Here is a 43,710-nt window from a genome sequence, read left to right as displayed (position 1 = left end):
GGGGGGGGTAGGAGCCGGCAAAGCTTAGAGCAGCGTTAATGAATCACCGCGCTGTATCCGTGAAGAAGACGTTGGTGTGTCCGGAACTGGTTAAGCGGCAATATGATGAATAACTCAAGAAACGATTTATATGGCGAATCACAGCGTCCCTTACTGAAGGCGTCCACTTTACTCGTCCTTTTGCCTGTTGTCCTCGTATTGATGAATCTTGCATGGAACAACGAAAATGGTTGGTTGCCGCACGATGATGCTGCGAATTACCTTCAGACAGCTCAGAAATGCTATCATTCACTTCAGCGCAACGGCTTGTTCTTTGGCCTCCGTACTTGCTACTTCTCACGTGGCTGGCGACCGATTGTCTTTCCTCTTGCCTCAGTTCCCTTCTTGTTTTTGAACAACGGAGAACTCCATGGGGCAGTTGCAGGCACAACTTCAGCAATTTTCGGGTTGTTATCTTTGTATCTACTCTTGCTGTTCAGGCAATTCCTGCCACCGGCAGCAGCCATTGCGAGTGTAGTTTTAACCGCAACATTGCCATGGGTGTTTAATTATTCAGTGGTGTTCTATTCCGAGATTTTTCTTCTGGCGATGTTCACGGCAGCCATTTGCCATTTGACTTATTATTTGAGATCAAAGCGGAGCATTCACGCCTGGGCTTCGGCTACGTATTTCGCCTTGGCTTTTTGCACTCGGCCGGTTGAATCATTGCTAGCTTCAATCGTTCCAGCCATCGGTATCATCGCCTACCTGCTGCGATGCCAACTAGTGCCGAAGAAAGACGTATGGGCCATTGGTCTTCTGGCTTGCAGTGCTCTCGGTTTACTCTCGATCGATATCCTCGTGCCAAAGCTTACGGACAACCGCATCACTATGGTAGTCCTTGCGGTAGCTTTGTATTGTGCCGCCGGGCATTTGGTCATCAAATGGCAACGCTTATCTTTGTACATCTATTATGTGCTATATTTTAACGCGCTGGTGGTGGCTTGGTGGCTGCCGTCGTTTAGCGAGTTAACGGATTGGATTTGGTTAACGTCTTTTGGGTCAATGGCGCATCTCTATGTTGGGTTGGGACAACACAGCTTGGTGGCTACAAGCGAATACTTGCTTAGTTGCTTAGGAGGCTGGCCACTACTTATAGTTTCGGGAGGCGCAATCGTGATTCTTGGAATTAGAATATGGAGGGGCGAGCCATTAGGAAGTTGGGCTGCGGTTGCACTCAGTGTCGGAATTCTTTTCCCCGCGCTGGTAATCCATAGTCTCAGCCCAGCCGGAGACATACGCCGTGGATTTGTTGGCGCGCTTGCCCTTTTTGTGGGCCTCCTTATCTATGTCCTTGGCTCAGCTCAGGGATGGCTACGCATTTCAATGATTGTAGTAGTTGCATTGATCGGAGGAGTGCAAGGATATCAGATTGCTTCAACGATTTACCCCGCTTTGCACATCGGCAAGCTAGATACTCTTGCCGGATCTATTGCATGCATTAGTCTAGCGCAATGCGAGAAGGGGGTTCTCAGAGGTTGTGCCCTCATTAGGCAACCGAGACGCGAGAAGGACCCAACCGTTCTTACGTTTGAAAATTTATCCCGACTATTTCACGAGGGGCAAATCTCAGGGGCGATTGCTACTCTCGCCATTTCAATGAATGACGCCTCGAAACGGGCGTTCTCAGCTCATCTCCTTCCGGTGTTGGCGGAACAATCTGGCCTGCCTCTCGTTTTTGGCTACCCTTGGGAATTTACGACAAACGAAGAAGGATACGATGCTCTTCGTTGGCCCCGATACGATTTTGTTCTTCTGGATTTGAATGACGACTTTCCAGAAGATATCAAAAATGCCGATCCCTACACCCGGCTAACAACCGACCTAATTCTCAAAATCAAAATGGGTGAATATGAGTCAGTCCGGATGGCGCCCGTTGCGAGATTTAAGGTGAAAAATAGCGAGATAGCAGTCCTGAAACTGATCCAATCGGCCGGCACAGCCGATGTTACAAAACTTTAGAGTGCATCCGCTTTCACTCCCCATGAACCTACACGACCCCTGGCGTGCCAAGAGCCGCCCCTTCCCGTAGAGCGAGCACATTCTGATCGTGCGCAACAGCTAGGCGCTCGACTCGGTTGACTCTTCCTATTTCTTATCCCAACTTCCTCAACCCCGGCGGGCTGGCGTGTCTCATCTCAATTGCGCGCGTCCAACGAGGGCCTTCCGAGGCCGCGCGTTGCGCGAGCACGGAGAGGAGACACGCCAGCCGCCGTCTTCTCTCTTGCACTCTTATCTCTCCCCTAGCCGACGGGGTGACTGGGTGCCTCGCCACTGCACGCATCGAGCGAGCATATTCTGATCGTGCGCGCTCTGCGAGCACAGCGAGGCACCCAGTCACCCCGTCGCCCTCTTCCTTCTCGACATTCCAAAACCCCTTGTGCTAGCTTACACGGCTCTACAAGCCCTGCGATTCTGATGGGTTCTGGTCGTGATGTTTAAGAAAATCCTGGTCGCCAATCGCGGCGAGATCGCCATGCGGATCATCCGCGCGTGCCGCGAGCTGAACATCGCCACCGCCGCGATCTATGCCGAGCAGGACTCCACCGGCATCTACGTGAAGAAGGCCGACGAGGCGTATCTGGTCGGCCCCGGCCCCGTCCAAGGTTTCCTCGACATGCACCAGATCGTCGATCTCGCACAACGGATCGGCGCGGACGCGATCCATCCCGGGTACGGCTTTCTGTCGGAGAACGCCGAGTTTGCCCATCTGTGTCAGGCCTCCGGCGTCACCTTCATCGGACCGTCGCCGCAGGCCATCCACCTCATGGGCAGCAAGATCAAGGCGCGCGAATTGGCGAACAAGGTCGGCGTGCCCGTCGTGCCCGGCACGGAAGGGGGACTCGTCAGCGCCGAAGAGGCGGTCGGGTTTTGTCGGAAGGTCGGCTACCCGGTCATGATCAAAGCCAGCGCCGGCGGGGGCGGGCGCGGCTTGCGGGTCGTCCGCTCCGATGAAGAGTTGTGGGCCAACATGGAGACGGCGTCGCGCGAAGCACTGGCGGCGTTTGGAGACGGGAGCGTGTTCATCGAGAAATATGTCGAGCGCCCGCACCATATCGAATTCCAGCTCCTCGGCGATCGGCACGGCAACGTGATCCATCTCGGTGAGCGGGATTGCTCGATTCAACGGCGTCATCAGAAGTTGATCGAAATCGCGCCGTCGTTGGTCTTGAGCGAGAAGCTGCGCAAGGAGATGGGCGAGGCGGCGATCGAGATCGCGAAAGCCGTCGATTACGATAATGCCGGCACGGCGGAGTTCCTGCTCGATCCGGACGGCAAATACTACTTCATTGAAATGAACCCGCGCATCCAGGTCGAGCACACCGTGACCGAGCAGATCACCGCGGTCGACATCGTGCGGTCGCAAATCTCCATCGCTGCGGGCCGACCGCTCGAGATAAAACAACGCGACGTAATGCTGCAGGGCCATGCGATTCAGTGCCGGATCAATGCGGAGGATCCCCGCAACAACTTCCGACCCTCGACGGGCACCATCACCGCGTACCTCTCTCCGGGCGGCATCGGCGTCCGAATCGATGGGGCCGTCTACAAGGACTACTCGGTTCCGCCGTACTATGACGCGCTCCTGGCGAAACTCACCGTCCGAGGGCGCACGTGGGATGAGACCGTCAGCCGCATGCACCGCTCGCTGGAGGAGTACGTGTTGCGCGGCGTGAAGACGACGATCCTGTTCATGAAGCGCATTATGGAGGAGCCGGATTTTCGTGCCGGCCGCTTCGACACCTCCTATCTCGACACGCATCCGGATCTGTACAACTATGACGAGACTCTTGACCCGGAGGACCTCGTCCTGGCGATCTCGGCCGCCATCGCCGCGTATGAGGGGCTCTAATGGCCGTCCCGGTTCAAGCTATTTTGTTATCAGGACTCCACGGGCGACAAGACAGGGTCGGCTCACCCAAGACACGGCCGGCTCACCATCTCGCCGGCGTCCACGAGCGCAACGCGCCTTATTCGGCGCGTCGCGGACTTCGCCGGCGCACCCACGCGTGGCGTCACTTATTCGTGACGCCGGGCGCCTCATCACTCTAGTCTCATGCCCATACGACGGAACAAACCACGCAAACGACCGACGCAACGGATCGCCTCGCGCGCGCCTGCCCGAGCGTTGAAGAGCGCGGCACGCAAGCGGCCCGCGTTCGACCTCTCTCCGGCGCCCGGCAAGCGGCTGCAGATTACCGACGTGGTGTTGCGCGATGGGCATCAGTCATTGTTGGCGACCCGCATGCGGACTGAGGACATGCTGCCGATCGCGCACAAGCTCGATGCGGTGGGATATTGGTCCCTGGAGGTTTGGGGCGGCGCGACGTTCGACACCTGCTTGCGGTTTCTCAAAGAAGACCCCTGGGAACGGCTGCGGGCCCTTCGCGTCGCGATGCCGAACAGCCGGCTCCAGATGCTGCTCCGCGGGCAAAACGTCGTGGGCTATCGGCATTATCCCGATGACGTCGTCGATCGCTTCGTCGAGCGCGCGGCGTTCAACGGCATCGATGTCTTCCGCATCTTCGATGCGCTCAACGACCCGCGCAATCTCGAACGGTCCATGCGGGCCGTCAAAGGCACCGGCAAGCACGCCCAGGGGACGATCTGCTACACGGTGAGCCCGGTCCACAGCTTGGATCGCTTCGTCGATCTTGCCAAGCGGCTGGAGGACATGGGCGCCGATACGGTTTGCATCAAGGACATGGCCGGTCTCTTGGCGCCGATGGATGCCTATCAGCTCGTCAAACGACTGAAGGTCGCCGTGCGGCTCCCGATTCACCTGCACACGCATTACACGTCCGGCATGGCGTCGATGTCGGCGCTGATGGCGATCCTCGGCGGCCTCGACATTCTCGACACGTCGATCTCCCCGCTTGCCGGCGGGACCTCGCATCCCCCGACCGAAACGCTGGTCGCAGCCCTTCGCGGCACGCCGTACGACACCGGCTTGGACCTTCCGCGCTTCTCCCCGATCGCCGAGCACTTCCGGGGTGTGCGGAAGAAGTACCACCAGTTCGAAAGCGACTTCACGGGCGTCGATGCCGACATCCTCAGCTCTCAGATCCCGGGCGGTATGCTGTCGAACCTCGCCGCACAACTCGCCGAGCAGAACGCGCTCGACAAGATGAAACAGGTGATGGAGGAAATTCCGCGCGTGCGCGCCGATATGGGCTATCCGCCGCTGGTCACCCCGAGCAGCCAGATCGTCGGGACGCAGGCGACCCTCAATGTGCTGACCGGTGAACGGTACAAGGTCATCACGACGGAGACGAAGAACTATTTCTTGGGCTTCTATGGCCATCCGCCGGGCCCGCTCAATCCGGAAGTCCTGACTCGCGCCGTGGGTGATGATGAACCGATCAAAGGCCGCCCTGCCGATCGGCTGGACCCGGAACTCGAAAAAGCGAAGGAGGAAATCGCCGAGAAAGCCACGTCGCCCGAAGACGTGCTCTCGTTCGCGCTATTTCCCTCCATCGCTCGAGACTTCTTCGAGGAGCGCGAGCGCGGCGAACTCAAGCCCGAGCAGCTCGTGCCGGCCCCCGAGAAGGGACCGGTCGTCGCCCACGAGCTCCATCTCGCTCCGATCGACTTCAACGTCACGGTCCATGGGGAGACCTACCACATTCAGGTCTCCGGCTCCGGCCGCAAGACGGATGGACGCAAGCCCTATTACATCCGCGTGAACGACAAGCTGGAAGAAGTCCAGCTCGAGGCGATCCAGGAAGTGCTGGCCGGAGTGCCGGAAGCTCCGGACGCCGGCGCCCGCAGCGGGCCGAAACGGCCGCGGCCTTCGAAACCCGGCGACATCGCACCCCCGATGCCGGGCCGCGTCGTCCAAGTGTTGGTCTCCGTCGGCGACACGGTCAAACAAGGCGATGCGGTCCTGATCATCGAAGCGATGAAGATGCAGAGCCGTGTCCCTGCTCCCGTCGGCGGTACCGTGAAGGCGCTCTATGTCAAAGACGGGGACGACGTGAAGACCGACGAGACCCTCATCCAGTTGGAGTAGCGGCCTTGCTCCAGGCCGTTCGTGTTCTGATCCCTTGGTCGTCCTTCGTCCTCATCACGCTCGTGCTCACCGCCTGCCGCGCAGCTCCTGAGATGCCGCCTTGGTTCGACGGGCTGCACCGCACGCCCATCCGGACGATCCTCGTCGACGGCCATCGGATCGCCTATCTCGATCAGGGCGCGGGGGCGCCCGTCATCTTCTTGCATGGTTTTGGCGGCTCCATGTGGCAATGGGAATATCAACTCAGCCTCGGCGACGATTATCGACTGATCATCCCCGATTTCCTGGGGGCCGGTCTCTCCGATAAGCCGGACCTCGCGTACACGCCGGATGACCTTATCGCCTTTCTCACGGCTTTCATGGATGCCCTGCACATCCCGCGGGCCTCGCTCGTTGGCAATTCCATGGGCGGCGGCATCGCAATCGGCATGGCGCTCACGCATCCCGAGCGGGTCGAACGGCTCGTCTTGATCAGTGGATTGCCGGATCATGTGCGGGAGCGGCTCACGTCTCCGCTCATGCATCGGGCCGTCGACAATTGGCTCCCGATCTGGATGATCGAGTTCGGGAATCGCTTCTCGGGACGCGGTGTGACACGCCGTGTCCTCAGCGAGCTCGTCTACGATCAGACGCTGCTGACGCCCCTCGTCATCGAGCGATCGCACAGAAACCGCACGCGCAGCGGCATGCTCAGGCCGGTGCTGACGATGGTGAAGAACCTGCCGCTTTGGGAACAGGATTTTGCAGGCCGGTTGAGCGACATCACTCAGCCCACCCTGATTCTGTGGGGCACGCAAGACAAAGTGTTCCCCCCGACCGTGGGAGAAACGATGCGCGAGATGATCCCTGGCTCGCGTCTTGAGCTCATCCAAGACAGCGGTCATCTGCCGATGTGGGAGCGTCCCCACCTCGTCAACCCGCTGCTCAAACGGTTCCTGACACCTTGACACTCAATCGGCCCTCGTGACACGGTACCCGAGAAGAGCGGGTGCGGAAGGAGGAGGAGTATGAGACGACGACACACTCTCATGGCGCTACTGATAGTCGGCATGCTGGCGTCCGGGTGCACGATGCAGTGGTCGGGATCGGCTTCGGACAATTTTAGCTATAAGAACATCCCGGTTGCCACGGGATCGGCCGCGCCCGGCAGCGGGAACTCCGTCACGATGAAGGGCAAGCCGTTGAGCTTGGAAGGCCGGCCGATCAAGGTCGGCGATACACTTCGGGATGCCGAGGTCGCCACCAAGGACTTGTCCCTGCTCAATCTCCAGGACACGAAGGGCAAGGTTCGGCTGATCAGCATCGTACCGTCACTCGACACGCCGGTCTGCGAGCAGCAGACGCACTATCTCAGTGAGAAGAACGCCGGACTCGACAGGGAGGTCGAGCTGATCACGATCAGCGTCGACACGCCGTTTGCGCAAAGTCGGTTCGCCAAAGAGGCCAAGATCAACAATGTCATCTTCCTCTCGGACTACCGTGGCGGCGACTTTGGCAAGACGTATGGTTTGTTGGTGAAAGAGCCCCACATCCTGGCACGCACCGTGATGGTCGTGGATCAAGACAACGTCATTCGCTACCTGCAAGTGACCCCGGAACTCGCCCAATTGCCCGACATGGACGCCGCGTTCAAAGCGGCCCGCACGCTCGCCAAGGGGCAAGGTTAAGGTTGAGGCTAAGGGCGAGGGCGAGCATAAGATTCAGTAGGAAACAACCGAGCCAAACGTCGTGAGTCATGCCCGCGTCACGCGTTCGTTCGACGCCATCAACGTATTTTACCTCAACCTGAACCCAAACTATGGAGGACGCTCAAAAACGCCATCCAGCGAGGCCGCAGGCGAGCCACAACCGCAGGCGTAGCCTCGCGCTACGTTGAGGATTGGGACGAGCCGAGAACGAAGCTGGGGGCGTTTTTCAGTGTCCGACTCACCCTATGGCTCATTACGACATGCTCGTGATCGGCACCGGCCCCGCCGGCCAAAAGGCCGCGGTCCAGTCCGCCAAGCTCGGGAAGAAGGTCGGGATCGTCGAGCGAAAGGACGTGGTCGGGGGCGTCTGCATCAATACCGGCACGATTCCCAGTAAATCCCTCCGTGAGGCCGTCCTCTATCTCTCCGGCTTTCATCAGCGCACGATGTACGGAGCGAGCTATCGGCTCAAAGAGAACATCACGATGGAGGATCTCGCTTATCGGTGCAACCATATCATCACCGAAGAGGTCCAAATCATCCAAAACCAGATGGCCCGCAACCACGTGGACCTCATCCATGGGACGGCGAGCTTCGTCGACCCTCACCGCTTGTCGATTAGAAACGAGACCGGAGTCATCGAGCACACCGCGGATCATATCGTCATTGCCGTCGGCACGAAACCGTCCCGTCCGGCGGACGTCCCGTTCGACGGCGAGTCGATCATCGACACCGATGAGCTGTTGACACTGAAGACGCTCCCGAAGACCTTGATGATCATCGGCGGCGGCGTCATCGGCTGCGAGTATGCCTCGATCGCCGCGACGATGGGCATCAAGGTGATGCTGATCGATCAACGTCCCCGACTCCTCGAATTTGCCGATCACGAGATCATCGACGCGCTGCAGTCGAACATGGAGCAGACGGGCGTCAAACTGTTCCTCAACGAACAGGTCGTCCACATCGCGAAGAACGCGACTGGGGAAGTGGTGGTCGACTTGAAGAGCGGGACGCAGCTCTCGGCCGCGACCGTGATGTATTCCGCTGGTCGCGTGGGCGCATCTGAAGGGCTTTGCCTCGAGAAGGTCGGCGTGACGCCAGACAGCCGCGGCCGTATCAAGGTCAACGAGCGGTTTCAAACCTCGGTGCCGCATATCTACGCCGCCGGCGACATCATCGGGTTCCCGGCGCTCGCTTCGACATCGATGCAACAGGGCCGCCTGGCGGCCTGTCACGCCTTCGGGATCGCCTGCGACGTCAAGCCTCAGCTGCTGCCGTACGGCATCTATACGATCCCGGAAATTTCGATGGTCGGCCCCACCGAGCAGGAGTTGATCAAGCAGGAGATCGCCTACGAAGTCGGGGTTGCCCGGTACCGGGAAATTGCGCGCGGCAAGCTGATCGGCGATGAAGTGGGCATGCTCAAGCTACTGTTCCACAAACAGACGCGCAAACTGCTCGGCGTGCATGCCATCGGCGAAGGGGCGACCGAGCTGATTCATATCGGTCAGGCGGTCATGGCGCACGGCGGCAAGATCGATTATTTCGTCGACAACGTCTTCAACTATCCGACGTTGGCCGAATGCTATATGGTCGCGGCGCTGGCCGGCCTGAACCGTCTCCCCCGCCCCTGGCTGCCGGAGTCGTTGGCGTGCACCGAGGTCAAGACCAGCTAGGAGCTCGACTACTGCCGTCTGTAATCCTGCTTGAAGAGCGATGTCTTTTTCTGAAGAGCTGAGAAAAAAGGCGCAGCCGATCTGGGATGCGCAGTTGACGCATCCATTCGTGGTGGCACTCGGAGAAGGGACGCTGCCGGAGGAGAAATTCAAATACTACATTCTCCAGGATGCGCGCTTCCTCGGCGACCTCGCCCGCGTCTTTGCCGCCGGCTCGCAGAAAGCCCCCGACTCCGAATCGGCTCTCCGCTTCGCCAAACTTGTCGAGGAGACGATCGTCACCGAACGCGGTCTGCACGAATCGTACGGCAAGCGGTGGAACATGACACCGAACGAGATGGCCTCGGTCCCGATGGCGCCCACCAATTACGCCTACACCCGGCACATGCTCTCGATCACACTCGCCGGGAGCGCCGCGGAGATTACCGTCGTGGCCCTGCCCTGCGCCTGGATCTATTGCGTCGTCGGACAGCATCTGCTGCGTGACGGCCCTCCGAAGCCGACTCACCAGTATCGCGATTGGCTCATGTTGTACGCGTCCCCCGAGTTCGCGCAGGTCCAGGAATGGATGCGCGCGAAGGTCGACGAATGGGCCACACAGGCCGGCGCGGCTGAGCGGCAGCGGATGGAGGACGCCTTTATCATCAGCTCACGGTATGAGTGGATGTTTTGGGAGATGGCGTGGAAGGAGGAGACGTGGCCGGTGTGAAAATCGAAGAGGGCTGAGGTGGGTGGGGTATCCCCGTGCTCGCAGACCGCGCACGATCGGAATGTGCTCGGTCGATGCGCGCAGTTTGGGATACCCCACCCACCTCAGCCCGAGAAACACCGGCCACTTAAATGGAAAAGGAAATAAACTGCGGGCCCAAAAGTCGAACGAGTGAGAAAATGGAGATCTCCATAATAAAAGCACCGGCCTACGACAACATCGGGACTGGGTTTGTTCTTAGTACTCGTTGTCCAGCATGCGGGCACAACGGCACTTTTGAGCCTACAAGCCCGAACGATCGCGGAGCAGCAGGAAGCAATCTAAAGGACAGAATTTCCTCGCTAAAACAAAATTATAGTCCCCCAAGAATTGATCGATGGCATGGATGATTTACGCTTATTGGGCAATGACGCAGCTCACGTGGAATCACAAATATTTGATGATGTGGGAAAGGAGGAGGTTGAAATTGCCATCGAATTCACAAAAGAAATTTTGAAGGCCGTTTATCAATATTCAACTTTACTATCAAAACTAAAGTCTTTAAAGAAAGAAGCCACGCGGTTGTAAGAGCATGAAGCAAGTGCTCACCATCGCCGGCTCGGATTCGGGCGGAGGCGCGGGGATTCAGGCGGACATCAAGGCGATGTCGGCAAACGGCGTGTATGCGCTATCTGTCATCACGGCAGTTACGGCACAAAACACGGAAGAGGTGACCGAGGTCTTCGAGTTGCCGGCCTCGATCGTCGAAGCGCAAATCGACGCCGTCTTCGATGATTTCGACATCGCGGCCGTGAAGATCGGCATGCTGTCGTCGGCCGAGATCGTCAAGGTCGTGGCGAAGATGCTGCGACCGCAGAACGTTACGAATCTCATCGTCGATCCCGTGATGGTCGCCAAGAGCGGCCACTCCTTGCTCAAGCCCGACGCGATAGAGGCATTGACCCATGAATTGGTCCCCATGGCCCTCCTCATCACGCCAAACGTGCACGAGGCGGAACGATTATCCGGCCTGTCGATCACATCGTTGGCAGACGCGCGGCAGGCGGCGAAAGCAATTCATAAACTCGGATGTCAGAACGTCCTCATCAAAGGCGGTCATTTGCTGACCGAGCGCGCAACCGACCTGCTCTACGATGGTCGCTTCTTCAACGTGTTTAAGGGCGAGTACATCGATACGCCGCATACTCATGGCACCGGCTGTACCTACGCCTCGGCGATTGCCGCGCAATTGGCCCGCCGCAAGGCGCTTCCCGACGCCGTGCAGACCGCCAAGACCTATGTGACCGAAGCCATCCGCCACGGGCTCGCGATCGGCCACGGCAAAGGGCCGACCAACCACTTTTACTTTCTGCCTCACTAGCAGGATGTTGAACAAGCGCCTGCTTGGCTCTCGCCTCAGATTCTCGACGCATGGTGCACGTCGACGGATTGTTGCCGCGCGCATTGTGAAAGGTCTGCTTAGTCAGCTAACGAAAGGAGGAGCATGAGGCCATTCCTGTTTCGTCCGCCGTTCTTTCTGCTGACCGGTTTTGCATGGTTGGTGCTCTCCTCGCTCCTCGGGCTCATCCTCTTTCTCGCGATCGTCCTCGGCATCTCCCTCCCGCCGGTCTTGCGGCTCGTGCATGTGCACAGTGCCCTCATCGGCGGCGTCGGGCAGATGATCCTGGGAGCGATGCTCGCGTTCATTCCCCCGCTGCTCATGACCGGCCGCAATCGTCCCGAGTCCCATCCGATTCTCTATGGACTCGTCAACCTTGGCACGATTACCGTCCTGGCCGGCTTTGCCTTCTCCTCTTATAAGATCGTCGGCGTCGGCGGTCTCTTGGTCGTCGTCGCCTTTCTTTCGTTGTTCATGGACGCGGTCGGCCAAGCCCGGTCGAGCCTCGTGTCGCCGCCGCTGAATCTCTGGTTCTACGGCGTCGCGCTGGTCGCCTTGCTCACCGGCCTGACCATGGGTGAAGGGATGGCGTTCCGCATCGTCACCCCCGGCTTCCATGGCCAAGCCCGTCTCGCGCACATTCACCTGAACCTCTTGGGGTTCGTCACGCTCACGATCGTCGGCACGATGCACAATCTCTTTCCGACTGTCCTGAACGCGCGCCTGCACAGCGCCCGGCTGGCCCAATGGACGTTTGTTCTGATGCCCACCGGGATCGTGGTCCTCGTCGGAGGGTTTTTCATGGGCAAGCTGTGGGTGCAAATCGCCGGTGGGGCGATCCTCCTCGTGGGCGTGGCGTTGTATGGATTGAACATCGTCCGCACCTGGATCGACGCCGGCCGTCCCGCACGCATTGCGGCTGATCATTTCCTCCTAGCCACCCTGTTCCTGCTGCTCGTCATTCCCACGGGCATCCTCGTCTCGGTCAACTATCTGTGGGATCCCCCGGCAATGCCCTTTGGGACCCTGCATCTCGTCGCGTATACGCATTTGGCCTTGATCGGCTTCATCTTCCAGACCATTGTCGCCGCGCTCTCCCATTTGCTTCCGATCAGCCTGGCGATCGCCCGCGTGCCGAGCAACAAGAAACGCGGACCGTACCTCGAGCGCTTAACGCATATCGTCGAACGTTGGCGGGCCGTGCAGGTGGGCAGTCTTGCGCTCGGCACGATGGGTCTCGGCGTGGTCGCCGCGCTCGTCTGGCAGTTCAATCTCGGCGCGCCGGCCGTGCAGGTGGCCGCGTGGATCAGTGCGGCGTTCCTGTTCATTGGCCTTGCGATCTTTACCGGGAAAGTTGCACTTCTGTTGACGTATCGAGCGCCAGATTAGTCCATGCCGCGAACCGCGACTCTGTATAGTGATTTCAATTGTCCGTTCTGCTACGCATTCGGTGAGCGACTCATCGCCCTCCGTCTGGTAGACGTCGTCGCCTGGCGAGGTGTTCAACATGCGCCGCACCTGCCGATTCCTATGGCAGCGGCCGGGCCAACCTTTGCCAGTGAGCTCGCTCGTGAGGTCGGGCTTGTTCAACGTCTGGCACCGGAAGTTCCCATCGTGCTGCCAAAAGGTAAGCCGAACACAGGCCCCGCTATTCTCGCGGTCGCCGCGGCCATGCAGCAGGACGGCGGTAAGGCCCACGCATTCGCGGCCTCACTCTATCGCGCCTTCTGGCAGCGCGGGATCGATATCTCAGAGCGCGCCGTGATCGAGGACTTGGCCCGGCGAGCCGACTTGGCCGATCTCACAGTGAACGAATCGGTACGCCGCGTCGTCGAGGGATGGCATGACGACTGGATCGAGCGTGGGGTTGGCAGCGTGCCGGATCTCGTCCGCGATGACGGGGAAGCGATGACGGGACTCGTCGACGCCGAGGTGATTGAGTGCTTTCTGTCCTCGCCCTCCTGATCGTCGGTTCGATATCTGTTAGAATGCGGCCATGGAGGAACTCTTTTCTTTTCGGGATAGCGCCGGTCACCGAATTGTCGGAATCCTGACAGCCCCTGACACGCCGACCGAGCGGATTGCCGTCCTCTGCCATGGCTTTCTGTCGAGCAAGAACAGCACGACCAACAAGACATTGACGCGCCTGCTGGTCCCCGAGGGCCTCGCCACCTTTCGGTTCGATTTTTTCGGGCAGGGCGAGAGCGAGGGACCGTTTGAGGACATCACCGTGACAACGGCTGTCGATCAGGCAACTTGCGCCATTCGGCTCGTGCAAGGCCGCGGCTACCGCCGAATCGGGTTGATGGGATCGAGCTTCGGCGGACTCGTGGCGATTCTCGTCGCGTCACAGCGCGGCGATCTGGCGTCGCTTGCGCTCAAATGCCCGGTCGGCGACTTTCCCGAAACACTCCGCCTGGAATTCGGGGAAGCCGGTATGGCGCACTGGAGGGAGTGTGGCGAGGTCCCGGATGTGACCGGCGGTCCGGGGCTCGTGAAGCTTCGCTATCGGCTGTATGAGGATGCGCTGCGGTACGATGCCTATAAGGCGGCCGAAGCGATCACCGCGCCGACGCTGATCGTCCAAGGTGAGTGCGACGAACTCGTCCCATTGCACCAAAGCCGTCGCCTGCTCGACGCGCTGCCCGGTCGCAAACGATTGGACCTGTTGCCGGGTGCCGATCACGGGTTCACCAAGGGCGACGACTTCCGAACAATGACGACCGCGATCGCCGATTGGATGCGTGAGCACGTGTAGTTAGGATGCGCCTGCGCGAAGAGCAGCTCGAAGTGTTGAAGGTCCTCTATCCGTGGTACAAGGAGGAGGTCTTTCGCCGGCGCGAGCAGATGATGCGGCTGACGGCCTTCGCCAGCGCCTTCCTCGTGCTGCTGCTCGTCACCATGCTCGCCGTGCCGGCGCGTCCCCGCCCCGATTTTACGACCGCGCTGTTTGCGATCACCGGCGTCGCGCTCTTCTCCGCGGTCTTCGCCTACTCGATCTTGCAGCAGCGCAACCGCCACCGCATGGCCAAACAGGCGCTCATCGAAATCGAGCGCGTGCTCGGGCTCTACGATCAAGACCTCTATATTTTGGGAAAGACGCTCTACCCGGAAGACTGGCAGACCCAGTGGCTGAGCGATCGCAGCGTGACGATTTATCTCGTCGTGCTGACGACTCTGACCGTGTTGGTGATCGCAGCCGTTCTACTGAGACCGTAGGGCGATCGACGCTCGCCGCCGCTCTTAGCAATCACTTCAATGGGGGCAGCACGCGGTAGGCGATGCCCGCGTAGATCGGAACGCCGAGCGCGAGGCCGATGACAAAGCCGAGCGAGTCCATCGGGACCGGACCATACGGTGTGGGAATGAGGTGGGAGGGGAGCACTTTCATCAGCGCATAAGCCTGCCAGACGAGCAGTCGTGTGATCGCTTTCGACTCCGTGACAAAGGCCAGGCTCGTCAACAATACGGTGACTATCACACCGATCGAGAGACACACAAGCAATCGTTTCGCCATGATGCCGACCGGATCAGCGGTGAATTGCAGAACACCAGTATAGCCGCTCTCCATGAATGGCGATAGAGTTTTCCACGTATCATATTCATCTACATCCGCGAACAGAATTTTCCCAAGAACTCGCTTCTGGTACAATCCGCCACGATGTCATCGACGACGTCTTCACAGAAGTTGAAAATTCTGCCCGCCTATACGGGGACGACCACAATCGAAGAGGCCCTGACAGATCCGAGGAGTCTGCGTGTGCTCTGGCTTGAGATCCTCTTCAACGACCAACTGAAGATTGCCCCTATCCTTCAGCACCCCGCTGGCCGCGCGGCCTACGAGAAAGCCTGCCGATGGTATACCGCCTATCGCAGTCTCATTGAATCGGTGGTTCCCCGCTCCCCGCTTCCACGGGATACGAGTGCGATCGATCCCCGTGAGCATCGAATCTTCCTCGAGGCCTTGCACTTTGTCCACGCTCAGTGTTGATGCCGTCGTACGGCTTCTGCGAAATTACGTGGCGCAAACCGCGTCGGCGGTTGATCTTCTTCTCATCGGCCGCCTGGCCCTTCAGGCGTACGGTGCGACAAATCCACAGACCGAGGACCTCGATGCGGAAGTCGTCGGGGATTTCGACACCTTGGTGGCCTTCCTCGCCCAACACGGTATCCCAAGTAATGTGGGGGAGAATATTTCCGGGTGGTCGGTCATTGCGATGCCGCCCGGTTACCGCGAACGCGCTTCGGTGTTCCTTGAGGAGGACCGACTCCGCGTCCGTCTCCTCGCACCGGTCGATTTCATCATTGCCAAACTGCGACGCGGAACAGAAGACGACTTGGAGGACGCGCTGTTCGTGGCGCAGAAATTCGGCATACGGGAAAATGCGGTGAAATCCGCAGCCGAACTCGCTATTGCGGCGTCCCCTAAAGATATTGCCCTCTTCGCCTTCCGCAAGACGGTCGAATTATTCTGCCGTCGGTTATGAGCCGGCAGGACATTGTTCCACGGTGAAGCCGCGGTTAAGCACAGGAAGCCGTTACCGCGGCTCGACACTCCCCGCGCAGCGAAATCCGGTGTAGCTGTTCCTCGTGTTCGGCGGGAGTTTGAACCGGCCGTAAGTCAGGAGATACTTCGGCAACTCGGACCACGACCCGCCGCGCAGCACCTTGAACTGCCCCGTTTCCGGACCCGTCGGATTGCGCGGCGGGCTGTGCTCGTAATAATCGCCGGCATACCAGTCCTGGACCCACTCCCACACGTTGCCGGCCAAGTCGTAGACGCCGTAGGGGCTTTTGCCTTTTTCATAATGGCCGACCGGCATCAGCGTTTGTGAGTAGCTGAACCGCGCGCCGAGTGCGAAGTTGGCCAACTCGGCCGTCGGCGATTGATTGCCCCAGGGATACCATCGGCCATCCGTGCCCCGTGCCGCCTTCTCCCACTCGGCCTCGGTCGGCAATCGCTGTCCTCGCCAGCGACAATAGGCGTCGGCATCGTACCAATCGACGCCGATGACCGGGCGATCGCCGTGCTGGCTCAGGTCAACGGTGTCCCAGAAGAGCGGGGGCGTGCGTTTTGTGGCGTTGAGAAAGTCGGCATAGCTGGCCGTGGTCACTTCATACGCGGCGATCATGTACGTGTCGAGCCAGACAGTATGACGCGGCCGCTCATCGTCGAGGCCCTGTAAGCCGTCGATCCCCATTCCGAACTCGCCGGCCGGAATCAGGACCATCCGCATGACGTCTTTCTGCTGGTCGGGCTCTTTTTTCAGCTTGCGCAGGCGGTCGAGTTGCGCGTCGGAGGGCACGGCCGTCATGAGCACCGTAACGATGGCAAGGAGCGGCAGGAACACCATGGCGCGGAGGTCGATCGATGGCCAGGAGTGATCAGCAGGCTGTTGAAAAACGATAGCCGGGCGCCAGAAGCAACAATGCTTCAAGTGCAAGATGAAGAGACGACGCCACAGGATGTTCAAAAAGGCCGTCCAGCAAGGCCGCAGCGAAGGAGGAGGCGAGGCGTACTCATTCTCACCCTCCCACCCCGAGCCCGCCAAGACGGGCTCTTTTCCCGAGCTGTACGTTGAGCCTCCGAGTGATGCGAGGTGCGCGAGGCGAGGAATAACTCGCCTCACGTCTGCGCACGGGCGCGAGATGGTGAGCGCCCGGTGTCTTGGAAGCTGGAGATCTTTTTCAACATCCTGTCAGGGCGCATCCAACACGTCTCTCACCTTGCGGGTCAGCACGGCGGGACTAAACGGTTTTTGGAGAAACGCCATGCCCTCGTCCGCCACGCCGGTGTGAACGACGGAATCGTCCGTGTAGCCCGACATGAACACGACTCGCATCTTGGGGCGATCGGCGGCGAGGCGCTCCGCGAGCTCGCGCCCGCTCATCCCCGGCATGACGAGGTCGGTGAGCAACAGGTCGATGTCGCCCGCATGTTCCCGGCAGACGCGGAGCGCCTCGTCGCCGTCCGCCGCTTCCAGCACGTGATAGCCGTTGAGCCGCAGGAGATTCCTCACGAAACCGCGGACGCCCTGTTGATCCTCGACGATCAGAACCGTTTCGGTTCCCATCAGGGGCAACGTCGATTCCTTCGGCCGGTCGGAAGCAGGAGCGGTGGCTTCGCTTCTCGGGAGGTAAATCGTGAACGTCGCGCCACGCCGGGGTGCGCTATCGACCGAAATCGCTCCGTGGCTTTGCGTCACGATTCCGTACACCGTGGCCAGGCCAAGCCCCGTGCCCTTGCCCTGGTCCTTCGTTGTAAAGAACGGCTCGAACACCCGCGTCTGCGTCACCGTATCCATGCCGCACCCGGTATCCTGCACGGTCAGTCGGACATAGCCGCCGGGTGCCGCGATGCCGAGACGATGGCACGCCGCCTCGTCCAGCTCGACGTTGGCGGTTTCGATCGTCAGCACGCCGCCGTCGGGCATGGCATCGCGCGCATTGATGACGAGATTCAGCAGAACTTGTTCGAGCTGACCCGCATCCGTCTTGACGAAGGTCGGGTCCTGCGACAAGGTCGTTTCGAGCACGATGTGCTCACCGATCAGCCGTTGCAGGATCTGCATCAGGTCCTGCACGACCATGTTGAGATCGAGCACCTCCGGACGGAGCACCTGTTGGCGGCTGAACGCAAGCAACTGCCGCGTGAGCGCGGAGCCCCGTTCGCCGGCCAGCTTGATCTGCTCCACCTGCTTGCGCAAGGTGTCATCTTGCCGAAGGCTGTGCATGAGCAGCTCGCTGTACCCGGAAATGACGGTGAGCAGATTATTGAAATCGTGGGCCACCCCGCCGGCCAGGCGGCCGATCGCTTCCATTTTCTGCGCTTGGCGCAACTGTTCTTCGAGATATTTACGATCCGTGATCTCGATCGCGATGCCGGCCAAGACCTTCTTTCCCGACGCTTCTGGAAACGGAAACTTGAACACAAGAAAATGATGCATCTTGCCGTCCGCCGTCGGAATCGTTTCCTCCAACTCCACGACTTTGTCGCCCGCAAGCACGGCGACGTCATGGTCCCGGAGCTCTTTGGCGACGTCCGGCGGCCAGATGTCGTAGTCGCTCTTCCCCAGCCACTCGCCCACCGGTTTGCCAAAGAGCCGCGCGAGCGGCTCGTTGACGTAGAGATGGCGGCCCTCCTCGTCCTTCATGAAGGCGACGGCCGGACTGTTATCCATGAACACCTGGAAGCGGTCCTCACTCAGGCGCAACGCTTCCTGCGTCTGCATCTGCTCGGTCACGTCGATCGAGATCCCGCCCACGAGGAGCCGTCCGCCCGGACGCGAAATCGGAAACTTGGTCACCAAGCCGACGTGCCGGCCGTCGTGTAGCACAAATTCTTCTATCGTCCGGATCTCCTTCCCCGATTCGATCACTTTGCGGTCGTTGGCCACGAACTGGCGCGCCGTCTCGGGCGGAAACAGCTCAGAGTCGGTTTTGCCTTCCCAGACCTGAGCGTAGATCCCGAAGACGGCCTTGAAATACTTGTTCGTGTAGACGTACCGCCCCTCTGCATCCTTGATCCACGCGAAGCCGGGAAGATTGTCCATGAACGAGATGAATTGCTCTTCGCTGTTGCGCAGCGCCTCTTCCGCGCGCTTCTGCTGGGTGATGTCGCGCGCGAGCACCAATTGCGCCGGCCGCCCGCCAAATTGAATCGTGTGGCCGACGATATCGACGTCGATGATCGTTCCGTCTCTTTTCCGATGTCGCCACACGCCTGCCGACTCAAATCCCGGCTTGATGTCCTTGACCTTCTGCATCAATGCCGGCACATCTTCGGCCGGCCGGATGTCTTTGATCGTCATCCCCCGGAATTCCTTCTCCGAATACCCGTAGTGTGCCACCGCCGCCTGATTCACGGCCAAGAAGGCGAACGACTCCAGATCGTAGACCCACATAGGATTGGGATTCGACTCGAACAGCAGCCGGTAGCGCGCCTCGGACTCGCGAACCGCTTCTTCGCCACGCCGCCGCTCGGTGATGTCCATCGCGACGGCGACCAGGCGAACCGGCAGCCTGGAAGCCCCGCGGTACACCTTTCCCTTCATCGCGATCCAATGCACGGATCCATCCTGCCACTGCGTCCGAAACTCAACGCTGTAATCGGCCCCGGCCATGATGGACTGATTGATGGCGGCGGCGACCGATTCCCGATCCTTGTCATGAATGGCGTTGAGGAAGGCGCCGTAAGTGAGTTCGGGTACGGTCGGACTCAGTCCGAAGAGCGGCTTCAAATGTTCTGAGCAGGTCACACGGTCGGACAGAATATCCCAGTCCCAGGTACCGAGGCTTCCGCCTTCCATGGCCAACCGCAGCCGTTCTTCGCTCTCACGCAGCACCTTTTCGGATCGCTCCAGTTCGTCCGCGCGTTCACGCAACTGCGCCACCGTCCGGTCGAGCTGCTCAGCCTGCATGATCGCCGTCTGCTCGTGGACGTGCAGCAGCTTTTCCAGGGCCGCGATACGCGCTTGGAGTCGTTGCTCTTCGCTGGTGCGATAGGGGCCGCTCATCGCTATGAGATGATCAACCGATCGTCCTCAAACGGCAGCACGGCGATCTTGGCACACAAGGCGAGGGTTTTGAAGAGCTCGACGGTCTCGCGGTAGACCGGCACCTTGCTGAAAAGAATGACGGCAAACATATCGTCGGACAGCAGCGGGCTGCCGAACCCGATGACCGATCGAATCTTGTAGGGCACGACGAACTCCTCTTGAAGAGGAATGTACGGGCTGCCGGCCGCCTCCTCGACGTGAAAGACATTGAAGTCATGTTCCGCCTGGTCGACCAGCAGATTCGTGCCGGGTGCCGAGGGTGAATGCAGGTCGACGCCGAACTGGGTGAGCAATTGAGAGAACATGGGAAATTGCGTGAGAAACTGGTCCCCGACGATCGGAATGGCCTTGAACCGGACCGACTCAGCACGCGCGTTCCACTCCGGGCGCTGCCCCGCAGTCGCGAGCAGCACGAAGCACTTGTCGGACGCAGCAATGGGGCGACCGCCGATCTTCTGAGAGGCGAAGCGTTGAAGGTCGGGGCTGAGGCACTGATAGGCGTGCGTCTTGAAGAAACGGACCAACGCACAGGCCGGATGGCCGAAGCCATCGACCAGGTGCGTGTAGAGGTGAACGACGATGCGGTTGGCCACCTCCTCGATGCCGACCGCGCCCGCGCCGAGCTTCCGGAGCTCCGCGCCACACTCGGTCATCTGCTTCAAACCAAACTGTGTGAGATTGTAGGTCATCACGATGGACCGCTCGACGCCGCCGCTCCTTTCCGCCGAGCATGTCGCGTTCGCACCATACGGATGACGAACGCCGGAAGTCCTTGACTGATCTCAGTATACATGGCCTCCGGCGATCCAATGCCGATCATCGGGCACGTCGACGAGCAAGCGAGTCAGATTCAGCTGGGCGAGCTGCCCAGCGACTTCATCCTCGGTGAACGCCGCGCACAGCGAGTTGTAAAAATCACGCCGCAAGATGGACGGCGCCCCGGCGGCATACTGCTCGACGATCGCACGGGCCGCGTCGGGGGATTCGGGACGCAACAGGTCCATCACGAGGACCGCGCCGCCGGGCTTCACGAATCGCTTGACCGCGTACCAGAAGTTCAAGGGATTCGGGATGTGGTGCAGGAGACTATTGGAGATGACGCCATCGACCTGTTCTGGCAGGATGAGGGTTTGATATCGCTCGTGTCGAAGCGTGATCCGGTCGGTCAACCCAGCCGCCTTCACCGCCTCTTCTGCCAAGCGAATCATCGGCAGAGACGCATCCACTCCTGTAATCCGGCATAACGGGAAACGACGCGCCAGTCGAATCGGGATGTCGCCCGGGCCGCACCCGAGATCCAAGAGATGGCCCTCGACAAACTCGGGGAAGAATTGGCAAAAGGCCGTGACGAATGATTTGTTCTCTTCGGAAAAATCGGCCTCGGCATACGCCCGCGCCTGATCGGGATCATCCATCACCTCGGGCTCCAACACGCGCTCCATTTCGTTCTGCTCCTCGGCTATCCTGCCAGACAGCCGTCAATCGACAAGTGCCTGATGGACTGGGCATCACTAGAGCGCTTCACCTCTAGGTCGTTAGGGTCCAACAGCCTCGTCATCGGCACCAATCGCGCCACCACTCCATTCCTCTGTATCGGTACACTCGGGCAAGGGGATAAAGACTTTTGGCCTCAGGCACGACGATACTCGTACGGCGGCTCGCCGCCGTACCGGAAGGCTAGCGCCAGCCAGCCGCTCCGTTCGCGTTCCTCTTGGCTGGACCAGCCGTTCGCCTGCAATCGTGTGATCACGATCTCGCGATCCTCGCTGAGAATGCCGGAGCACACGAGCATCGCGTGAGGGGGCGCATATTGTTGAAAGAATGGCGCGAGCTCCAGCAGCGTGCCGCAATCGAGATTGGCCAGAATGACATCGTAACGCCCTTCGGCATCCTTCAGCGTTCCAGCCGTCAGCCGTAATGCCTCGCCGAATTGATTTTCGCGCGCATACTCGCGTGCACAGTCGATGGCCACTGGATCATGATCGAGGCCGTGCGCGGAGGACGCGCCGAGACGGATCGCCGCCATCGCGAGAATGCCGCTGCCCGTTCCGATATCCAGAACCTTTTCGCCGCCACGGATGTGGTCTTCCAGCCATTCCAGTATCAGTTGAGTCGTCGCATGGTGGCCGGTGCCGAACGCCTGGCGTGGATCGATGATGAGCTCAATGTCGTGATCGCGGCGTTCGACGCTCGCCCAACTTGGGCGAATGACGAACCGCCGCCCGACACGGATCGGCGTGATCGCCTTGGCCCACATCGCATTCCAATCGGTCTCCGGGACCCGCTCCACTGTGATGATGGGTGCGGCATCGCCACTCAAGGCGGCAGCCATCGCCGCCACGAGTGGCTCGCAGTCGGATGTCCATTGCTCTGCCCGCCAATAGAGATGCACCATCCCGTCTTCCTGCCAGGCGCCTGTGATCGCCTCGTCCTGTAACGCACCCACGAGTTCCCCGGCATCAATGCCACTCGCAATCCGCACCTCGACCCATTCATGCGGCCCTCGATCCATCAGTTGACGTCCTCAGGGTGAACGGGTAAGGTCGTCGTAATGGGTTTGACCGATGTCCCTGCGGTTCTCTCGCGCATCCCCGCGCTCGAACGCATCATCGGTCGTGTCGATCGCCGCCTCCGCCGTGCTGAGCACGTCAGCACCCGATATAGCCGCTGGCGGCTCGCGATCTTTGTCACGGGGGCGGTCCTCACCATCACGTTCTTCCACGAACAATGGTACCGGACGGGAAATGCGGTCCTGCTCTTCTTCGTGGCTCTGTTCCTCGTCGTCGCGCGGTATCATAACAGGCTCGAAGAGCGGATGCAGCGGATGCGCCGGTGGCGGGGCATCAAGACGACGCACCTCGCGCGTCTTCGTCTCGACTGGGCCGCCATTTCCTATCGCGCAGTCACAGTGCCGGAGCAGCATCCCTACGCCCGGGACCTCGACATCGTCGGTCCGCATTCCCTCCTTCACCTGATCGACACGACCTCCTCCTCGAATGGGCGCGAGCGATTGGCCGATTGGCTGCTCACGCAGCCCCCGAGGCCCGATCAGTGGCAGCGGCGGCACGAACTGATTCGAGAACTCACTCGCCTGACGCTCTTGCGCGACCGTCTGACCCTCGAAGCGTCGACGGTGGGTGAAGCGGAGCTTAACGGGCGACGGATCGAGGCGGCGCTGACGCCCGAGATCGGCTTTCCACTCCTGATCCCGCTCCTGCTGATCCAGGGAGCGCTTGCGGCGGCGACCTTCTCGCTCGCCGCCGCCTCGGCTGCCGGATTCCTGCCTGATTATTGGATTCTGTCGTTTGCGGCCTACGCGGCCGTGTACTTGCTGCATTCGGGGCGAATCGAGCCGATCTTCAGCCGCGCCCTGTCGCTCTATGGGGAATTGGACAAGCTCAGGGCCTTGTTCCTTTATCTTGAACGGCGGTCCTATTGCGCGACGCCGATGACGGGGCGGCTCTGCGAGCCCCTCCTCGGCCATGATCACCGCCCCTCAACGGCGCTTCGGCGGCTGGCCCGTGTCACACACGCGCTCAGCATTCGCGCGCACCCGCTGGCGCATCTGGTCGTCAATGGCCTGGGGCCCTGGGACCTGTACTTTACGTGGCGGCTCGACCGCGAACGGTCACGCGTCGTCGGACACATTGGGATATGGCTGGACGTGCTCTCCGAATTGGAAGCGGCGAGTGCGCTTGCGACGTTTGCCTTCCTGCATCCTGCTTGTCGGTGGCCGACGCCGAGCGATACCGGCATGGCGCAAACTGGGAGCGAGCCTCGTGCGCGGCTTACCGCAACGGCACTCGGCCACCCGTTGATCCCGGCGGCGCGGCGCGTCACCAACGATCTCACCCTGACCGGCGTCGGACGGATCATGCTGATCACCGGCTCGAACATGTCGGGGAAAAGCACGTTCTTACGAACCATCGGGATCAACGTATGTCTCGCCCAGGCCGGGGCGCCGGTCTGCGCCGGCCGCTTCGAGTGGTCCTGGACGCGTATCTGGTGTTGCATTCGGGTGGATGATTCGTTGGAGGCCGGCCTCTCGTATTTCTACGCCGAGGTGAAACGACTCAAGCGGCTCCTCGATGCCGCACAGGATTGCGCGCAGCGGCCGGTCCTCTTTCTCATCGACGAAATTTTCAAAGGCACCAACAACCGGGAGCGCCTTGCGGGCAGCCGGACGTATATCGACGCGTTGGCGAAGAGCAATGGCTTTGGGCTCGTCACGACACACGATCTCGAACTCGCCGAGTTGGAGCACACCATCCCCTCGCTGTCGAATGCGCACTTTCAAGAGACGGTTCAGGCGAACCAACTGGAGTTCGACTACCGCCTGCGTCCGGGCCCCTGCCCGACCACCAATGCGCTCCGCATCATGGCGCTCGAAGGATTGCCGGTCGATGCGAGCGCACCGGCCGGCGGTCGCCGATCGACTAATCGAACCACCCAACAGGGAGCACTGGAGTGAGAATCACGCAATGGGGCACGCGATGGGGATGGGTGTGTCTGCTCTGTCTACTGGCCGGTTGTTCGACCGCCGGCCCGCCGCGTCCCTATGTCGATGAAGACGCCTACGCCCGCTACTACCTCACCGATACCGGACGCGTGCTGCGGGTGGAACGAGATGGAACGATCCTCGACATCACCTGCCTGCCGAAACAATTCACTCGCGACACCTCACGGGACCATTTGCCCCACTCGCTTTGTGAATCAGAGGATGTGAAGGTGCTCGGCAAAGCGAAGCGCGTCGGGGATCAGTGGGACCTGTCCGGTTATCACATCGAACCGGAAACCGGCACGTGCCGATCGCTCTTTCCATTCATGAGAAAGGAATGGGAAGAGGCCAGGCGCCACTCGTGCTGGAATCGTTTGTGGGAAGTGCCGGCCGCCGTCGTCTTCTATCCCACGGTCGCGGTCATTGCAGTGGGCATTATCACCGCGCCGATCTGGGTCCCGCTCGTGCTGTTCCTGTAGATCGTTGAGGAAGCATGCCGGCCTCAGCGAAGACGCTTGTAGGAGGCGCGTCGATTTACGGGACGATTACAGGACTGCTACGCTGGTATCAGGACTTTCACTGGGAGGGACCTATGCAGATGACATCGTTGCGCCTCGTCTCGGTCGGCCTCGCCTTGCTGTCACTCGCCGCGTGTACCTTCAGGGGTACGACGGCGGAAATCAGCGACACCACCCACAATACGACGATCAGCACCTCCGGACGCTCTTGGTTCACCGAAGACGGATTGGTTCGGCAGGGCGAACAAGTGAACGCGTTCGCCGCGCTGAACATCGAGAATCTCCGGCAGGACATGGCCTGCGCCAGTGGCGAATACCTGGCGTCGCTCGGGACGCTGATGGGCGTGCCGTACGATCAGCAGCCGGTGTTCTTTCAGCTCGCACAAGCGCAATTCCAGGCCGGCCGATGGCACGACGTCACTCCTGCGGAATTGGTCGCCGGGTTGAATCGCGCAGTCGTGGCACACGGGATCCGAACCGGATCGTAGGACCATCATGCGCCGCCGACGGCGGAGCCCTGATGCGGATCCGCCGTGCGCGGCTGACGAATGGAACCGGTACGGATCACTCCCCCGCCACGGAAGACAAGGTAGTTGGTCGGCACGGCGGGGACGCGTGGCCCCGGGAGAATGATGCCGGCGAGATTGAGAGGATCGGCTGCCGAGAGTTTCACCTCTTGATGCGCAGCCGCTTCGTTCCCCGCGCGGCGTATGGCCCGAAGCGACTCGACCGCTTCGGGCAATCCGAACTGCTCGCCGACGAAGCCCGTGATGAACCGCCCGCCGCGCACCTCGCCGCGAAATTCCATCCGGCGGTATTGCACGAGCAGATCCCGCCAGGCAAGCGGCAACGATTCCCTCGCGAGCAATTCTCGAAACACGACTCCGTAGCGCCGCAGTAATTGCTTCGCCATCGCTTCGACGCGCGACTGACGGTCCGTACCGGGGACGGTGGAACCCGCGGTCGTTCTCAACAAGGACCACCGACCGGCCGTATGGCGGGGTCGGCGCATCCGTTCGCGGCCTTCGGCGCGGCGGCGGCGGGGATCGAGGAGCGCGCGCAAGCTGTCGAAGCCGTCGGACGTGACAAGACCGGCCGCTGCGAGCTCCCACAAACCATCCTCGACTTCCGATTGCAGATGGCCGGTGGTGCGCACCACATCGGCGAAGAAGCTCGCCCCATGTGTCAGGAGTGACCGCAGCACGTCCTGTGCGACGGCACTCAACGCTCTCGGTTCATTGAGCCAGCCACTCTCGCCCTCAAAGAGTGCCAGCAGCCAATCGGCAATGTCGCGCGGGAACAGGGTGATCGGCGCCAAGCTCGTCGGCGTGATGCGCGACGATCGACCCTCGTCCTCGGTGCTTTCCAGTCTCGGATGCGGCGACACGCGGCCCCACATCACCGCGCCGGCCAGGCAGAGCTGATCCAACCATTCGGGGTCATACTTGGCCAGCCGCGCGGGCAGGATTCCCGATTCCCAGGCGGAGGCCGGCGCCTCGAAGCCGGCTAATTGCGCGATGACTTCCGAGAGGCCCGCTTTCCCATGCAGCCGGGCGCCGGGACTCACGTGCTGCCATTGGAACAGGAACCGCATGAAATCGGCGGTCGTGACCGGCTCAATCTCGCGCCGCAGCGTGCCGACGGTCAACCGATGAATGCGCGCAAGGAGCCGGCGGTCGCACCATTCCGTTTGTAAGAGTTCGAGGTTCTCGGGAAGGGGCGCGTCTTGGCGCGCCTGGGGTGGGCGGGTGTGATGAATTCGAGGTTCGAGGTTCGAAGATTCGGACTGAACAGCCGGACGGAATTGGCCGCGGAGGACTTGGCCTTGGGATTCAAGCTTCAGAAGCGCCGCGAGAACATCACTGCAAGGCAGCGAAAGCTTTGTGCCCAACTCCTCGGCCGTCGTTGTGCCGGTGCTCTCCATCCACCCCTGAATGATGGCATAGATCGCTTCTTCGCGCTGAGGTATCGTTTCACTTCCATCCTTCATCTCCTGGCTGACCAGGACGTCCGGAAATGCGGCTTTGATAACAGGAAACCTTTCCGTCGCCACCCAACCATACCCGCCCACCCCAGGCGCGCCGGGACGCGCCCCTTCCCGAAAACCTCGAACCTCGAACGTCGAACCCGGAACGACTACTTGCCGTGCCCGCCCCGCCTCAATCAACGGCGGCAGATATGCCGCCCATTCCGGCGCTGCCTCGGTCGGCACCCAAATCAGCGTGAGCAGCGCGTCGTGCAATTCGTCGGCATCACGCACGACCGGCCACGCTTCCGCCTGCACCTCGGCGATTGCATTGGCATCGAGGCCGCCAAGCTTCCCGACCAGGTCCGGCGGCAAGGCGCGGCGCATCTCCACGGCCCGCGCGCGGCGTTCCTCTAACGGCGCGTCATCGAGATACGCATACGGATTGGCGTTGAGGATCTCATGGCAGAACGGCGACGGCATCGGCGTCTCGACCGCAAGACACCGAATCCGGCCCGCCTCGATGTGCTGTACCACGTCAATCAAGCCATCCACATCCATCGCTTCGGTCAAACAGTCACGGATCGTCTCGGTGACGAGCGGATGATCCGGTACCTGTCGCTCCATATCGACGGGGTGATTGTCCTGACACGCTGTCGCATCGGGGAACACGGCGGCCAAGAGATCTTCGGCCCGCATGCGCTGAATCTGCGGCGGGACGCGGCGGCCGTTGGCGAAGCGCAGGAGCGCGAGTGCCCGCGTCGCGTTCCACCGCCAGCGCGTCATGAACATTGGCGCTTGGAGTACCGCCTGGATCAGCACCTCGCGGACGGTGTTGGGATGGAGAAAGGAAAAGATCGTGTTGAGAGGAAAACTGTGGCGCTCGCCGAGCGACAAGACCATGCCCTCGTCCGTCGCCGCGGCCTGTAGCTCAAAATCAAACGACTGGCAAAACCGCTTGCGAAGCGCCAGCCCCCACGCCCGATTGATTCGCCCCCCGAACGGTGCATGAAGCACGAGTTGCATCCCCCCGCCTTCATCGAAGAACCGTTCCGCGATCACCGTCTGCTGCGTCGGCACGGCGCCCAGGAGCGCCCGGCCGGCCTTGACGTAATCAACGGCTTGCTCGGCGCCACGGCGATCCAGGCCGCACTCCCGCTGAAGCCACTCGACTGCCTCGCCGTCCTGATCGAGAGCATCGAGTCGCTGATCGATCGCCGCCCGCACGTCGGCCACATGCGTCGAGAGATCGAACGTGCGCGACGGCGCCTCTCCCCGCCAGAACGGAATGGTCGGCGGCGCCCCATGGGCATCCTCGACGCGCACCTTGCCCATTTCGATCCCGCGAATCCGCCACGAGGCATTGCCCAATAGAATGATATCCCCGGCGAGGCTCTCCACTGCAAAGTCTTCATCGACCGATCCCACCACCGTCCCATCCGGCTCGGCCACGACCGCGTAGTTCGCCGTCTCGGGGATCGCCCCACCCGACGTAATCGCCGCCAGTCGCGCGCCCCGGCGCGCGCGCAGCCGATGGTTGATCCGGTCGTGATGCAGGTACCCGCGTCCACGTCCGCGATTGGTCGCGATGCCGTTCACGAGGATGGCGACGACGGCGTCGAAGTCGGCGCGTGTCAGCTCACGATACGGCGTCGCCCGTCGGCACAGCACGAAGAGGTCCTCCTCCCGCCACTCGTGCGCCGCGACCGCCGCGACGATCTGCTGCGCCAAGATGTCCAAGGGCGCGGGCGGCACGGTCAACCGATCCAACGCCCCGCCTCGGATCGCCCGAATCAACGCTCCGCACTCGATCAGCTCATCGCGCGTGGTCGCGAAGAGCCGGCCCTTCGGAATCGCCCGGATCCAGTGGCCCGATCGCCCGACCCGCTGAAGACACACGGCAATCGACCGCGGCGAGCCGATTTGGCAGACGAGATCGACCGTGCCGACGTCGATGCCCAATTCGAGCGAGGCCGTGGCGACGACCACTCGCGTCTGCCCGCGTTTGAACCGTTCCTCGACCGACAATCGAATCTGCCGCGACAAGCTGCCGTGATGCGCCGCCACCGCCTCGGAGCCAAGCGAGTCCCTGAGCCGTTCTTCGAGATAATGCGCAACTCGCTCCGCGAAGCGACGCGTGTTCACGAACACGAGCGTGGAGCGATGCTGCTGGACCAAATCGGCGAGCCGATCGTAGATATCGTTCCAGATCGCATTCGTCGCGACCCCGCCCAATTCGTCCTTCGGCACCTCGACGGCCAAGTCCATCTCGCGGCGATGACCCACGTCGATGATCGTCGGTACGGGCCGGTCGCCGACGAGGAATTGCGCGACGGCCTCGATCGGGCGTTGCGTCGCCGAGAGGCCGATCCGCACCGGCTTGACGTCGGTCAGCGCATCGAGCCGTTCGAGCGAGAGCGCGAGGTGCGCGCCGCGTTTGTTCGGCGCGACAGCATGGATCTCGTCGACGATCACCGTGCGAACATCCTTCAAAATGCGCCGGCTCTTCTCAGCGGTCAGCAAAAGAAAGAACGACTCCGGGGTCGTGATCAAAATGTGCGGCGGCCGGCGGAGCATCTGCTGCCGGTCCCACATCGGCGTATCGCCGGTGCGGACGAGGACGCGAATCTCAGGCGTCAGAAAGCCGGCTGCCAAGGCGGCATCGGCGATCTCGGCGAGCGGCTGCTGAAGGTTTTTCTGGACGTCGTTGCTCAGCGCCTTGAGCGGCGAGACATAGAGGACGTGCGTGCGATCTTCCAGTTCACCGGCCAAAGCCTGTCGAAACAACCCATCGAGGCACGACAGAAACGCGGCGAGCGTCTTGCCCGATCCGGTCGGCGCCGCAATGAGCACATCCCGGCCCGACCGAATCGCCGGCCAGCTCTTCGCCTGCACATCCGTCGGCGCCCCGAACCGCTGCGCAAACCACGACCCGATGACGGGATGAAAGGAGGACAATGGCATGGCGCATCATAGCATGTGAGCCGATCTGAAAACGCCGGGCCAGCTTCGTTCTCAGTCGCGACCGTCGCTGTAACTAGCGCCATCCGGTTGCAGAAGGCTCCCACCGAGCGTATAGAAGTACAAGTCATCCGAAAGTTCCTCTCAACATTTAGAGAAGGTAAGTGCTGCCTCTTCGGCTGACCTCAACTGCAAGTCCTGACAAGGAGCACGAGATGGAGCGATCGAGTGAATATCCAACATCCGTTCTAGAAGAAGAACTGCAATGCCGAGTCGGCAAGGAGCGCCGCGAGGTTGCGGAGGAGCTGCGAGCGTCGCGGGATACCATGCGTAACGAGAGGGAGGCCGAGCGCCGGGAAGCAGAAACCGAGCGTCGCCACGATGAGGCAGGGCGTGCTAGAGCCGAGGCCGAACGCGAGCAAGCGAAGAGAGGCCTAGAGGTCAGCGAAGCTCAGCGGCTTGCCGCTGAGGCGTTACGATGTGCGGCTGAGCAGCAAAGGCTCGCGGCAGAGCGAAGTTCGGCAGGGCATCGCCGAACTTTTAAGAATAGCGCGAGCCTCCTCCGACCATTCCTCATGAGCAAGATCAGCATGTAGGCGCCGGCCAACTCTTCGCCTGCACATCCATCGTGCACCAAACCGCTCTCGGAATCAGGCGGCAATGACCGGATGAAAGGATGACAGCGTCCGTCCAACCATAAATTGGATTCGCCCAGCCTGAACACCAATGCTAAGGCCAAAAGATTCAGCCAATAGAACCAAAATTCTGACAAGATTCTTTGCCCTGCCTTATGTTCTACTTTCCGTTTCGTGGGAAGTTTTCAATGACAAGCTAATGGGGGGCAAGTTAGATTGAATAATTCAACATTTCTTCAGGAAGAGCTTAAGGCTGTTCGATCAGAAGTCATGGAAGCGGTAAAGCTACAAAGACAACTAATACAAATTTTCTTCGTAGGTCTTGGAGCGATTATAGGGCTGTTGGGGAAAGATAAGGTGACGACGGACATAACTCTTATAATCTCACTCTTCGCAAGTGCCACCATCATCCTGTGGGTCCAAGAGGTTTTAAGAATGGAACGGGCCAACGCGTTTATTAAAAAGAAAGAAATCACATACGGGTCGCTAGGAGAGAAAGACAATTGGATCGGCTTTAGTAATAGCTTTTATACGTTGGCCGGAGCAATTAGCTACGCAGTTGTTCCTATCATGCTGGTGATCACAGCGCTACTTATTAGTCCTGCCGCATATCAGTTCCCCGGTTGGGCGACTATGTTCAGCTGGTCAGGCATTCGGTATATCCTTGTCATACATCCTGTCCTTGCAATGACCTGCGCATACTTAATGCTCGCGCTACTCTGTGCCAGGAGAAAGTCTTACCATAAAAAGCGTAAATGGTTGCTGGCAATCGTCTCGCTCGGCCTTCCGCCTCTCATCTTGTTTTTACTCTCGGTCTTCGCGCATGCCGCGGATCGCGACAAGCTCCTGTCCGATCCCGGCGTCTTTGCCACGTTTGCGGCGTTTCGGCTCGATGAGGATTGGTCGAAGCTGGACAAGGGCACGCGAGCGGCGGCTGTGGGGGCTGCGAAAGAGGTGCTCCAGCGCCATAGTACTGACGCGGCGATCGATACCGTGTTGTTGCGCGGGCTGTCGGATCATGCGGACGTGCTGCTGCGGGTGCATGCGATGGAGTTGCAGACGAATCAACACATCATCCTCGATTTCCTCGCCTCGCCATTGGGCCCGCACCTCACGCCGGTCTACGTCCTTAATGGTCTGACGAAGAAAGCCAATTACGCGCCGGCCTTTCCCGACGATGTCAAGGCCGCGCTCAAGGCCGCGCCTGAGCCCGGCCCGAAGCGCTATGCCATCGTGATTCCGATTCGAAAGGACGCGGCGTGGTGGCTGCTCGATAAAGAGGCACGTACCGGCATGATGAAGGAGCACACGGAGGCGAGCCTGCCGTATCTCAAGACCGTCAAGCGCAAGCTGTACCACTCGACCGGGCTCGATGATTTTGATTTCATCACCTACTTCGAGACGTCGAACCTCGCCGACTTTCAGAGCCTGGTGCTCGGCCTCCAACAGGTGAAAGAGAACCAGCACAACCGTCGTTTCGGCAGCCCGACCTTGCTCGGCACGATTCATTCGATCGACGAGACGCTCGAGGCACTCGCCGCGGGGCAATAATCGTAACGAAGCCACAGTCAGATAGCACAATTCTCTCGACTCGCCCCGATGTCTCTCGTCATCCTCGGCGCCGGCTACACGGGACGCCGCCTGGCGGAGCTGGCGCTCGCTCGCGGCCTTCAGGCGACGGCGACGAGCCGAGCGCCCGAGAGCCTGCATCTGCCGCCGGCGTGCGCGCGTCTCGAATTCGATGTGGCCAAGCCGGCTACATGGACGAAGCTGCCGGCCGCCTCCGATATCATCTGGTGCTTCCCCGCCGAACCATACGAGGCCGTCGTGGCCTTCGCGCAGACCTACCTTCAAGAGAAACGGCATCGGCTCATCCTTTTCAGCACGACATCGGCATATAAGATTCCCAGTGACGTGCGCGAAGCTCCACTCATCGACGAAACATGGCCGATCGACGACACCCGCCCCCGGATCAAAGGTGAGGAGTATTTGCGCCGCGAGTATGGAGCGGTCGTGCTGAGGGTCGCGGGCATCTACGGTCCCGGCCGCCACGTCCTCGATTGGATTCGCGCCGGCCGCGTTCGTGCGTCGCTCCGCTATGTCAATTTGATTCACGTCGAGGACCTCGCCGCGATTGCGTTGGAAGCGCTGACGAAGGGCCGCGCGGGCGACATTTACAACGTCAGCGACGGCGTGCCCCGCCGCTGGATCGATATCTGCGAAGAAGCGCAGCGCCGCTGGGGAGTGCCATTGCCGACGAAAGAAATCGGATCTGTTGGAAAGCGGTTGTCGATTGGGAAATTGAGACGGGAGTTCGAGTACGGGTTCCGCTATCCGGATCTTTATGAGGCGCTGGATCAGATCGAACGGGCCGTGCAACGGTGAGATCATTCCTGTTGGCTCTTCTCACCGTGATCGACGCGCCGGGAGCAGTGGGCCCAGTGTCTGCTTGACCGCCTCCATCTCCTCCCACGGATCGCGGCGCAGACGCTTGAGTCTCCCCGGCACTGTCGTCATCGTCCATTCGGTCGGCTTGATCGTCGCCACTTCGCGCCATAAGATTGGGAGCGAGACCGGCGCGCCGGCGCGCGCTCGCGTGGAATACGGCGCGATGAACGTCGCGCCGCGACTGTTGCGAAGATAGTCGATGAAGATCTTCCCCTTGCGGACCGCTTTCGCCATCTTGCTCGTATAGGCATCCGGGTGTGCCCGGACGATCTCTTCGGCAACGGCCTGCGAGAAGCCTTTCACCTCATCCCACTGCTGCTCGCCCGCCAAGGGCACGACGACATGCAAGCCTTTGCCGCCGGTGGTCTTCACCCAGCTCTTCAACCCGGCCTTCTCCAGGTACGACTTCACGAGTTGCGCCCCCTCGACGACGCGCGGCCACGGCATCCCGGCATCCGGGTCGAGATCGAAGACCATCAGATCGGGATACTCGATCCGCTCGGCGCGCGCTCCCCACACGTGAATTTCGAGCACGCCCATCTGCACGAGCGCGATGAGACCCGCGCGGTCCTCGATCATCAAGTGCTTGGCTTTTTTCCCGCTCTCTTCCGGAACCTCGGCAAACCGCACAGGCTCCGGCACACGATCGTTGCGGTGTTTCTGATGAAAGCACTCCTCCTCATAGCCTTCGGGACAGCGCACGACCATCAGCGGCCGCTTGATCACATGCGGCAGTATCCGGTCGGCAATCAGATCGTAGTAGAGGGCCAGGTCCCGCTTGGTCAACCCGGAATCCGGGTAGAGCAACCGATCCGGATTCGTGAGCCGCACACCGGCGATCTCGACGGCCTCATTCTTCCGCCGAGACGATCCAGGGCGGACGCGACGATCATTCGTTACCGGGGTCGGTGATGAGGCGACCTCTTGTGTCTCCGCCGGCTGCTCGCGCCTCACGTCCTTCGCCATCTTGTCCTCTCGGATGCCTTGAAACGACGGGTGGCGCAGCATGCCGTCCGAGGTCCACTCGGCAAACGCGATCTCCACCACCAATTCGGGTCGCACCCAGTGAATCTCGCGCTGCGGGCCTGGCACGCGAGCAGCGAACGGGGAGTGATCCTGCTCGAGGGATTTCAATCGCCGCAACAAGCTCGCCAGCAGCCGCTCGTTGAAGCCGGTGCCTACCTTCCCCGCGTAGACGAGCCGATCACGCTCATACACGCCAAGCAGGAGCGCGCCGAACGCCGTGCGCGACCCGGAGGGATCCGTAAACCCGCCGACCACGAACTCCTGCCGCTGCAGACACTTGACCTTGAGCCAGTCACGCCCGCGCCCCGGCCGGTACGGCGTCCCGCGTCGCTTGGAGATCATCCCTTCCAACTTGAGGCGGCACGCTTCCCGATGGACCTGTTCTCCGCCGCCGATGATGTGGTCGCTGTAACGGATGATCTGGCGGCCCGCAGCCGGACGGCGATCGAGCAAGGCTTTCAACGCCGCCTTTCGGTCCTCGAGGCTACATGGGGTGAGATCGTAGCCATCGAGGTGCAGCAGATCGAACGCGTAGTACACGATCTCGTCGTTCGAGGATTCGCTCAACTGCTGCTGCAACCGTTGAAACGAGCTACGGCCGTCGTGGTCCAACGCGACCACTTCCCCGTCGATCAAAGCCGTTTTTACGGGCAAGCGGCGAAGCGCCGCGGCGACCGACGGAAACTTGTCCGTCCAAACTTGACCGGTCCTCGTCAGCAACTGCACCGACTGTCTTTCCATGCGGGCTTGCAACCGGAACCCATCTAGCTTGATCTCGTGCAGCCAATCATCCCCGGCCGGCGGCTCACTCACCAACGTGGTGAGTTCGAATGAAGGACGATCGGGTAGGCCCCGCTTGCGGGCGCCGGGGATGCCTGAGACATCGAGCGACTGCGCCGATTGAACCGCGCGCGGTTTCGTACCCTCGCGATCGCTATGCCATACCGCGCCCTCGCCGTCTGGAATCTCTTCGATCCGACGCCCGCTCAGCACGCTTTCCGGACGTTCGTCCACAATCGATCGTGTTCGTGCCGATGCCGCGGTGTCGTCTCGTTCCTTGATCAGCAACCAATTGGGCTTCTCCTCGTGGCCATCCTCTCTATCCCGAAGACGCACGAGAGTCCACCCCCCACGCAGCTTCTCCCCTTCGAGCTGAAATTTGAGCCGCCCCTTGCGGAGCCCCTCGGCCGCATCGCCCTGCGGAATCCACCGACCGCGGTCCCACAGCAACACCGACCCGCCGCCGTATTCGCCCTCTGGAATCGTGCCCTCGAACGCGCCGTACTCGATCGGATGATCCTCGACCTGCACGGCGAGCCGCTTGTCCTTGGGATCGAGGCTCGGGCCTTTCGGCACCGCCCAACTTTTCAACACGCCGCCTTCCTCAAGGCGAAGATCATAGTGGAGCCGGCTCGCCGCATGTTTCTGGATGACGTACAACCGCCCTTGCGCATCGGAAGGATGCACGCGACCGGGCGGCTCCGGTGTCTTACCGAAATTCCGTTTCTTGCGATATGTGTTCAGCCCCATGGTTTCAACGTATCAGATTGGAGAATCGTTCAGTGCCGGTGCGAATCCTACAGCTGGGAGAAAAAGTGCTGTAGTGTTGAGTGCTGAGTGAAGATTTTCGAACTGAAGGGGCCGGATCGCGTCTTTCCATCACTCATGACTCAGCACCTCAGCACTTTAGGAAGTGTAGACTGAAGCATGGTCGGCTTAGCCACCACGCCGCAAGGCCTGCGCTACATTCCCGACTTCATCGCGGAGGAAGAAGAGCGAGAGTTGCTGCGTGGGATCGCGACGCTGTCGTGGAGCGAGGTGCGGATGCACGGGGTGGTGGCAAAACGGCGCGTGGTGCACTTCGGATGGCTCTACGGCTATGAGTCGTGGCGGATCGAACCGGGGCCGCCTGTCCCGGCCTTTCTCCTGTCCTTACGCGGCCGGGCAGCGGCCTTGATCGGGGAGTTACCCGAGCGCCTGGAGGAAGTACTCGTGACCGAATATCCGGCCGGCGCGGGGATCGGCTGGCATCGAGATGCCCCGATGTTCGGCCCGACGGTGGTCGGCATTTCTTTGCTCGGTCCCTGTCGGCTGCGATTTCAACGCCGGACGAAGACGGCGCGGGAATCGTTTGTGTTAGCCCTCGAGCCACGCTCGGCGTACCTGCTTGGCGGAGAAGCACGCAGTCAATGGCAACACGCGATCACGGCGACGCCACGCCTTCGCTATTCGATTACGTTTCGGACGGTCAGAACCAGGACGAGTCGGCACATGACGGGCGAAGAGCGAAGCGAGATGGGTTGAGGAAGCAGGGACTACGGCTTGACGTCCGGGGTGAGTTCTGGATTTTTCAATACCGGCTCAGTGGTCTTGGTGATTCGTATCACGATGCCTTCACCATTGATTTCCGCTGTGACCGCATCGCCTTTTTGCAGGCCATCGACCACTTCTCTTTTCAAAAGTGAAAAAGCATGCGCCATGCCGCGGGTTTTGAGCACGATCGTGAGATTCTTCACATCGAGCACATCGATCACGCCGCTGATGATCGTTTCCTCCGCCTGAAGCGGCGCCACCGACACGACGTGGACCAGTCCGGCGAGAACCAACGCGAGCAAGAACCTTGTCAGATCAGGCATGGGACCATCTTACGAAGGACGGGAAAGCGAGCAATGTCAGGCTACAGCCATTTCTTTTGTACGAACTTTTCTCGGCGAGGTTCAAAGGGACGGAGGCATGGGATATTACGATGTCACGAACTGGTTTCGTTTGCCTGGACGACCAACACGCCCCGCATGATCGGGTGGAGCCGGCAGTAGTAGGGATAGCGACCGGGCGGAAGGCCGGGCAACTCGTACGTCCCGTCCGGGGGCACCGATCCCGAATCGAACAAGCAGTCGGCCCCGCGCTCGCAATCTTCGTGTGTAATCGTATGGACGCTTCCGGTTGTGTTTTGCCAGACGACGGGAGCTTGGGTGATCACATGGGCGAGCTTCGGGGTGAAGTACGGCGCGCCACTATCGATCGTGATCGAAACAGGTGCCGGCAAACTCTCGCCCACACCCGCCGTCGCAAGCCACAAGAGAAGACTCAACATGAGAATGTGAAATCGTGGGCGACCCATGATGAGTCGTAGATAACCAGTCCTCAGATCGAGTAAAGGGGGGAGCCAACCGGGCACGCGATTACCACCGGAGGAGATACATCAACGACAGGCAGACGAGCAGATTGTTGATCGCATGCCCCAAGATATTCGGCCACAAGCTGCCTGTCCGCTCGTACACCCACGCCCACAAGATGCCGCTCCAAAACACGCTGATCAACCCCAGCACCCCGTAACCGTGAGCGACGGCAAAGAAGCCGGCGCTTGTCGCCGCCGCCACAGGCCAGCTGAACCGACGCCGCAAGGTCGCAAACAACAAGCCGCGAAACACAAGCTCCTCGAAGAATGGAGCAAAGAGGATGAATTCCGTGAGGCTGATCGCAAGCGTGACCGGATCACCCCACACGAGATCGCCGTCGAACCATTCTGTCCAGTGACTGGACCAACTCACGTAATCAGCGAGCACGCCGAGCACCCACTCTCCAATCAGTCCGGCAGCGAGCACGGCCAGCATGGCCATGAGCCCCGTCATGGGCCGATGGACGGGCCACAGCCCGAAGCCCCTGCGAAAGCCAAGGTTCACGGGAGCGAGCAGATACTGCTCGGCCAACACGATAACCGGCACTGCAGCGAGCGGCATGCTGAGCAGCCGAACGACGGGATGATCGACATCGAGAAACAGCACCGCCAAGGCAATGAGGAGACCGAGCGCGCCACCCCGCACCAGCACCGTCACACCGAGCCATCCGGGCCATGGCGGTGGGACGGCGGCCTCGGCGACACGTATTCGGCCCCGCCGCAACATCAGCCCGAGCGTGATGAGGCCGGCCAGGATCACGGTGCCTTCAATGACGGTAAGCCACCGTACCTTGCTGAGCAGTCGCTCATCGCGCGCCGCGATGGTTTGTCTGAGCGTTGCCAGGAACGCCTCCTGCCGGCCCTTGGTCGCCAAGGCTATCGCCAAGCGATCGTAAAACCAGCCGGCCGGCAAGGCTTCGGCCGCGCTCGCCAGCGCAGCTTCAGCATCCTCCGAAGATACTGAAGGTGATAAGTACGCCGCGTCGACCAGTGCGCTGAACGTCGGAAACGGATCGTCGAGGTCATCCCACAGCGAGATTTCCGCGCGGACGTCCTCGAGCCGCCCCGCCTCCGCCTCCAAGATCGCCAACTCGAGATGCAGCGTCGCATTCAGCGAGACCTCGGATAGCTCTCGGTACCAGCCAATGGACTCCGAGAGTGTGTTGCCGCCGGTCTCCGTCGTCGTCTCATAGAACCAGCGTTCCCACGCCGGCGCCTGGCGAATCGCCTCCTCGACCTCGAGGTTGCGACTGACGACCAGTGAGAGGGCCTGTTCGGGCGCCGCCACGCGCTCGATCCGCGGGATCGTCATCTCAAGCCACACGAGGATGCCGATGCCTGCGGCGAGAATGAGCGCCATCATGGCCGTCACTGTCGTGGACACGGGGGGCCATGGTGCATGAGGACGGCCCGGCTCCCGTGAAGGCGCCTCGCCGCCGGTCTCGACCGCTAACGGTTTTTCCGAATCATCCATGCGGCCGGCACTATAGCAGGACGAAGAAAATCGCCGCCACCATTGTTGTCGCACTCTGACGACGTACGTTCGCCATAGCGGAGCGCGAGGTCCTTTCGCTATAATGGCGCGCCTTGTGACTCATGAATCGCCGGATGCTGTGATTCGTCAAAGCCCTCGCCTTTCTGCAATCACGAATCACGTTTAACGATTACCAAACAGGCCCATGACCCAACGCTACGCCGATCTCGCTCCACCTGCACGGTGCTTGCTCGGTCCCGGACCCAGCATGGTCCATCGGCGCGTGCTACAGGCGATGGCTTTGCCCCTCATTGGTCATCTCGATCCCGAGTTTTTGAAGATCATGGACGACATCCAACAGATGCTCCGGAGCGTCTTTCGGACGCGGAATGCATTCACGATTCCGATCTCCGGAACCGGATCGGCCGGGATGGAAGCGGCCCTCATCAACATCATCGAACCGGGGGACTCGGTCGTCGTGGGGATCAACGGCGTCTTCGGTACGAGAATGGCGTCGACCGTGGAGCGGTGCGGCGGTCGGCTGGTGCGAGTGGAGGCGCCATGGGGCCGAATCATCGACCCCGCCGCCGTGGAAGAAGCGCTCACGACACATCACGCGGTCAAGGCGGTCGCGGTCGTGCATGCCGAAACCTCGACGGGGGTCCTTCAGCCGATCGAGCCCATCGCCGCCCTGTGTCGAACGCATCGCGCGCTCCTCATCGTCGATGCCGTCACGTCACTCGGTGGCGTTCCCGTTGAAGTGGATCGGTGGGGCGTCGACGTCTGTTACAGCGGCACACAGAAATGTCTGAGTTGTCCGCCGGGCCTCGCCCCGATCACCGTCAGCGAGCGGGCGCTATCCGCGATTCGAGCCCGCACCCGGCCCTGCCAAAGTTGGTACTTGGATTTTTCGCTCCTTGGCGAGTACTGGACGAGCGGCAAGCGCGTCTATCACCACACCGCTCCCATCTCGATGCTGTATGGGTTGCGGGAGGCGCTTCGGTTGATCGATGAAGAAGGGCTGGAGGCCCGGTTCGCGCGGCACCGCCTGAACAGCCACGCCTTGATGGCCGGGTTGGCGGCCCTGGGCTTTTCACCGTTCGCGCAGGAGGGGCATCGGCTCCCGACCCTGCACGCCGTCGTCCCTCCGGCACACGTCGATGAGGCGTCGACTCGTACCGCGCTCCTCCATGAATATGGAATCGAAATCGGCGGTGGCTTGGGGCCGTTGCAGGGCAAGATTTGGCGCATTGGGCTGATGGGCGAAAGCTCGACCCGCGCTCATGTCTGGTCCCTGCTCAGCGCGCTCGACAAGCTGTTTGTCAGCAGACAATGGGTGGAGCGTTCCGGCCTGGCGCTCGAAGCGGCTTCACGCGTCTACAGTGATGGTCAGGGGGTGGCCGTGTGAAGCGGCGCGTCGTCGTCAGTCTGCTGCTGGTGGTACTTGGGTTCCTCGGTGGCCTCGCCGTCTGGTACCTCTCCACGGTGATCGAGCCTGGTCCGGCTGCGATTCCTCCCGATAAAGTGGCCGAGCACATTCACGCCATCATTCAGGCAAGCCGCACCGTCTATGCCACCCATGTCGTCGACAAGATGCAGGCGCGCGGGATCGTCGAGGCGGCGGAGTACTGGAAGCAGGAGGATGCGCTGCCGCTCCCCGCTCAGTTCTTGATCGAGACCGGACGGCTGGCCGCGGAAGAAGGCACCGGCCTCAAGATCCGTTTGGTGAGCCTGTGGCCGATTTACGTCTGGAACGCCCCGTCCACGGACTTCGAGCGCAAAGGGCTCGAGACGGTCAGCAAGGACCCCGAGAAACCGTTCACCGGCTTGACCCGGCTCGGTCGCGACCGTTACTTTCAAGCCATCTACGCGGACATCGCGATCTCGCAGTCGTGCGTCGATTGCCATAACAGTCACGTCAATAGCCCCCGGCGCGACTGGAAGCTCAACGACGTCATGGGCGGCATCGTCATCACCGTGCCGGTTCCCCGTTGATCATGGCGTCCCGCAGTCAGCCTCCTCAGCCTCCCACCCCGCGAACCGGCTCAGAACGACCGATCGCCCTTCGTGGCGTGCGGGTGATCGACGGGCGCGGGCGCGTCCGGGAATCAAGCGTGGTGATCATCGAGGGCGGGCGGATCGTCGCCGTCGGTGGCGACGACGAGGTTCGCGTGCCGGCTCGCGCGCTGCAACCCGACGTGCGAGGGCTGACCGTGATGCCGGGCCTCATCGACTGCCATGTCCATCTGTGTCTGGGCGCAGAAGCCGACGTCGTCCGTACCATTCAGGAGGAATCGCCGGCGCTCACGCTGCTCAAGGCCGGACAGTACGCGCGACGGACGCTGGAGGCGGGCTTCACAACAGTCCGCGACGTCGGCTGTCGGGATCATTCGATCTTTGCGCTGAAGCAGGCGATCGAAATGGGTCTGGTTCCTGGTCCTCGGATCGTCGCGGCGGGCCGGGCGATCTGCATGACCGGTGGGCATGCCCGCTTCATCGGGCGCGAAGCCGACGGGCCGGATGAAGTCATCAAGGCTGTCCGCGAGCAATTGCTGGCCGGCGCCGAGGTCATCAAGTTTATTGCCTCAGGCGGCGTGCTGACCCCCGGCACGTCGCCGGAGTCGGCGCAGATGTCGATGGAGGAACTTTCCGCCGGCATGGCGGAGGCGCGACGGGCCGGCCGACGTGTGGCCGCACACGCGCACGGCGCCGAGGGCATGAAGAACGCCGTGAAGGCCGGTGCACATTCGATCGAACATGCGACGTTGATGGATGAAGAAGCGGCGTCGCTGATACGCGAATACGGCGTCGTGATGGTGCCGACCCTTTCCGCTTTGGCCACGACCGCCGGCTGCGGCACGGCGTGCGGCGTGCCGGAGGCCGCGATCGGCAAAGCGCGATCGATGCAAGCGCGGCATGAGGCGAGCTTCAAGAAAGCGCTTCGCGCGGGCATCACGATCGCGCTCGGCACGGACGCCGGCACACCGTTCAATCATCATGGGGAGAACGCCCAAGAGCTGGAACGAATGGCGGCGCTCGGGATGGCGCCGATGGAGGCCATCGTGGCGGCCACCTCGACCGCGGCGGCGCTCCTGGGACTCGACTCATTGATCGGGACGGTCGAAGCCGGGAAGCAGGCCGACCTTCTGCTGCTCGACGGCAATCCCCTCAAACGCATCACGGTCCTGCGCGAGCCCGCGAAGCTCCTCGGCGTCATGCAAGCCGGCCGTTTCGTCGCGGGACCGCTGAAGACGGGCTAGCCCATCGTCCTCTCACCATCGTTCCCGTGCGGAACCTTCCATCTCACAATTACCGATACCCGCCGCTCTCACGACCCGATAAGCTTCAGACGCGACGGGCGGCGTTCTCTGCGCGCCGGACGATGGAGGAGTCACGGTGATCGATCACGCAGCGATGATGTTGGTGGAGCTGGGAGGCGCGGTCATCGGGCTTGCGCTACTCGCACGACTAGCGAGCCGGTGGGGTTTCTCGGCGATCCCGCTGTATCTGCTCGCCGGACTGGCGTTCGGCAACGGCGGCATCCTCCCTCTCAACCTGACGGAGCGATTAATCGGGGTGGGAGCCGAGATCGGCGTACTCCTGCTCCTCTTCATGCTTGGTCTCGAATATTCTGGGGAGGAGTTGCAGGCCAGCCTGCGCTCGGCCTTGCCGGCGGGTCTGCTCGATCTCGCGTTGAACTTCACGCCCGGCTGGCTCGCGGGCGTGCTGCTCGGCTGGACGCCGTTTGCCGCGCTGCTCTTGGGCGGCGTGACGTACATTTCCTCTTCGGGAATCGTGGCCAAGGTCCTCGGCGAGCTTCAGTGGATCAACAATCCCGAGAGTCGCACGGTGCTCTCAGTCTTGGTGCTGGAAGACCTCGCCATGGCGGTCTACCTTCCCCTGGTCGCCGTCTTGCTCGTCGGTGGCAGCGTCATCAGCGGCCTCCCGACGATCGTCATCGCGTTGACCACGGTGGGCCTCGTGCTCTTCGTTGCCGTCCGGTTCGGCAGTGTGTTGAGCCGGTTGGCCAGCCATGAGTCGGATGAGATCATTCTGCTCACCACCTTCGGCGCCGTCTTGCTGGTGGCGGGGCTCGCACAGCAGCTCCAGGTCTCCTCGGCGGTCGGCGCCTTCCTCGTCGGGATCGCCTTCTCGGGACCGATTGCAAAGCGCGCGCGCCGTCTGATCGGGCCACTGCGTGATCTTTTCGCCGCACAGTTCTTTTTCTTCTTCGGTCTCCAGATCGATCCGGCGACGCTGACCCCCGTTCTGCTGCCTGCCGTCGGTCTCGGTCTCCTCACCTCCGGCACCAAGCTATTCACCGGCTGGTGGGCGGCTCAACGGGCCGGTATTGATGTCGCAGGACGCCTGCGGGCCGGTGCCGTGCTGATTGCGCGCGGAGAATTTTCGATCGTGATCGCCGGGCTCGCGGCCGGTACGGGATTGGCGCCGCAATTAGGGGTCCTCTCGGCGGCCTATGTGCTGTTTCTCGGCGTGCTCGGACCGATCGCCGCGAGGCTCGTCGCCTCCACCATGCGCAGTCATGAGCACCGGTTGGCTGAAGACCAGCCGCCCTCGGTCGTATCCCGCTATCAGGCTGGGTCTCCAGAATAGCCGGCAGGAGGGTCAAAAAGGCCGTCCATTTCACCCGACCGCCCCAGGCGCTTATCTCACCCACCCAACCCCGCCAAGACGGCTCTTTCCCGTTGGACGCGCCCCTTCCCGGCCAAGGCCGCTGTGAAGGAGGAGCGAGGCGTACTCATTTTCACCCGCCCACCCCGAGCCCGCCAAGACGGGCTCTTTTCCCGGGCTGTACGTTGAGCCTCCAAGCGACGCGAGGTGCGCGAGGCGAGGAATAACTCCCTCACGTTTGCGCACGGGCGCGAGTTGGTGAGCGCCCAGTGTCTTGAAGCTGGCGGCCTTTTTCAACATCCTGCTAGTGTCC

Annotated in this window: 36 protein-coding genes; 25 read left to right on the top strand and 11 right to left on the bottom strand. The window is 61.2% G+C overall.

Annotation, left to right across the window (positions count from 1 at the left end; genetic code table 11):
* The first annotated feature begins 102 nt into the window (after positions 1 to 102).
* The 13 genes from AC1U7K_RS09160 (at position 103) to AC1U7K_RS09100 (ending at position 14,722) form a co-directional block, all read left to right on the top strand.
* Positions 103 to 2,001, top strand: coding sequence for a hypothetical protein (locus AC1U7K_RS09160; RefSeq protein WP_480250857.1), 1,899 nt, complete (start codon positions 103 to 105; stop codon positions 1,999 to 2,001).
* Between the two features lie 472 nt (positions 2,002 to 2,473).
* Positions 2,474 to 3,892, top strand: coding sequence for an acetyl-CoA carboxylase biotin carboxylase subunit (accC, locus tag AC1U7K_RS09155; protein WP_480250855.1), 1,419 nt, complete (start codon positions 2,474 to 2,476; stop codon positions 3,890 to 3,892).
* Between the two features lie 204 nt (positions 3,893 to 4,096).
* On the top strand, positions 4,097 to 6,052 hold the full coding sequence (gene oadA / locus AC1U7K_RS09150) for a sodium-extruding oxaloacetate decarboxylase subunit alpha (RefSeq protein ID WP_480250854.1): 1,956 nt from the start codon (positions 4,097 to 4,099) through the stop codon (positions 6,050 to 6,052).
* Between the two features lie 5 nt (positions 6,053 to 6,057).
* Complete coding sequence (locus AC1U7K_RS09145) at positions 6,058 to 6,999, top strand: alpha/beta fold hydrolase (protein WP_480250852.1); 942 nt, start codon at positions 6,058 to 6,060, stop codon at positions 6,997 to 6,999.
* A 60-nt stretch (positions 7,000 to 7,059) separates the two neighbouring features.
* The gene (gene tpx / locus AC1U7K_RS09140) at positions 7,060 to 7,719 is read left to right on the top strand and encodes a thiol peroxidase (protein ID WP_480250850.1); all 660 of its coding nucleotides are present in this window, start codon (positions 7,060 to 7,062) and stop codon (positions 7,717 to 7,719) included.
* Between the two features lie 266 nt (positions 7,720 to 7,985).
* On the top strand, positions 7,986 to 9,416 hold the full coding sequence (sthA, locus tag AC1U7K_RS09135) for a Si-specific NAD(P)(+) transhydrogenase (protein ID WP_480250849.1): 1,431 nt from the start codon (positions 7,986 to 7,988) through the stop codon (positions 9,414 to 9,416).
* A gap of 40 nt (positions 9,417 to 9,456) precedes the next feature.
* Positions 9,457 to 10,125 (top strand): thiaminase II, encoded by a 669-nt coding sequence (gene tenA / locus AC1U7K_RS09130; RefSeq protein ID WP_480250847.1) that lies wholly within the window; start codon positions 9,457 to 9,459, stop codon positions 10,123 to 10,125.
* Positions 10,126 to 10,506: 381 nt separating this feature from the next.
* Positions 10,507 to 10,692, top strand: coding sequence for a hypothetical protein (locus AC1U7K_RS09125; protein ID WP_480250846.1), 186 nt, complete (start codon positions 10,507 to 10,509; stop codon positions 10,690 to 10,692).
* Positions 10,693 to 10,696: 4 nt separating this feature from the next.
* On the top strand, positions 10,697 to 11,485 hold the full coding sequence (thiD, locus tag AC1U7K_RS09120; RefSeq protein WP_480250845.1) for a bifunctional hydroxymethylpyrimidine kinase/phosphomethylpyrimidine kinase: 789 nt from the start codon (positions 10,697 to 10,699) through the stop codon (positions 11,483 to 11,485).
* A gap of 123 nt (positions 11,486 to 11,608) precedes the next feature.
* The gene (locus tag AC1U7K_RS09115) at positions 11,609 to 12,892 is read left to right on the top strand and encodes a hypothetical protein (RefSeq protein ID WP_480250843.1); all 1,284 of its coding nucleotides are present in this window, start codon (positions 11,609 to 11,611) and stop codon (positions 12,890 to 12,892) included.
* 3 nt (positions 12,893 to 12,895) lie between these two features.
* Entirely contained in the window at positions 12,896 to 13,468 is a 573-nt protein-coding gene (locus AC1U7K_RS09110) for a DsbA family oxidoreductase (RefSeq protein WP_480250842.1), read from the top strand.
* Between the two features lie 31 nt (positions 13,469 to 13,499).
* Positions 13,500 to 14,261 (top strand): alpha/beta hydrolase family protein, encoded by a 762-nt coding sequence (locus AC1U7K_RS09105; RefSeq protein WP_480250841.1) that lies wholly within the window; start codon positions 13,500 to 13,502, stop codon positions 14,259 to 14,261.
* A gap of 5 nt (positions 14,262 to 14,266) precedes the next feature.
* On the top strand, positions 14,267 to 14,722 hold the full coding sequence (locus AC1U7K_RS09100; protein WP_480250840.1) for a hypothetical protein: 456 nt from the start codon (positions 14,267 to 14,269) through the stop codon (positions 14,720 to 14,722).
* Between the two features lie 31 nt (positions 14,723 to 14,753).
* On the opposite strand, the gene AC1U7K_RS09095 is transcribed toward AC1U7K_RS09100, so the two are convergent.
* A complete protein-coding gene (locus AC1U7K_RS09095; protein ID WP_480250838.1) occupies positions 14,754 to 15,020 on the bottom strand; it encodes a hypothetical protein in 267 nt (88 codons plus the stop codon).
* Between the two features lie 144 nt (positions 15,021 to 15,164).
* Between AC1U7K_RS09095 and AC1U7K_RS09090 the strand changes: the two genes are divergently transcribed.
* Both AC1U7K_RS09090 and AC1U7K_RS09085 read left to right on the top strand, forming a co-directional pair.
* Positions 15,165 to 15,494, top strand: a complete 330-nt coding sequence (locus AC1U7K_RS09090) for a hypothetical protein (protein WP_480250836.1) — start codon at positions 15,165 to 15,167, stop codon at positions 15,492 to 15,494.
* 28 nt (positions 15,495 to 15,522) lie between these two features.
* Entirely contained in the window at positions 15,523 to 15,990 is a 468-nt protein-coding gene (locus tag AC1U7K_RS09085) for a DUF6036 family nucleotidyltransferase (RefSeq protein ID WP_480250835.1), read from the top strand.
* A 51-nt stretch (positions 15,991 to 16,041) separates the two neighbouring features.
* Here the strand turns inward: AC1U7K_RS09085 and AC1U7K_RS09080 are convergent, their stop codons facing one another.
* The 5 genes from AC1U7K_RS09080 to prmA form a co-directional block, all read right to left on the bottom strand.
* Positions 16,042 to 16,857 carry a formylglycine-generating enzyme family protein gene (locus tag AC1U7K_RS09080; RefSeq protein WP_480250834.1) on the bottom strand — a complete coding sequence of 272 codons (816 nt, stop codon included), beginning with the start codon at positions 16,855 to 16,857 and terminating at the stop codon, positions 16,042 to 16,044.
* 345 nt (positions 16,858 to 17,202) lie between these two features.
* Positions 17,203 to 20,019, bottom strand: coding sequence for a hybrid sensor histidine kinase/response regulator (locus AC1U7K_RS09075; RefSeq protein ID WP_480250833.1), 2,817 nt, complete (start codon positions 20,017 to 20,019; stop codon positions 17,203 to 17,205).
* A 2-nt stretch (positions 20,020 to 20,021) separates the two neighbouring features.
* Complete coding sequence (locus tag AC1U7K_RS09070; protein ID WP_480250859.1) at positions 20,022 to 20,750, bottom strand: hypothetical protein; 729 nt, start codon at positions 20,748 to 20,750, stop codon at positions 20,022 to 20,024.
* A 93-nt stretch (positions 20,751 to 20,843) separates the two neighbouring features.
* Positions 20,844 to 21,503, bottom strand: a complete 660-nt coding sequence (locus tag AC1U7K_RS09065) for a class I SAM-dependent methyltransferase (RefSeq protein ID WP_480250831.1) — start codon at positions 21,501 to 21,503, stop codon at positions 20,844 to 20,846.
* Positions 21,504 to 21,691: 188 nt separating this feature from the next.
* Entirely contained in the window at positions 21,692 to 22,573 is an 882-nt protein-coding gene (prmA, locus tag AC1U7K_RS09060; RefSeq protein ID WP_480250829.1) for a 50S ribosomal protein L11 methyltransferase, read from the bottom strand.
* Positions 22,574 to 22,612: 39 nt separating this feature from the next.
* On the opposite strand from prmA, the gene AC1U7K_RS09055 reads away from it, so the two are divergent.
* The 3 genes from AC1U7K_RS09055 to AC1U7K_RS09045 all read left to right on the top strand — a co-directional run bounded on the left by AC1U7K_RS09055 (position 22,613) and on the right by AC1U7K_RS09045 (position 25,565).
* Positions 22,613 to 24,532, top strand: a complete 1,920-nt coding sequence (locus tag AC1U7K_RS09055) for a MutS family DNA mismatch repair protein (protein ID WP_480250827.1) — start codon at positions 22,613 to 22,615, stop codon at positions 24,530 to 24,532.
* Positions 24,529 to 25,038 carry a hypothetical protein gene (locus AC1U7K_RS09050; protein WP_480250826.1) on the top strand — a complete coding sequence of 170 codons (510 nt, stop codon included), beginning with the start codon at positions 24,529 to 24,531 and terminating at the stop codon, positions 25,036 to 25,038. Before AC1U7K_RS09055 ends, AC1U7K_RS09050 begins: the two co-directional genes overlap by 4 nt.
* A 113-nt stretch (positions 25,039 to 25,151) precedes the next feature.
* Positions 25,152 to 25,565, top strand: a complete 414-nt coding sequence (locus AC1U7K_RS09045; protein WP_480250825.1) for a DUF3015 family protein — start codon at positions 25,152 to 25,154, stop codon at positions 25,563 to 25,565.
* Between the two features lie 5 nt (positions 25,566 to 25,570).
* On the opposite strand, the gene AC1U7K_RS09040 is transcribed toward AC1U7K_RS09045, so the two are convergent.
* Positions 25,571 to 30,007 carry a DEAD/DEAH box helicase gene (locus tag AC1U7K_RS09040; protein WP_480250823.1) on the bottom strand — a complete coding sequence of 1,479 codons (4,437 nt, stop codon included), beginning with the start codon at positions 30,005 to 30,007 and terminating at the stop codon, positions 25,571 to 25,573.
* A gap of 1,391 nt (positions 30,008 to 31,398) precedes the next feature.
* On the opposite strand from AC1U7K_RS09040, the gene AC1U7K_RS09035 reads away from it, so the two are divergent.
* Both AC1U7K_RS09035 and AC1U7K_RS09030 read left to right on the top strand, forming a co-directional pair.
* Positions 31,399 to 32,190, top strand: coding sequence for a chlorite dismutase family protein (locus tag AC1U7K_RS09035; RefSeq protein ID WP_480250822.1), 792 nt, complete (start codon positions 31,399 to 31,401; stop codon positions 32,188 to 32,190).
* A 48-nt stretch (positions 32,191 to 32,238) separates the two neighbouring features.
* Entirely contained in the window at positions 32,239 to 33,024 is a 786-nt protein-coding gene (locus tag AC1U7K_RS09030; protein WP_480250820.1) for a Rossmann-fold NAD(P)-binding domain-containing protein, read from the top strand.
* A 21-nt stretch (positions 33,025 to 33,045) separates the two neighbouring features.
* On the opposite strand, the gene ligD is transcribed toward AC1U7K_RS09030, so the two are convergent.
* Positions 33,046 to 35,643, bottom strand: a complete 2,598-nt coding sequence (gene ligD, locus AC1U7K_RS09025; protein ID WP_480250818.1) for a DNA ligase D — start codon at positions 35,641 to 35,643, stop codon at positions 33,046 to 33,048.
* A 177-nt stretch (positions 35,644 to 35,820) separates the two neighbouring features.
* On the opposite strand from ligD, the gene AC1U7K_RS09020 reads away from it, so the two are divergent.
* A complete protein-coding gene (locus AC1U7K_RS09020) occupies positions 35,821 to 36,417 on the top strand; it encodes an alpha-ketoglutarate-dependent dioxygenase AlkB (protein WP_480250817.1) in 597 nt (198 codons plus the stop codon).
* A gap of 11 nt (positions 36,418 to 36,428) precedes the next feature.
* On the opposite strand, the gene AC1U7K_RS09015 is transcribed toward AC1U7K_RS09020, so the two are convergent.
* The 3 genes from AC1U7K_RS09015 to AC1U7K_RS09005 form a co-directional block, all read right to left on the bottom strand.
* A complete protein-coding gene (locus AC1U7K_RS09015) occupies positions 36,429 to 36,749 on the bottom strand; it encodes a hypothetical protein (RefSeq protein ID WP_480250816.1) in 321 nt (106 codons plus the stop codon).
* 113 nt (positions 36,750 to 36,862) lie between these two features.
* The gene (locus AC1U7K_RS09010) at positions 36,863 to 37,234 is read right to left on the bottom strand and encodes a cupredoxin domain-containing protein (RefSeq protein WP_480250814.1); all 372 of its coding nucleotides are present in this window, start codon (positions 37,232 to 37,234) and stop codon (positions 36,863 to 36,865) included.
* 61 nt (positions 37,235 to 37,295) lie between these two features.
* Positions 37,296 to 38,765, bottom strand: coding sequence for a CPBP family intramembrane glutamic endopeptidase (locus AC1U7K_RS09005; RefSeq protein ID WP_480250813.1), 1,470 nt, complete (start codon positions 38,763 to 38,765; stop codon positions 37,296 to 37,298).
* A gap of 205 nt (positions 38,766 to 38,970) precedes the next feature.
* On the opposite strand from AC1U7K_RS09005, the gene AC1U7K_RS09000 reads away from it, so the two are divergent.
* From AC1U7K_RS09000 to AC1U7K_RS08985, 4 genes are all read left to right on the top strand, one after another.
* Entirely contained in the window at positions 38,971 to 40,173 is a 1,203-nt protein-coding gene (locus AC1U7K_RS09000; RefSeq protein WP_480250812.1) for a pyridoxal-phosphate-dependent aminotransferase family protein, read from the top strand.
* On the top strand, positions 40,170 to 40,760 hold the full coding sequence (locus tag AC1U7K_RS08995; RefSeq protein WP_480250810.1) for a Tll0287-like domain-containing protein: 591 nt from the start codon (positions 40,170 to 40,172) through the stop codon (positions 40,758 to 40,760). The genes AC1U7K_RS09000 and AC1U7K_RS08995 overlap by 4 nt, the downstream gene beginning before the upstream one ends.
* Positions 40,761 to 40,843: 83 nt before the next feature.
* On the top strand, positions 40,844 to 42,025 hold the full coding sequence (locus AC1U7K_RS08990) for a metal-dependent hydrolase family protein (RefSeq protein ID WP_480250809.1): 1,182 nt from the start codon (positions 40,844 to 40,846) through the stop codon (positions 42,023 to 42,025).
* Positions 42,026 to 42,161: 136 nt separating this feature from the next.
* On the top strand, positions 42,162 to 43,379 hold the full coding sequence (locus AC1U7K_RS08985) for a cation:proton antiporter (protein WP_480250807.1): 1,218 nt from the start codon (positions 42,162 to 42,164) through the stop codon (positions 43,377 to 43,379).
* Positions 43,380 to 43,710 lie beyond the last annotated feature (331 nt).

The sequence above is a fragment of the Nitrospira sp. Vd2 genome (genome assembly GCF_979581665.1).
This window is presented reverse-complemented; position numbering and strand designations above follow the sequence as displayed.

Bases quoted from the DNA above. Each gene is read 5' to 3' on its own strand.
- AC1U7K_RS09160 (WP_480250857.1), top strand. From the start codon at position 103: ATGATGAATAACTCAAGAAACGATTTATATGGCGAATCACAGCGTCCC.
- accC (WP_480250855.1), top strand. From the start codon at position 2,474: ATGTTTAAGAAAATCCTGGTCGCCAATCGCGGCGAGATCGCCATGCGG.
- oadA (WP_480250854.1), top strand. From the start codon at position 4,097: ATGCCCATACGACGGAACAAACCACGCAAACGACCGACGCAACGGATC.
- tpx (WP_480250850.1), top strand. From the start codon at position 7,060: ATGAGACGACGACACACTCTCATGGCGCTACTGATAGTCGGCATGCTG.
- sthA (WP_480250849.1), top strand. From the start codon at position 7,986: ATGGCTCATTACGACATGCTCGTGATCGGCACCGGCCCCGCCGGCCAA.
- tenA (WP_480250847.1), top strand. From the start codon at position 9,457: ATGTCTTTTTCTGAAGAGCTGAGAAAAAAGGCGCAGCCGATCTGGGAT.
- AC1U7K_RS09125 (WP_480250846.1), top strand. From the start codon at position 10,507: ATGGATGATTTACGCTTATTGGGCAATGACGCAGCTCACGTGGAATCA.
- thiD (WP_480250845.1), top strand. From the start codon at position 10,697: ATGAAGCAAGTGCTCACCATCGCCGGCTCGGATTCGGGCGGAGGCGCG.
- AC1U7K_RS09115 (WP_480250843.1), top strand. From the start codon at position 11,609: ATGAGGCCATTCCTGTTTCGTCCGCCGTTCTTTCTGCTGACCGGTTTT.
- AC1U7K_RS09110 (WP_480250842.1), top strand. From the start codon at position 12,896: ATGCCGCGAACCGCGACTCTGTATAGTGATTTCAATTGTCCGTTCTGC.
- AC1U7K_RS09105 (WP_480250841.1), top strand. From the start codon at position 13,500: ATGGAGGAACTCTTTTCTTTTCGGGATAGCGCCGGTCACCGAATTGTC.
- AC1U7K_RS09100 (WP_480250840.1), top strand. From the start codon at position 14,267: ATGCGCCTGCGCGAAGAGCAGCTCGAAGTGTTGAAGGTCCTCTATCCG.
- AC1U7K_RS09095 (WP_480250838.1), bottom strand. From the start codon at position 15,020: ATGGCGAAACGATTGCTTGTGTGTCTCTCGATCGGTGTGATAGTCACC.
- AC1U7K_RS09090 (WP_480250836.1), top strand. From the start codon at position 15,165: ATGTCATCGACGACGTCTTCACAGAAGTTGAAAATTCTGCCCGCCTAT.
- AC1U7K_RS09080 (WP_480250834.1), bottom strand. From the start codon at position 16,857: ATGGTGTTCCTGCCGCTCCTTGCCATCGTTACGGTGCTCATGACGGCC.
- AC1U7K_RS09075 (WP_480250833.1), bottom strand. From the start codon at position 20,019: ATGAGCGGCCCCTATCGCACCAGCGAAGAGCAACGACTCCAAGCGCGT.
- AC1U7K_RS09070 (WP_480250859.1), bottom strand. From the start codon at position 20,750: ATGACCTACAATCTCACACAGTTTGGTTTGAAGCAGATGACCGAGTGT.
- AC1U7K_RS09065 (WP_480250831.1), bottom strand. From the start codon at position 21,503: ATGGAGCGCGTGTTGGAGCCCGAGGTGATGGATGATCCCGATCAGGCG.
- prmA (WP_480250829.1), bottom strand. From the start codon at position 22,573: ATGGATCGAGGGCCGCATGAATGGGTCGAGGTGCGGATTGCGAGTGGC.
- AC1U7K_RS09055 (WP_480250827.1), top strand. From the start codon at position 22,613: ATGGGTTTGACCGATGTCCCTGCGGTTCTCTCGCGCATCCCCGCGCTC.
- AC1U7K_RS09045 (WP_480250825.1), top strand. From the start codon at position 25,152: ATGCAGATGACATCGTTGCGCCTCGTCTCGGTCGGCCTCGCCTTGCTG.
- AC1U7K_RS09040 (WP_480250823.1), bottom strand. From the start codon at position 30,007: ATGCCATTGTCCTCCTTTCATCCCGTCATCGGGTCGTGGTTTGCGCAG.
- AC1U7K_RS09030 (WP_480250820.1), top strand. From the start codon at position 32,239: ATGTCTCTCGTCATCCTCGGCGCCGGCTACACGGGACGCCGCCTGGCG.
- ligD (WP_480250818.1), bottom strand. From the start codon at position 35,643: ATGGGGCTGAACACATATCGCAAGAAACGGAATTTCGGTAAGACACCG.
- AC1U7K_RS09020 (WP_480250817.1), top strand. From the start codon at position 35,821: ATGGTCGGCTTAGCCACCACGCCGCAAGGCCTGCGCTACATTCCCGAC.
- AC1U7K_RS09015 (WP_480250816.1), bottom strand. From the start codon at position 36,749: ATGCCTGATCTGACAAGGTTCTTGCTCGCGTTGGTTCTCGCCGGACTG.
- AC1U7K_RS09010 (WP_480250814.1), bottom strand. From the start codon at position 37,234: ATGGGTCGCCCACGATTTCACATTCTCATGTTGAGTCTTCTCTTGTGG.
- AC1U7K_RS09005 (WP_480250813.1), bottom strand. From the start codon at position 38,765: ATGGATGATTCGGAAAAACCGTTAGCGGTCGAGACCGGCGGCGAGGCG.
- AC1U7K_RS09000 (WP_480250812.1), top strand. From the start codon at position 38,971: ATGACCCAACGCTACGCCGATCTCGCTCCACCTGCACGGTGCTTGCTC.